General features: G+C 60.5%; 56 protein-coding genes and 1 pseudogene (2 of these 57 running past the window's edge). 34 read left to right on the top strand and 23 right to left on the bottom strand.

Annotated features, from left to right (window positions below):
• Positions 1 to 15, top strand: partial view of a flavin prenyltransferase UbiX gene (gene ubiX, locus KGB21_RS14645; protein WP_034148111.1) — the end only. It extends 618 nt beyond the left edge of the window; the window shows 15 of its 633 coding nt (coding positions 619–633); its start codon lies beyond the left edge, outside the window; the stop codon is at positions 13 to 15.
• Positions 8 to 292: a YceK/YidQ family lipoprotein gene (locus tag KGB21_RS14640; protein ID WP_034148112.1), complete on the top strand. Its 285-nt coding sequence runs from the start codon at positions 8 to 10 to the stop codon at positions 290 to 292. The genes ubiX and KGB21_RS14640 overlap by 8 nt, the downstream gene beginning before the upstream one ends.
• 119 nt (positions 293 to 411) lie before the next feature.
• Here KGB21_RS14640 and KGB21_RS14635 read toward each other — a convergent pair whose 3' ends face one another.
• The 3 genes from KGB21_RS14635 to KGB21_RS14625 form a co-directional block, all read right to left on the bottom strand.
• Entirely contained in the window at positions 412 to 1,053 is a 642-nt protein-coding gene (locus tag KGB21_RS14635; RefSeq protein ID WP_223505498.1) for an oxidoreductase, read from the bottom strand.
• Between the two features lie 26 nt (positions 1,054 to 1,079).
• On the bottom strand, positions 1,080 to 2,798 hold the full coding sequence (locus KGB21_RS14630) for a C13 family peptidase (RefSeq protein ID WP_034148114.1): 1,719 nt from the start codon (positions 2,796 to 2,798) through the stop codon (positions 1,080 to 1,082).
• A gap of 114 nt (positions 2,799 to 2,912) precedes the next feature.
• A complete protein-coding gene (locus KGB21_RS14625; RefSeq protein ID WP_034148115.1) occupies positions 2,913 to 3,368 on the bottom strand; it encodes a MaoC family dehydratase in 456 nt (151 codons plus the stop codon).
• A gap of 193 nt (positions 3,369 to 3,561) precedes the next feature.
• On the opposite strand from KGB21_RS14625, the gene KGB21_RS14620 reads away from it, so the two are divergent.
• The 4 genes from KGB21_RS14620 to KGB21_RS14605 all read left to right on the top strand — a co-directional run bounded on the left by KGB21_RS14620 (position 3,562) and on the right by KGB21_RS14605 (position 5,523).
• Positions 3,562 to 3,927, top strand: a complete 366-nt coding sequence (locus tag KGB21_RS14620; RefSeq protein ID WP_223505497.1) for a CidA/LrgA family protein — start codon at positions 3,562 to 3,564, stop codon at positions 3,925 to 3,927.
• Positions 3,924 to 4,640 (top strand): LrgB family protein, encoded by a 717-nt coding sequence (locus KGB21_RS14615; RefSeq protein WP_034148117.1) that lies wholly within the window; start codon positions 3,924 to 3,926, stop codon positions 4,638 to 4,640. The genes KGB21_RS14620 and KGB21_RS14615 overlap by 4 nt, the downstream gene beginning before the upstream one ends.
• Positions 4,641 to 4,651: 11 nt before the next feature.
• Complete coding sequence (locus tag KGB21_RS14610; RefSeq protein ID WP_223505496.1) at positions 4,652 to 5,242, top strand: LON peptidase substrate-binding domain-containing protein; 591 nt, start codon at positions 4,652 to 4,654, stop codon at positions 5,240 to 5,242.
• 116 nt (positions 5,243 to 5,358) lie between these two features.
• Complete coding sequence (locus tag KGB21_RS14605) at positions 5,359 to 5,523, top strand: hypothetical protein (protein WP_155292746.1); 165 nt, start codon at positions 5,359 to 5,361, stop codon at positions 5,521 to 5,523.
• A 49-nt stretch (positions 5,524 to 5,572) separates the two neighbouring features.
• On the opposite strand, the gene KGB21_RS14600 is transcribed toward KGB21_RS14605, so the two are convergent.
• On the bottom strand, positions 5,573 to 6,889 hold the full coding sequence (locus KGB21_RS14600) for a bifunctional DedA family/phosphatase PAP2 family protein (RefSeq protein ID WP_034148119.1): 1,317 nt from the start codon (positions 6,887 to 6,889) through the stop codon (positions 5,573 to 5,575).
• A gap of 123 nt (positions 6,890 to 7,012) precedes the next feature.
• Entirely contained in the window at positions 7,013 to 7,708 is a 696-nt protein-coding gene (locus KGB21_RS14595) for a DNA-3-methyladenine glycosylase (protein ID WP_034148120.1), read from the bottom strand.
• Between the two features lie 189 nt (positions 7,709 to 7,897).
• Between KGB21_RS14595 and KGB21_RS14590 the strand changes: the two genes are divergently transcribed.
• The 13 genes from KGB21_RS14590 (at position 7,898) to KGB21_RS14530 (ending at position 20,466) form a co-directional block, all read left to right on the top strand.
• Positions 7,898 to 9,169: a glutamate-5-semialdehyde dehydrogenase gene (locus KGB21_RS14590; protein WP_034148121.1), complete on the top strand. Its 1,272-nt coding sequence runs from the start codon at positions 7,898 to 7,900 to the stop codon at positions 9,167 to 9,169.
• A 1-nt stretch (position 9,170) separates the two neighbouring features.
• Entirely contained in the window at positions 9,171 to 9,860 is a 690-nt protein-coding gene (gene nadD / locus KGB21_RS14585) for a nicotinate-nucleotide adenylyltransferase (RefSeq protein WP_155292747.1), read from the top strand.
• Positions 9,861 to 9,933: 73 nt separating this feature from the next.
• Positions 9,934 to 10,428 carry a ribosome silencing factor gene (rsfS, locus tag KGB21_RS14580; protein ID WP_056855808.1) on the top strand — a complete coding sequence of 165 codons (495 nt, stop codon included), beginning with the start codon at positions 9,934 to 9,936 and terminating at the stop codon, positions 10,426 to 10,428.
• Positions 10,429 to 10,437: 9 nt separating this feature from the next.
• The gene (gene rlmH / locus KGB21_RS14575; protein WP_007937439.1) at positions 10,438 to 10,905 is read left to right on the top strand and encodes a 23S rRNA (pseudouridine(1915)-N(3))-methyltransferase RlmH; all 468 of its coding nucleotides are present in this window, start codon (positions 10,438 to 10,440) and stop codon (positions 10,903 to 10,905) included.
• 10 nt (positions 10,906 to 10,915) lie between these two features.
• The gene (mrdA, locus tag KGB21_RS14570) at positions 10,916 to 12,811 is read left to right on the top strand and encodes a penicillin-binding protein 2 (protein ID WP_034148124.1); all 1,896 of its coding nucleotides are present in this window, start codon (positions 10,916 to 10,918) and stop codon (positions 12,809 to 12,811) included.
• A 31-nt stretch (positions 12,812 to 12,842) separates the two neighbouring features.
• Positions 12,843 to 13,946, top strand: a complete 1,104-nt coding sequence (rodA, locus tag KGB21_RS14565) for a rod shape-determining protein RodA (protein ID WP_052321239.1) — start codon at positions 12,843 to 12,845, stop codon at positions 13,944 to 13,946.
• Between the two features lie 17 nt (positions 13,947 to 13,963).
• Positions 13,964 to 14,974: a lytic murein transglycosylase B gene (gene mltB / locus KGB21_RS14560; RefSeq protein ID WP_223505495.1), complete on the top strand. Its 1,011-nt coding sequence runs from the start codon at positions 13,964 to 13,966 to the stop codon at positions 14,972 to 14,974.
• Positions 14,974 to 15,978: a septal ring lytic transglycosylase RlpA family protein gene (locus KGB21_RS14555; protein ID WP_223505494.1), complete on the top strand. Its 1,005-nt coding sequence runs from the start codon at positions 14,974 to 14,976 to the stop codon at positions 15,976 to 15,978. Before mltB ends, KGB21_RS14555 begins: the two co-directional genes overlap by 1 nt.
• A gap of 181 nt (positions 15,979 to 16,159) precedes the next feature.
• A complete protein-coding gene (locus KGB21_RS14550; protein WP_034148128.1) occupies positions 16,160 to 17,317 on the top strand; it encodes a D-alanyl-D-alanine carboxypeptidase family protein in 1,158 nt (385 codons plus the stop codon).
• An 84-nt stretch (positions 17,318 to 17,401) separates the two neighbouring features.
• Positions 17,402 to 17,677 (top strand): DUF493 domain-containing protein, encoded by a 276-nt coding sequence (locus tag KGB21_RS14545; protein ID WP_034148129.1) that lies wholly within the window; start codon positions 17,402 to 17,404, stop codon positions 17,675 to 17,677.
• Positions 17,677 to 18,324, top strand: coding sequence for a lipoyl(octanoyl) transferase LipB (lipB, locus tag KGB21_RS14540; protein ID WP_034148130.1), 648 nt, complete (start codon positions 17,677 to 17,679; stop codon positions 18,322 to 18,324). Before KGB21_RS14545 ends, lipB begins: the two co-directional genes overlap by 1 nt.
• Before the next feature lies 1 nt (position 18,325).
• Positions 18,326 to 19,348: a lipoyl synthase gene (gene lipA, locus KGB21_RS14535; RefSeq protein WP_034148131.1), complete on the top strand. Its 1,023-nt coding sequence runs from the start codon at positions 18,326 to 18,328 to the stop codon at positions 19,346 to 19,348.
• A gap of 170 nt (positions 19,349 to 19,518) precedes the next feature.
• The gene (locus tag KGB21_RS14530) at positions 19,519 to 20,466 is read left to right on the top strand and encodes an LD-carboxypeptidase (RefSeq protein WP_223505493.1); all 948 of its coding nucleotides are present in this window, start codon (positions 19,519 to 19,521) and stop codon (positions 20,464 to 20,466) included.
• 87 nt (positions 20,467 to 20,553) lie between these two features.
• Here the strand turns inward: KGB21_RS14530 and KGB21_RS14525 are convergent, their stop codons facing one another.
• The 5 genes from KGB21_RS14525 to leuS all read right to left on the bottom strand — a co-directional run bounded on the left by KGB21_RS14525 (position 20,554) and on the right by leuS (position 26,711).
• Positions 20,554 to 21,876 carry a lytic murein transglycosylase gene (locus tag KGB21_RS14525; protein WP_034148133.1) on the bottom strand — a complete coding sequence of 441 codons (1,323 nt, stop codon included), beginning with the start codon at positions 21,874 to 21,876 and terminating at the stop codon, positions 20,554 to 20,556.
• Between the two features lie 62 nt (positions 21,877 to 21,938).
• Positions 21,939 to 22,103 (bottom strand): alternative ribosome rescue factor ArfA, encoded by a 165-nt coding sequence (gene arfA, locus KGB21_RS14520; protein ID WP_003237016.1) that lies wholly within the window; start codon positions 22,101 to 22,103, stop codon positions 21,939 to 21,941.
• A gap of 230 nt (positions 22,104 to 22,333) precedes the next feature.
• Positions 22,334 to 23,371 carry a DNA polymerase III subunit delta gene (gene holA, locus KGB21_RS14515; RefSeq protein ID WP_034148134.1) on the bottom strand — a complete coding sequence of 346 codons (1,038 nt, stop codon included), beginning with the start codon at positions 23,369 to 23,371 and terminating at the stop codon, positions 22,334 to 22,336.
• 39 nt (positions 23,372 to 23,410) lie between these two features.
• Entirely contained in the window at positions 23,411 to 24,016 is a 606-nt protein-coding gene (gene lptE / locus KGB21_RS14510) for an LPS assembly lipoprotein LptE (protein WP_034148135.1), read from the bottom strand.
• A gap of 88 nt (positions 24,017 to 24,104) precedes the next feature.
• The gene (gene leuS, locus KGB21_RS14505; protein WP_034148136.1) at positions 24,105 to 26,711 is read right to left on the bottom strand and encodes a leucine--tRNA ligase; all 2,607 of its coding nucleotides are present in this window, start codon (positions 26,709 to 26,711) and stop codon (positions 24,105 to 24,107) included.
• Positions 26,712 to 26,991: 280 nt separating this feature from the next.
• Between leuS and KGB21_RS14500 the strand changes: the two genes are divergently transcribed.
• Positions 26,992 to 27,312, top strand: coding sequence for a hypothetical protein (locus KGB21_RS14500; protein ID WP_034148137.1), 321 nt, complete (start codon positions 26,992 to 26,994; stop codon positions 27,310 to 27,312).
• Positions 27,313 to 27,420: 108 nt separating this feature from the next.
• Positions 27,421 to 28,182: a YdcF family protein gene (locus KGB21_RS14495; protein WP_034148138.1), complete on the top strand. Its 762-nt coding sequence runs from the start codon at positions 27,421 to 27,423 to the stop codon at positions 28,180 to 28,182.
• Positions 28,183 to 28,282: 100 nt separating this feature from the next.
• Here KGB21_RS14495 and lnt read toward each other — a convergent pair whose 3' ends face one another.
• The 5 genes from lnt to miaB form a co-directional block, all read right to left on the bottom strand.
• Positions 28,283 to 29,806 (bottom strand): apolipoprotein N-acyltransferase, encoded by a 1,524-nt coding sequence (lnt, locus tag KGB21_RS14490; RefSeq protein WP_034148139.1) that lies wholly within the window; start codon positions 29,804 to 29,806, stop codon positions 28,283 to 28,285.
• 15 nt (positions 29,807 to 29,821) lie between these two features.
• Positions 29,822 to 30,661, bottom strand: coding sequence for an HlyC/CorC family transporter (locus KGB21_RS14485; RefSeq protein WP_007909641.1), 840 nt, complete (start codon positions 30,659 to 30,661; stop codon positions 29,822 to 29,824).
• Positions 30,662 to 30,666: 5 nt separating this feature from the next.
• Entirely contained in the window at positions 30,667 to 31,161 is a 495-nt protein-coding gene (ybeY, locus tag KGB21_RS14480; RefSeq protein ID WP_034148140.1) for an rRNA maturation RNase YbeY, read from the bottom strand.
• Complete coding sequence (locus KGB21_RS14475) at positions 31,154 to 32,158, bottom strand: PhoH family protein (RefSeq protein ID WP_034148141.1); 1,005 nt, start codon at positions 32,156 to 32,158, stop codon at positions 31,154 to 31,156. The genes ybeY and KGB21_RS14475 overlap by 8 nt, the downstream gene beginning before the upstream one ends.
• Positions 32,159 to 32,370: 212 nt before the next feature.
• Complete coding sequence (miaB, locus tag KGB21_RS14470) at positions 32,371 to 33,699, bottom strand: tRNA (N6-isopentenyl adenosine(37)-C2)-methylthiotransferase MiaB (RefSeq protein ID WP_034148271.1); 1,329 nt, start codon at positions 33,697 to 33,699, stop codon at positions 32,371 to 32,373.
• 135 nt (positions 33,700 to 33,834) lie between these two features.
• On the opposite strand from miaB, the gene KGB21_RS14465 reads away from it, so the two are divergent.
• Entirely contained in the window at positions 33,835 to 34,164 is a 330-nt protein-coding gene (locus tag KGB21_RS14465; protein WP_003185742.1) for a DUF1820 family protein, read from the top strand.
• 180 nt (positions 34,165 to 34,344) lie between these two features.
• Here the strand turns inward: KGB21_RS14465 and KGB21_RS14460 are convergent, their stop codons facing one another.
• The 4 genes from KGB21_RS14460 to KGB21_RS14445 form a co-directional block, all read right to left on the bottom strand.
• Positions 34,345 to 34,899, bottom strand: coding sequence for a tetratricopeptide repeat protein (locus tag KGB21_RS14460; protein ID WP_034148142.1), 555 nt, complete (start codon positions 34,897 to 34,899; stop codon positions 34,345 to 34,347).
• A gap of 225 nt (positions 34,900 to 35,124) precedes the next feature.
• Positions 35,125 to 36,408: a glutamate-1-semialdehyde 2,1-aminomutase gene (gene hemL, locus KGB21_RS14455; RefSeq protein WP_034148143.1), complete on the bottom strand. Its 1,284-nt coding sequence runs from the start codon at positions 36,406 to 36,408 to the stop codon at positions 35,125 to 35,127.
• A gap of 10 nt (positions 36,409 to 36,418) precedes the next feature.
• Positions 36,419 to 37,042 carry a thiamine phosphate synthase gene (gene thiE / locus KGB21_RS14450; RefSeq protein WP_034148144.1) on the bottom strand — a complete coding sequence of 208 codons (624 nt, stop codon included), beginning with the start codon at positions 37,040 to 37,042 and terminating at the stop codon, positions 36,419 to 36,421.
• A 32-nt stretch (positions 37,043 to 37,074) separates the two neighbouring features.
• Complete coding sequence (locus KGB21_RS14445) at positions 37,075 to 37,872, bottom strand: hydroxymethylpyrimidine/phosphomethylpyrimidine kinase (protein WP_223505492.1); 798 nt, start codon at positions 37,870 to 37,872, stop codon at positions 37,075 to 37,077.
• A 430-nt stretch (positions 37,873 to 38,302) separates the two neighbouring features.
• Between KGB21_RS14445 and KGB21_RS14440 the strand changes: the two genes are divergently transcribed.
• The 4 genes from KGB21_RS14440 to KGB21_RS14425 all read left to right on the top strand — a co-directional run bounded on the left by KGB21_RS14440 (position 38,303) and on the right by KGB21_RS14425 (position 44,805).
• The gene (locus KGB21_RS14440; protein WP_223505491.1) at positions 38,303 to 40,687 is read left to right on the top strand and encodes a hybrid sensor histidine kinase/response regulator; all 2,385 of its coding nucleotides are present in this window, start codon (positions 38,303 to 38,305) and stop codon (positions 40,685 to 40,687) included.
• 74 nt (positions 40,688 to 40,761) lie between these two features.
• The gene (locus KGB21_RS14435; protein ID WP_223505490.1) at positions 40,762 to 42,411 is read left to right on the top strand and encodes an acyl-CoA dehydrogenase family protein; all 1,650 of its coding nucleotides are present in this window, start codon (positions 40,762 to 40,764) and stop codon (positions 42,409 to 42,411) included.
• A 187-nt stretch (positions 42,412 to 42,598) separates the two neighbouring features.
• Entirely contained in the window at positions 42,599 to 44,098 is a 1,500-nt protein-coding gene (amn, locus tag KGB21_RS14430) for an AMP nucleosidase (protein WP_172668662.1), read from the top strand.
• Positions 44,099 to 44,169: 71 nt separating this feature from the next.
• Positions 44,170 to 44,805: a pseudouridine synthase gene (locus tag KGB21_RS14425; protein WP_223505489.1), complete on the top strand. Its 636-nt coding sequence runs from the start codon at positions 44,170 to 44,172 to the stop codon at positions 44,803 to 44,805.
• Here the strand turns inward: KGB21_RS14425 and KGB21_RS14420 are convergent.
• Positions 44,800 to 45,009, bottom strand: coding sequence for a DUF2788 domain-containing protein (locus KGB21_RS14420; RefSeq protein WP_007937369.1), 210 nt, complete (start codon positions 45,007 to 45,009; stop codon positions 44,800 to 44,802). The two genes, KGB21_RS14425 and KGB21_RS14420, sit on opposite strands and share 6 nt — an antisense overlap.
• A gap of 246 nt (positions 45,010 to 45,255) precedes the next feature.
• Positions 45,256 to 45,735: an Lrp/AsnC family transcriptional regulator gene (locus KGB21_RS14415; protein ID WP_007937367.1), complete on the bottom strand. Its 480-nt coding sequence runs from the start codon at positions 45,733 to 45,735 to the stop codon at positions 45,256 to 45,258.
• 435 nt (positions 45,736 to 46,170) lie between these two features.
• On the opposite strand from KGB21_RS14415, the gene KGB21_RS14410 reads away from it, so the two are divergent.
• Positions 46,171 to 47,241, top strand: a complete 1,071-nt coding sequence (locus KGB21_RS14410) for a DUF6515 family protein (RefSeq protein ID WP_223505488.1) — start codon at positions 46,171 to 46,173, stop codon at positions 47,239 to 47,241.
• Here KGB21_RS14410 and KGB21_RS14405 read toward each other — a convergent pair.
• Together KGB21_RS14405 and KGB21_RS14400 are read right to left on the bottom strand one after the other, a co-directional pair.
• On the bottom strand, positions 47,226 to 48,131 hold the full coding sequence (locus KGB21_RS14405; protein WP_223505487.1) for a cation diffusion facilitator family transporter: 906 nt from the start codon (positions 48,129 to 48,131) through the stop codon (positions 47,226 to 47,228). The two genes, KGB21_RS14410 and KGB21_RS14405, sit on opposite strands and share 16 nt — an antisense overlap.
• 29 nt (positions 48,132 to 48,160) lie before the next feature.
• Positions 48,161 to 48,580, bottom strand: a complete 420-nt coding sequence (locus KGB21_RS14400; protein ID WP_223505486.1) for a polyribonucleotide nucleotidyltransferase — start codon at positions 48,578 to 48,580, stop codon at positions 48,161 to 48,163.
• Positions 48,581 to 48,680: 100 nt separating this feature from the next.
• Between KGB21_RS14400 and KGB21_RS29610 the strand changes: the two are divergent.
• The 7 genes and pseudogenes from KGB21_RS29610 to argE form a co-directional block, all read left to right on the top strand.
• A pseudogene (locus tag KGB21_RS29610) lies at positions 48,681 to 48,758 on the top strand (ATP-dependent helicase); the annotation flags it as partial.
• A 94-nt stretch (positions 48,759 to 48,852) separates the two neighbouring features.
• The gene (locus KGB21_RS14395) at positions 48,853 to 49,854 is read left to right on the top strand and encodes a hypothetical protein (RefSeq protein WP_223505485.1); all 1,002 of its coding nucleotides are present in this window, start codon (positions 48,853 to 48,855) and stop codon (positions 49,852 to 49,854) included.
• Positions 49,848 to 50,168 (top strand): hypothetical protein, encoded by a 321-nt coding sequence (locus tag KGB21_RS14390; RefSeq protein WP_034148153.1) that lies wholly within the window; start codon positions 49,848 to 49,850, stop codon positions 50,166 to 50,168. Before KGB21_RS14395 ends, KGB21_RS14390 begins: the two co-directional genes overlap by 7 nt.
• 43 nt (positions 50,169 to 50,211) lie before the next feature.
• Positions 50,212 to 52,728 (top strand): ATP-dependent helicase HrpB, encoded by a 2,517-nt coding sequence (hrpB, locus tag KGB21_RS14385; RefSeq protein ID WP_223505484.1) that lies wholly within the window; start codon positions 50,212 to 50,214, stop codon positions 52,726 to 52,728.
• Positions 52,729 to 53,214: 486 nt separating this feature from the next.
• Positions 53,215 to 53,574, top strand: coding sequence for a DUF6124 family protein (locus KGB21_RS14380; RefSeq protein WP_223505483.1), 360 nt, complete (start codon positions 53,215 to 53,217; stop codon positions 53,572 to 53,574).
• Positions 53,575 to 53,691: 117 nt separating this feature from the next.
• Complete coding sequence (locus KGB21_RS14375) at positions 53,692 to 54,369, top strand: DUF1028 domain-containing protein (protein WP_223505482.1); 678 nt, start codon at positions 53,692 to 53,694, stop codon at positions 54,367 to 54,369.
• Positions 54,362 to 55,235, top strand: the 5' portion of a protein-coding gene (gene argE / locus KGB21_RS14370; RefSeq protein ID WP_223505481.1) for an acetylornithine deacetylase. 290 nt of this gene lie beyond the right edge of the window; 874 of the gene's 1,164 nt are visible here — the first part of the coding sequence; it begins with the start codon at positions 54,362 to 54,364; its stop codon lies off the right edge, out of view. The genes KGB21_RS14375 and argE overlap by 8 nt, the downstream gene beginning before the upstream one ends.

Below are 55,235 nucleotides of genomic sequence, written 5' to 3'. Positions count from 1 at the left end.
ACCAGCGATGAATAAGCTGCTGATCATCCTGCTGGCGCTCCAGCTGGCAGGGTGCGCAACGGCGCGCACCCTCGATGCTGCCAAGCCGGGGGCGCCGGTGGTGTATTCGGGCACGCGGCTGGATTTGTATGCCATGAACGGCGGCTGTTGCGCCATGGACCGATTCGGTGCCGAAGCGCCGAGCTATCCCGGTGTAGACCTGCCGGCCAGTGCATTGCTCGACACGCTGTTGTTGCCGCTGTCGTTGCTTACGGTTTTAGGCGTGAGTTTTCAGGCGACGGGCGGGTTGTAGAGGCGAACTTGGCTTTTTGTGGCGAGGGAGCTTGCTCCCGCTGGACTGCCCAGCAGTCCCTCATTGGGGCGGCTTCGCCACCCAGCGGGAGCAAGCTCCCTCGCCACAAGGTTCGTCGATTATTTGCCTAATTTCCTGAGTTCATCCGACTCGACAACCCGAACCCCATCCTGCTCTTCCAGCGCCAGACGCCACATGGCGCGGGCCAGTTGGCAGGCTTCGATACCGCGGTACTTGCCGGGAATCAGGCGGGACAATGGCCCGGCGAACTGCTCAACCAGGCGCGGTTCGAGACGTTCACCCAGCAGCAGCGACGGACGGCAAATGGTCAGCTGCGGCCAGTCCTGCGCGCGCAATGCGTGCTCCATCTCGCCTTTGACTTTGTTGTAGAAAATCGAGGACCTGCGATCGGCCCCCAGGGCGCTGATCACGATCAGGTGCCTTGCGCCCATCTCACGGGCGCGTTTGGCGAATGCCACCACCATGTCCAGGTCCACTGCGCGAAACGCCTGTTCCGAGCCGGCCCGCTTGATGGTGGTGCCCAGGCAGCAGTAGGCGATGTCGACACGACCGTTCAGTTGCGGCAGAAATACTGCCGGGTCACCCACCGGGTTTTCGAGGTGGGGATGTTTGGCCAGCGGCCGGCGTGAAGGGGCCAGGACCCGCGAGATCGTTGGCTCGTTGAGCAGGCGATCAAGCAAGTGTTCACCGGTCAAACCGGTGGCTCCGGCGAGCAGCACGTGCTGAGGCGTCAAGTACATAGTGTTTCTCCCTTGATACTGTCAGCTTAGTTGTTCTTTGCATCCTTGCCGTCAATGGAGACACTTTGTAGTGCTTTTCGTGCCTGCTGCTTACGTAACAACTGCCAGTGTGAGAGGACGGTTTTGGGTGCCCAGATCTGTGGTTCGGAGGCTTCGAAGTTATCCGCCAGCTCGCGTTCGGCGACGGTGGCCCTGGCCAGTTTGAAGGCTTGTTCCAGGTCGTCGGTCTGGTTCAATGCCTGGGCGAACAGGGCGTCGCCGAAGTAGGTGAAGTTGGCTTCTTCTGAACAGCCAAAGGACACGCGATCGGCCCGTGAGGCGGTCATGATCAGGGTGCGTTCGTCCTTGAGCGCGGGGATGAAACCGCCCGAATAGCAAGACGAGATCACCACGATCTTGTCGCGGTTTTTCAGCGGAGCGAGGACCGCAGCGAGTTCATCGGCTGGCAGGTCGGCCAGTTCCATGCGTGGCTGATCGAGCACCAGTTCGTGTTCGCTGGTGCCGTGGCTGGTGAGGTAGATGAAGATCAAATCCTCCGGGCCGCTGCGTTCAGCCAGGGTCATGGCGGCGCGACGCAGGTTTTCCCGGGTGGCCATCGGTCGGTCGCCGATGTGATCGCGATGGTTCACCAGGCGAATCTGGCCAAAGGCGCCGAAACGGCTGGTGAGCATGTTGGCGACGTAGTCGGATTCGCGCAGGAACACGCTCTGCTTGCCGTCACCGCCCAGGGTCAAGGTGTACAGCTCCACCGCCGGGGTCGACGCGGGCACGTTGCTCAGCGCGGTTTCGAGCAGTCTGCCCTGGGCCAGCAAGCCGAGTTCGAGGGTGTCGGGCAGCAACTTGCCATCGGCATCGCGCACCCTTTGGCCGTTGGCCCACGTCCCGCTTTGCACCGTCCCGTCAGTCAGTACCAGGGTGCCGCGTCCGGAATAGCTGTCGTTGTCGAACTGGCCGACGTAGAAACTGCCGTCGGCCAGGTTCAAGCGGCCTTGACCGCTGAAGCGCCAGTCGTTGAAGTTGCCGATGTAATGGCTGCCATCAGCGCCGATCAACTCGCCCTTGCCATTCAGCGAGCCTTCCTTGAATTGACCCAGCCAGACATCGCCGTCCGCGTTCTCGTAGCGCCCCTTGCCGTGCAGTTGATTGTTCTTGAAGCTGCCGACGTACATGTCGCCATCGGCACTGTTGAAGGTCCCGTTTCCTTCCAGCTGACCGTCGACGAAACGCCCGGTGAACTGATTGCCGTTGCCGTCGCTGCGCTGGCCTTCGCCGTTGGGTTTGCCGCGGCTGAACTGGCCTTGATAGGCGCTGCCGTCTTCGAGCTCCAGACGGCCGAGTCCTGAATATTGATCGCCCTTGAACTCGCCGCGGTAGGTCATGCCGTTTTCTTTGAGCGTGCCTTCACCGTCACGACGACCGAGTTTGAAGCCCCCGGTGTAGCTGCTGACGCTGGTGGTCAGACTGCCCTGACCGTCGAACAGGCCCTGACTGAATTGCCCGCGATAGATCTCACCGTTGCTACCGTGCCATTCGCCCTGGCCATGCCACTGGCCTTGGTCGAACTCGCCGGCGTACCAGCTGCCGTTCGGGTAATCGATGCGGCCCTGGCCTTGCAGCAATCCGTTGACCAGATCACCACGATAGCGTCCGCCGTCCGGCAGGCGCGCATCGGGAGGCAATGGCGATTCGCCGTCGCCGCAAGCGGTGAGCATCAGGGTCAAGGCAAGGAGTGCAAGTGAGCGCATAGCGGGATCCGGGCAATTAGGCGACGGAGTATGCCGCAGCTATGTGTCCTTATATAGCCGGTAGAAAGGAAGCAGGCGCGAAACAGCGTGAGCTGTTTCGCAATCGGGCGGGTATCAGACGAAGCAAAGGGACAATGGCTCGGCGACGTACGCCGGTTTTTCCGAACCTTCGATTTCGAGGGTGGCGGTGGCTTTGAGCAGCCATTGGCCGGGTTTTTTCTCGGTGACGTCGGTCAGGTCGACCTTGAGGCGCACTTTCGAATTGACCTTGACCGGCTGAATGAAACGCACGCTGTCGAGACCGTAGTTGATCACCATCTTCAAGCCTTCGGGCATGACGAGGATGTCTTCCATCAGTTTTGGAATCAGCGACAGCGACAGGAAACCGTGGGCAATGGTGCTGCCGAATGGCGTTTGCGCGGCCTTGACCGGGTCAACGTGGATGAACTGGAAATCCCCTGTGGCTTCGGCGAACAGGTTGATGCGCTCCTGATCGATGGTGAGCCATTCGGAACATCCGAGTTCCTTGCCGACATAATCTTTGAGCTCTGCAACTGGAACATAGGGCATTGAGACTCTCCTTGGGTTCATCGCTTTTATAGTTTTGAGGTGGGGGATTTGGCCGCCCGAATTACCACTTTAGATCAACATGGCAAATGGCAGCGGTCAACCGACCATGCTTTTGGCGAATGCCGATCTATAGCGCAGGCGTGCTTATAATGCCCGGGCTAATGCGGGTGACGGTTTTTGCGGGAGATGAAGGATGTTGTTACGAGGTTTGACCTGGCTGGTGCTGTTCCAATTGCTCGGCACGGCGATCAACCATTTGTTTTTACCGGTGTTGCCGGGGCCGATCATCGGCCTGCTGCTATTGCTGGTGTACCTGATCTGCCGTGGCCAGGTCGGTGAACCATTGAACCTCGCGGCCAGCAGCCTGTTGCGCTATTTGCCATTGCTGCTGGTACCGCCGGCCGTGGGGGTGATGGTTTACGCCAAGGACATTGCGGCGGATTTCTGGGCCATCGTCGGCGCGCTGGTGCTGTCGCTGTTACTGTCCATGGCGTTCGCGGGTGTGCTGATGCAGCGCATGATCAAGCGCCACGCGCACCATCCTGAGGACAGCCAATGATCCTCGACTGGCACGGCGCCTGGGCGTCGGTAATTCATCATCCATTGTTCGGCATCGGCATTACCCTCGGCGCCTATCAGCTGGTGTTGGCGGCATTCGAGAAAACCCGCTGGATCTTTCTGCAGCCGGTGCTGGTCTCCATGTTGCTGGTGATCGGTGTGCTGGTGGGTTGCGGGCTGACCTACGCCGAGTACCGCAAGAGCACCGAGATCCTCAGCATCCTGCTCGGCCCGGCCACGGTTGCGCTGGCGGTACCGCTTTATCTCAACCTGCGGCGGATTCGGCAGTTGTTCTGGCCGATATTTACTACGCTGGTGATAGGCGGGGTGGTCGCCACGGGTATGGGCGTGCTGTTGGGCTGGTGGTTTGGCGCTGAGCACATGATCCTGATGACCATGGCGCCGAAGTCGGTGACCTCGCCGATTGCGATGTTGGTGGCCGAGCAGATCGGTGGTGTCGCAGCGCTGGCGGCGGTGTTCGTGTTGATCACCGGCGTGATCGGGGCGATCTTCGGTCCAAGTCTGTTGACCCGCCTCGGAGTCCACAGCCCCGAGGCCCGAGGCATGGCCCTGGGCATGACCGCCCATGCGGTCGGCACGGCGGTGGCGATGCAGGAAAACGAAGAGTGCGGCGCCTTCGCGGCGCTGGCGATGAGTCTGATGGGTGTGGCCACGGCGGTGTTGCTGCCGTTGGCGGTGTCGATGGTGGTGTAAGGGAAATGTCTATGAGTCTGCCGCTTTTTCCGCTGAACACGGTGCTGTTTCCGGGTTGCATCCTCGATTTGCAGATTTTCGAGGCGCGCTATCTGGACATGATCGGCCGCTGCATGAAACAGGGCGGCGGTTTCGGCGTGGTCTGCATCCTTGACGGCGAAGAAGTCGGCATTGCCCCGGCAGGTTACGCGTTGGTCGGGTGCGAGGCGCTGATCACCGATTTCAAGCAGCAGGACAATGGTCTGCTGGGAATTCGGGTGCAGGGCGGGCGGCGCTTTCACGTGTTAAGGACCGAGGTTCAGCGCGATCAGTTGACCGTCGCTGAAGTCGAGTGGTTGGAGGACGAACCGGAGCAGCCGCTGCAGGATGAGGATGCCGATCTGGTGGCCTTGCTCAAGGCCCTGGCCGAACACCCGATGGTTGAAGCGCTGAACATGGGCACCGGAGCGGTTGGGCAACAGTCACTGGCCAATCAGTTGGCGTACCTGCTGCCGTTCGCTGAACTGGACAAGATCGACCTGTTGCAACTTGATGATCCGCAGCAACGACTGGATGCTATTCAGGCGTTATTGGATGAGTTGCAGGGGGAGTTATTTGCTTGAGCAGTATTTGGTAATCATTCGGTTTACTTGCCATTATTGCTGTTCGGCGGCGTTTTATTTACTTTGGAGTAACTCGCATGAAGCGGGCTATTAATTGACTAAAAGGAATTCACACCATGATTGTTTACTTGCATGAACGCTCTATCTGGGATGCTGCTGCGGTGGGCTATATGCTAAAAAACGCCACCCCCGGCCAGTCCTTCGACGACACCGCAGAGATTGCATGCCAGCTGGCCGACGCATTGATTCTGGAAAAACGTAAGCGTCAATGGAACAGCTAAGCGCGACCTAACAAAAAACCCGATCATTGATCGGGTTTTTTTCTTCCGCTTAATACGCATACCGCAACATCGTATGCGGCAAATGCCGCAATATAAAAAATCCGAACAACGCCACCATCGCCGGTAATACCAGCCACCAGACCTTGGGTGGCATGGCATTGAGAGAAGTTTGACGCTGAATCAGCCACAAACTCGCCGCACAAACACACGCTGCCAGCATCGCACCGGCGAGCACATCTGTCGGCCAGTGTGCCCCGAGGTATACGCGGGACAAAGAAATCGCCAGAGGCGGCAAGCATCCCACCAACAGCCAGGTCAGGCGCATCCGTGGCGGTTGTCCGCGCCCGGCCAGTACGGCGAGGGTCAGGAACAGCGCGAAAGATCCAGAGGCATGGCCGCTGGGCATGCTGTAACTGGTCAGCGGATCACTCAACACTTCCGGGCGCACCCGGGCGAAAAAATGCTTGGTGGCGGTATTACCCAGTGCAGTGAACAGCAGAGTGCTGCAAGCGAAGATCGCCTGCCGCCATTGCCGGGTAATCAGCAACAGCAGCACCAGCAAGGCGCTGAATACCAGCATGTTGCGGAATTCGCCGATCAGCGTGAAGACAACGGCGACTTCATCGAGCATCGGGCTGCGGTGTTCCTGCACCAGAGTCATCACGCCCTGATCGAGGGCGCTCAGGTGCGAATAGCCGATAAACAGCCCGGCCAGAATCAGAAAACTCATGCCGGCAATGAACATCGTGGCTTTGCGATGCCGACGCAGACTGCTGGTTGCGCTCAGGCCGATCATCAGCGCAATGCTGGCCGCGACTATTCCGGCCTGCGGCCAGAAACCCTCGGGCAGCGGCAAACGAATCGCCGCGCCGGTGGCCCAGCCCGGCAGCAGATACGCCACTGACCATCCGGCCCCGGCCAGCAGGCTGACGGCGAAGAAACGCGGGAAGGGCATGTCGAACATCCCGGCCACCATCGGCAGCATGGGGCGCAGCGGGCCGATGAAGCGCCCTACAAGCAAGCTGGCGATGCCGTAGCGCTGAAAGTACGACTCGGCTCCGGCGATCCATTCCGGGTGATGGCGCAGCCCGGGCAGACGCCGGATGTTCTGATGGAAATGCCGCCCCAGGAAGTACGAAACAACGTCGCCCAGTACCCCGGCGAGAAATCCCAGCAACAGCGTTTCACTCAATGACAGCGCACCGCTGCCGGCCAGTACCGCCACCGCGAACAGCAACACCGTGCCGGGCACGATCAGCCCGGCAATCGCCAGGCACTCGATGAAAGCCACGATGAATACCGCCGCCGCCAGCCATTGCGGGTTGACCGTCAACCAACCGGTGACGCTATCGAGCCATGGGCCCATAAAAACAACTCCATCAATTCTTCAATAAACCCTGGGCGGGCGCACACCAATCTACTCAACACACAAACCACTGTAGGAGCTGCCGCGGCCCGAGCCTGCGGCAGCTCCTACAGGGGGTTGTGTTCACAGCAAAACGTAATCGCGACCTTCGACCTGGCCCCGTCGAAGCGGGTTCCGCGTGCAATAGGCCGCGTAGGTCGCGTCGACGAAGCGGTACATCAAGTGTTCGTCGCGTCCATGGGGGATGCCCAGGCGCGTGGTCTGGATGATATGCACAGGTGTCTGGCCGACATCTTCCACCAGCAGCACTTCATGGTCGAAACGCTTGGCGTCCCAGACCGGCACCTTCAGGCCCAAAGACTTGCACAGCAAGGTTTGTCCCGCGCAGAGCTTTTGTGACGGGCGAGGGCGACCTTGGGCGTCGGGGTTGTTCAACAGCATCTGCGCCAGACTCGCCGGCCCGCTCAATTCATCCACCCAAGGGTAGGCGGATTTAATCAATACGGCGTTGCCCGGGCCCTGGGCGCTGAAATTCAGGGAATCGCCGCCCCGGGCGTAATACATATAGATGTGGCCGCCATCCAGAAACAAAGCCTTACGCTTTTCTGTGTAGCCGAGCGACGCGTGGCTGCCTTTTTCTGCGCAGTAATAGGCTTCGGTCTCGATGATTCGGGCGCTAAGCCACAGGTCGCCGACCCGGTGGCGGATGACTTTGCCCAGTAACTCCCGGGCCAGAACTTGCGCGTCTCGGTCGAAAAACGCGTCCGCAAGGCCCGTGGGCAGGCTCGTGGCGGACGCTCGAACAGTCAGGTTGGACATGATGAACGGCGTTTGTCAGGGCTGATTGAGTCGTGATGATAACAATTTGCAGCTTAATCACGGCTGAACGTCGGCAAATTGCCCTCCATTTCGACCATCCGCCCGTCACCGCTGTTAGTCAGTGGACGCGACAGCTATAATCTGCCGCTTTACTCTTTACCACGACCTTGGAAAAGACCACGCCAGACCATGACTGAGCCCGTTCTTGACTACATGACCCGTCTGGGTCGCGCTGCCCGCGAAGCTTCCCGCGTCATCGGCCGTGCCAGCACTGCGCAGAAAAACCGTGCGCTGCAGGCGGCTGCCAACGCGCTGGACGCTGCACGCGCCGAGTTGACCGCTGCCAATGAGCTGGACTTGGCAGCTGGCCGCGCCAATGGTCTGGAACCGGCGCTGCTCGAGCGTCTGGCGCTGACTCCGGCGCGTATCGACGGGATGATCGTCGGGCTGCGTCAGGTCGCTGCACTGCCGGACCCGGTGGGCGCGATCCGCGACATGAGCTATCGGCCGTCGGGTATCCAGGTCGGCAAGATGCGCGTGCCGCTGGGTGTGATCGGGATCATCTACGAGTCTCGGCCAAACGTGACCATCGATGCTGCCAGCCTGTGCCTGAAGTCCGGCAACGCGACCATCCTTCGTGGCGGCTCCGAAGCCATTCATTCGAACCGAGCCATTGCCGCCTGCATCCAGCGCGGCCTGGCCGAGGCCGATCTGCCGGCCGCCGTGGTGCAAGTGGTCGAAACCACTGACCGTGCCGCCGTTGGCGCCCTAATCACCATGCCCGAATACGTCGACGTCATCGTGCCCCGTGGCGGCCGTGGCCTGATCGAGCGCGTCAGCCGTGACGCCCGCGTGCCGGTGATCAAGCATCTGGACGGCATCTGCCACGTTTACGTGAGCGAGCGCGCCGACCTGGCGAAAGCCCAACGCATTGCATTCAACGCCAAGACGTACCGTTATGGCATCTGCGGTGCGATGGAAACGCTGCTGGTCGATGAATCCATTGCGAAAGATTTCCTGCCGTCGATGGCTGCCCAGTTCCGCGAAAAAGGCGTCGAGCTGCGTGGCTGCGAGCGCACCCGGGCGATCATCGATGCCGTGCCGGCCACCGAAGAAGACTGGAGCACCGAGTACCTGGCGCCGATTCTGTCGATCCGCGTGGTCGACGGGCTGGACCAGGCCATCGAACACATCAACCATTACGGCTCTCACCACACCGATTCGATTGTCAGCGAACACCAGGGCGACACCCGGCGTTTCGTGGCTGAAGTCGACTCTTCGTCGGTGATGATCAACACCCCGACGTGCTTCGCCGATGGCTTTGAATACGGATTGGGTGCCGAGATCGGCATTTCTACTGATAAGCTGCACGCCCGCGGACCGGTGGGCCTCGAAGGTCTGACCTGCGAGAAGTACATCGTGGTCGGTGATGGCCAGTTGCGCGGACAGGAGTCGGTCTGACTTGGGCGACCTCGACCCGTCAGCCCCGGTAACCGCCAGCGCGCCTCGACCTCGACGCATCGGCGTACTGGGCGGGACTTTCGACCCGGTGCACATCGGCCATTTGCGTGGTGCGCTGGAAGTCGCCGAATCGCTGGCGCTCGATGAGCTGCGTCTGACACCCAGTGCCAGGCCGCCCCATCGGAATACGCCGCAAGTGTCGGCGAAGGACCGTCTGGCAATGGTCGAGTGCGCGGTGGCCGGTGTGGCGCCGTTGGTGGTGGACGCCCGCGAATTGCAGCGGGACAAACCGTCCTACACCATTGATACCCTGGAGTTGATGCGTGCCGAAATGGCCGCCGAGACCCAGGTTTTTCTGCTTTTGGGCTGGGACGCATTTTGCGGCCTGCCCACTTGGCACCGCTGGGAAGAGTTGCTCCAGCATTGCCATATCCTGGTGTTGCAACGCCCGGATGCCGACAGCGAACCGCCGGATGCCTTGCGCAACCTGCTGGCAGCGCGCTCGGTGAGCGACCCGCTGGCCCTCAAAGGGCCGAGTGGACAGATTGCATTCGTCTGGCAGACGCCGCTCGCGGTATCCGCCACCCAGATCCGTCAACTGCTGGCCAGCGGTAAGTCGGTACGTTTCCTGGTGCCCGACGCGGTCCTGGCCTACATCGATGCGCACGGACTCTACCGTGCGTCGAACTGAATAGGAGTGCCTCAAGGCACGTAGCAACAACGTGTATTGAAGCGCCCGAACATACGAGCAAAACGAGTTTTATATGACGAACAACGAAGTAAACAAAGTTAAGCGCAAAGGCACGTTCAAGAGCGCTCCGCTGCCAGAAAAGGTGCTCGCTGCCGAGCCGCCTAAAGGCGACGAGCTGGTCAAGATCGCCGTAGCCGCCCTGGAAGACGTCAAGGCCCAGGACGTGCTGGTCATCGACGTTCGCGACAAGCAGAGCATCACTGACTACATGATCATCGCTACCGGTACCTCCAACCGTCAGATCGGCGCGATGCTGGACAAGGTCCGTGAAGCGGTCAAGGCCCTGGGCATCAAGCCACTGGGTGAAGAAGGCAAGGGCGACAGTGACTGGGTGCTGCTGGACATGGACGACGTGATCGTCCACATGATGACCTCCAACGCCCGTCAGTTCTACGACCTGGAGCGCCTGTGGAAAGGTGCCGAGCAGAGCCGTGCCGCCGATGGCAAACACCACAGTCCTGAAGTTGGTCACGAGCATTTCAACAAGCTCAACAAAGACCAGGAATAAGGAACGGCTGTGCGACTGCGACTGATCGCCGTCGGTTCACGCATGCCCAAATGGGTGGAAGAGGGCTGGCATGAATATGCCAAGCGTCTTCCGTCCGAGCTGGCGCTGGAACTGGTGGAAATTCCGCTCAACACCCGGGGCAAGAATGCCGACGTGGCGCGCTTCATCCGTCAGGAAGGCGAAGCCATGCTGGCCAAGGTCGGGCCTAACGAGCGCGTTGTGACCCTCGAAGTCCACGGCAAGCCCTGGAGCACCGAGCAACTGGCGGTCGAACTCGATCGCTGGCGGCTGGACTCGCGCACGGTGAATTTCATGGTCGGCGGTCCCGAAGGGCTGGCGCCGGAAGTGTGTGCCCGTGCGGATCAGCGCTGGTCGTTGTCGCCATTGACGTTGCCGCACCCGCTGGTGCGAATCCTGATCGGCGAACAGCTGTATCGTGCCTGGACAGTGCTGTCCGGCCACCCTTACCACAAGTAGTTCTGCCCTCATGCCTCAGCCGATCCGCATCAAGGACCACGAAAAAGACGCCCGTCTGGTGCGTGGCCGCGTCGTGTTCGGGGCAATTGCGGTCGTGGCGCTGATCGGCGTGTTGATTGCGCGCCTGTATTTCCTCCAGGTGATCCAGTACGACTACCACTCGACCCTGTCGGAAAACAACCGCGTCCACGTGCAGCCGATTCCGCCGACCCGCGGGTTGATTTTCGACCGCAATGGCGTGGTGATTGCCGACAACCGGCCGAGCTTCAGCCTGAGCATGACCCGCGAACGCTCCGGCGATTGGCAGCAAGTGCTCGACGTGATCGTCGAGGTGCTGGAACTGACGCCTGAAGACCGGGTGATTTTCGAGAAGCGCATGCGCCAGGGGCGTCGGCCGTTCGAGCCGGTGCCGATCCTGTTTGAGTTGACCGAAGAGCAGATCGCCCGCATCGCCGTGAACCAGTTCCGGTTGCCGGGGGTGGAAGTGGTCGCGCAATTGGTTCGGCACTACCCGCAGGGCGCGCACTTTGCGCACTCGGTGGGCTACATGGGGCGGATCAACGAGAAAGAGCTGAAAACGCTCGATCCAGTGAGCTACAGCGGCACCCATCAAATTGGTAAAACCGGCATCGAGCGCTTCTACGAGCCGGAGCTGCACGGTCAGGTCGGTTACGAGGAAGTCGAGACCAACGCTCGGGGCCGTGTATTGCGGGTGCTCAAGCGTACCGAACCGATTTCCGGCAAAGACATCGTCCTGAGCCTGGACATCAAACTGCAGGAAGCCGCCGAAGCCGCGCTCGGTGGTCGCCGTGGCGCAGTGGTAGCCCTGGACCCGAAAACCGGCGAAGTACTGGCGATGGTCAGTCAGCCGAGTTTCGACCCGAACCTGTTTGTCACCGGCATCAGCTCCAAGGCTTATTCCGAACTGCGCGATTCCATCGATCGACCCCTGTTCAACCGCGTGCTGCGCGGTCTGTACCCGCCGGGCTCGACGATCAAGCCAGCGGTGGCGATTGCCGGTCTGGACGCCGGCGTAGTGACGGCTTCGACCCGGGTGTTCGACCCCGGTTATTACATGCTGCCTAACTACGATCACAAGTACCGCAACTGGAACCGCACCGGTGACGGCTTCGTCGACCTCGACACGGCGATCATGCGTTCCAACGACACCTACTTCTATGACCTGGCCCACAAGCTGGGGATCGATCGGTTGTCGGCGTACATGACCAAGTTCGGCATCGGTCAGAAAGTCTCTTTGGACATGTTCGAAGAGTCGCCGGGCTTGATGCCGACGCGAGAGTGGAAGCGCGCGACGCGCCGCCAGGCGTGGTTCCCTGGCGAAACGCTGATTCTCGGGATCGGCCAGGGCTACATGCAGTCGACTCCGTTGCAACTGGCCCAGGCCACGGCGCTGGTGGCCAACAAAGGCATCTGGAACCGTCCGCACCTGGCCAAGACCATCGAAGGCGAGAAACCGGTGGATGAGAACCCGATGCCGGACATCATCCTGCGTGACCCGTCCGACTGGAACAAGGTCAACCACGGCATGCAACAGGTGATGCACGGCGCCCGCGGTACGGCGCGCAAAGCGTCGATCGGTGCGCAATACCGCATCGCCGGCAAGAGCGGTACGGCCCAGGTGGTCGCGATCAAGCAGGGCGAGAAGTACGACCGCTCCAAGGTTCAGGAGCGCCACCGCGACCACGCCTTGTTCGTTGGTTTTGCACCGGCCGACGACCCGAAAATCGTGGTCTCGGTGATGGTCGAAAACGGTGAGTCCGGCTCCGGCGTTGCTGCGCCGGTGGTGCGGCAGATCATGGACGCCTGGCTCCTGGGCCAGGACGGCCGGTTGAAGCCCGAATACGCCAGCCCTATCAGTGCAGAGGCAACCGCCCGTGATGAATAATTTTGACCGCATGCTCTCCAGTGAGGATGTGATGCGTCGCCGCGCGACGCTGCTGCAACGCCTGCACATCGACGGGCCGCTGCTGATTTTGCTGCTGACTCTCGCGGCCGGCAGCCTGTTCGTGCTGTATTCCGCCAGTGGCAAAAGCTGGGATCTGTTGGCCAAGCAAGCCACTTCGTTCGGCATCGGTCTGGTGTCGATGATCGTCATCGCCCAGTTCGAGCCGCGCTTCATGGCTCGCTGGGTACCGGTCGGCTATGTGGTCGGCGTGCTGTTGCTGGTGGTGGTGGACGTCATGGGGCACAACGCCATGGGCGCCACGCGCTGGATCAACATCCCCGGTGTAATCCGCTTCCAGCCTTCGGAATTCATGAAGATCCTGATGCCGGCGACCATCGCCTGGTATCTGTCCAAACGCACCTTGCCGCCGCAACTCAAGCATGTCGGCATCAGCCTGATGCTGATTGGCGTTCCGTTCATCCTGATCGTGCGGCAACCGGACCTTGGCACTTCGCTGCTGATCCTCGCCGGCGGCGCCTTCGTGCTGTTCATGGGCGGCCTGCGCTGGCGCTGGATTCTCAGCGTGCTCGCCGCTGCTGTACCAGTCGCCGTGGCGATGTGGTTCTTCATCATGCACGACTACCAGAAGCAACGGATCCTGACCTTCCTCGACCCGGAAAGCGATCCGCTGGGCACTGGCTGGAACATCATTCAGTCCAAGGCGGCCATCGGCTCCGGCGGCGTGTTCGGTAAGGGCTGGTTACTCGGCACCCAGTCGCACCTGGATTTCCTGCCGGAAAGCCACACCGACTTCATTATCGCGGTCATGGGCGAAGAGTTCGGTCTGGTGGGCATTTGCGCATTGCTGCTGATCTACCTGCTGTTGATCGGTCGTGGCCTGGTGATTACCGCCCAGGCCCAGACTTTGTTCGGCAAGTTGCTGGCGGGCGCGCTGACCATGACGTTTTTTGTATATGTTTTCGTCAACATCGGTATGGTCAGTGGCCTGTTGCCGGTGGTGGGGGTGCCGTTGCCTTTCATTAGCTACGGAGGAACTTCGCTGGTGACGCTGCTGTCAGCGTTTGGGGTTTTGATGTCGATCCATACCCATCGTAAGTGGATCGCGCAGGTTTGAATAAGGTGAAGATTTCAATGCAAGTAATGCGTGGCTGGGCGACTCGATACGCGCCATGGGTCGGCCTGGTAAGCATCCTTGGCACTGCGCAGGAAGCGTTGGCCGGCGATTACGAAGGCTCGCCTCAGGTGGCCGAATTCGTCGGTGAAATGACCCGCGACTACGGTTTCGCCGGCGAACAACTGATGGGCGTGTTCCGCGAAGCCGAGCGCAAGCAGTCGATTCTGGACGCGATTTCGAAACCCGCAGAACGGGTCAAGCAGTGGAGCGAATATCGCCCGATGTTCATCACCGATGCGCGCATCGCCCGTGGTGTGGATTTCTGGCGTCAGCATGAGGCGGTCCTGGCCCGGGCGGAGCAGGAATACGGTGTGCCGGCCCAGGTGATCGTCTCGATCATCGGTGTTGAGACCTTTTTCGGACGTAATACCGGCAATTTCCGGGTAGTTGATGCCTTGTCGACCCTGGGTTTCGACTATCCTCCCCGTGCCGAATTTTTCCGCAAGGAATTACGTGAATTCCTGCTGCTGGCCCGTGAAGAGCAGGTCGATCCGTTGACCCTCAAAGGCTCCTACGCCGGTGCCATGGGCTTGCCTCAGTTCATGCCGAGCAGCTTTCGCGCCTATGCGGTGGATTTCGACGGTGACGGCCACATCAATATCTGGACCAATCCTGACGATGCGATTGGCAGCGTTGCCAGTTACTTCAAGCGTCATGGCTGGGTCGCCGGTGAGCCGGTGGTCAGCCGCGCTGATGTGCGCGGCGATCAGGCGGACGAAGGTTTGACCACAGGCATCGAGCCGACTAAAACCGTCGGAGAGTTGCGGGCCCTGGGCTGGTCAAGTCATGATGCGCTGCGCGATGATATGCCGGTTACCGCTTTCCGGCTGGAAGGCGACAAGGGTCCCGAATACTGGATGGGCCTGAAGAATTTCTACGCAATCACGCGTTATAACCGCAGCGTGATGTACGCCATGGCCGTACATCAACTGTCTGAACAGCTGGTCCAAGCACGGGGCGTCAAGTAATGCGGGCATTGCCTATGAATAAACCCCTGAAGCTGATGGCATTGGCCGCGTTGGCAGTGCTGGTCGCCAGTTGCTCGACCAGTCGCGCGCCGACGCAGAAATCCACGACCGCCGTGCGCTCGGCGCCGGGGCTGGACATCAACCGCGCTCACAAGGATGGCGCGCCATGGTGGGATGTCGATGTGTCGCGCATCCCGGATGCCACGCCAACCCTGCACACCGGCCCGTACAAGGCCAACCCGTACACCGTGCTGGGCAAGACGTACTTCCCGTTGCAAGAATCCAAGACTTACGTTCAATCGGGCACTGCATCCTGGTACGGCACCAAGTTCCATGGTCAGAACACCGCCAACGGCGAAGTCTATGACCTCTACGGCATGAGCGCCGCACACAAGACTTTGCCACTGCCGAGTTACGTTCGGGTGACTAACCTGGACAACAACAAGACCGTGATCCTGCGAGTCAACGACCGCGGGCCGTTCTATTCGGACCGGATCATCGATTTGTCCTACGCCGCGGCCAAGAAACTTGGCTATGCCGAAACCGGCACGGCGCGGGTCAAGGTCGAAGGCATTGACCCGCAGCAATACTGGGCAGCCAAGGGGCGTCCGGCGCCTTTGATGCTCAACGAGCCGCAAGTCGCGCAGAATAGCGCCCCGGTGATTACGTCTAAGGCCGGTACGGTCGAGCAATGGACGCCGCCGCCGCAGCAACACGCCGCCGCTGTCGTGCCTGTACAGATCGACACGAAAAAACCATCCGCCGCTTCCACTGGCCAGTACCTGCAAGTAGGTGCTTTCGCCAACCCGGACGCTGCCGAACTCTTGAGATCGAAGCTCAGCGGAATGGTGAGCGCTCCGGTGTTCATCAGTTCAATCGTGCGCAATCAACAAACGCTGCATCGGGTACGCCTGGGGCCAATTGGTTCGCCGGGTGAAATACAGCAAGTGCAGAACAGTGTGCGCCTGGCCAATCTGGGTTCGCCAAGTGTGGTCACCGAGTAATACGTAGGACTTGTTTGACGGTTCATCCGCAGTCGGGGATGAATCAGGTTGTTGGCTCGTCGAAGAACAAAAGCCCGGCAAGGGTTGCAGAGTGAACGACTGAACACGCGATAACCCGTTAGAGGTTATTTGATTAGTTTTTGCCTTCGGGCAAGTTTCCATTAGCGATTTCGAGAGACGGATGAACATCACCACCTTTGCCAAACGCCTGTGCCTTCTAGTCCCGCTGCTCCTCTCGCCTGCCGCATTCGCGGTCGAGATGATGCCGTCGCCACCGCAACTGGCCGCCAAGGCCTACGTGCTCATGGACGCCAGCAGCGGCAACGTGCTGGTCGAGAACAACGGTGACCAGCGTCTGCCGCCAGCCAGCCTGACCAAGCTGATGACGGCTTACATCGCGACCCTGGAAATCCGTCGCGGCCAGATCGGTGAAAACGATCCGGTCACCGTCAGCGAGAACGCCTGGCGTACCGGCGGTTCGCGGATGTTCATCAAGGTCGGCTCGCAAGTCACTGTCAGTGACCTGCTGCACGGCATCATCATCCAGTCGGGCAACGACGCCAGTGTTGCGCTCTCCGAGCACATCGCCGGCAGCGAAGACGCGTTCGCCGACATGATGAACAAAACCGTTGGCGACCTGGGCATGACCAACAGCCACTTCATGAACCCGACCGGACTGCCGAACCCGGAGCATTACTCGTCGGCTCACGACATGGCCGTGCTGGCTCGCGCGATCATTCACGAAGACCCGGCTCACTATGCGATCTACTCGCAGAAAGAGTTTTTCTGGAACGGCATCAAGCAACCTAACCGTAACCTGCTGCTGTGGCGCGACAAGACTGTCGACGGTCTGAAAACCGGCCACACCGACGAAGCGGGCTACTGCATGGTGTCTTCGGCCGTGCGTGATGGCATGCGTCTGATCGCCGTGGTGTTCGGCACCAACAGCGAAGTGGCTCGCGCCGCCGAGACCCAGAAGCTGCTGACCTACGGTTTCCGTTTCTTCGAAACCCAGACCTTCTACCAGAAAGGCGCCGAACTGGCTCAGGCTCCTGTCTGGAAAGGCGCGACCAATCAAGTCAAGGCCGGCCTGGCTGAAGACCTGACCATGACCCTGCCGAAAGGCCAGCTGAAAAAGCTCGCTGCCAGCATGACCATGAACCCGCAACTGGTCGCACCAATCGCCAAGGGCGACGTGATCGGTAAAGTCGAAGTCAAACTGGACGACAAGGTAGTGCACAGCGCTGACCTGATCGCTCTGGATGGCGTCGAAGAGGGTGGTATCTTCCGCCGCATGTGGGATAGCATCCGTCTATTCTTCTACGGCTTGTTCAACTGATAGTGTGCACCTGCATGGCCTCGCGCTCATCCGGCGTGGGGCTATGCCCGTCGCCACGGCTTACGCTTACGAGGCCGTTACGCCATGACCGATACCGAAGTAAAGGCGCCTAAGATCGAATTCCCCAACGTTGATTACCCGGTTAAGGTGATCAGCGATACCGGTGTAGGCAACAAGGACAAGATCATCGAGATCGTCATGAAACACGCGACGATCAACCATGACCGCGTTGATGAGCGCCAAAGCACCAACGGCAAATACACCACGATTCAGTTGCACATCGTCGCCACCGACCAGGACCAGCTGTACAACATCAACAGCGAACTGCGGGCTACCGGCTTCGTGCACATGGTGTTGTGATGTCTGGCACGCTGGGCTTTCGCGAGCTCGGCCAGATGGCTTACGAGCCGGTCTGGCATGCCATGCAACGGTTTACCAACGAACGCGGCAGCGATGCCGCCGACGAAATCTGGCTGGTCGAGCACCCGCCGGTGTTCACCCAGGGGCAGGCCGGCAAGGCCGAGCACTTGTTACTGCCGGGAGATATCCCGGTGGTGCAGGTCGATCGCGGTGGTCAGGTGACGTATCACGGTCCCGGGCAACTGGTGGCTTATTTGCTGCTGGATGTGCGCAAGCTGGGATTCGGCGTGCGAGACCTGGTGAGCCGCATGGAGTCGTGCCTGATCGAGCTGCTCGCCAGCTATGGCGTGACCGCCGCCGCCAAGCCGGATGCGCCGGGTGTCTATGTCGATGGGGCGAAAATCGCTTCTCTGGGTCTGCGGATCCGCCACGGTTGTTCCTTTCATGGCCTGGCCCTGAACGTGGACATGAACCTGGAACCGTTTCGACGGATTAATCCCTGCGGCTATGCCGGGCTGGCGATGACCCAGCTGAGCGATCACGCAGGATCGATTGAATTTGCCGAGGTAAGTGCCCGGCTGCGTGCGCAGCTCGTCAAACACCTCGACTATGCTGAGCAGACGACCCTAACGGGCGGAATCGACTGATATGACTACTGATGCAGTGCAAACCATGATCCCGACGCAGGATGTCACCGAGCGTCCGGCCCCGCGTGCCAAGGTTGAAGCCGGCGTAAAGCTGCGCGGCGCCGAGAAGGTTGCACGCATCCCGGTAAAGATCATTCCGACCACTGAGCTGCCGAAAAAGCCTGACTGGATTCGTGTGCGCATTCCGGTATCTCCGGAAGTCGACCGCATCAAGGCCCTGTTGCGCAAACACAAGCTGCACAGCGTCTGCGAAGAAGCCTCATGCCCGAACCTGGGCGAGTGCTTCTCCGGCGGCACCGCGACCTTCATGATCATGGGCGACATCTGTACCCGTCGCTGCCCGTTCTGCGACGTTGGTCACGGTCGTCCGAAGCCACTGGACGTCAACGAGCCGGAAAGCCTGGCCATCGCCATTGCCGACCTGCGCCTGAAGTACGTGGTAATCACCTCGGTAGACCGCGACGACCTTCGTGACGGCGGTGCCCAGCACTTTGCCGACTGCATCCGCGAAATCCGCAAACTGTCGCCGAACGTACAGCTCGAGACCCTGGTTCCGGATTACCGTGGCCGCATGGACATCGCCCTGCAAATCACCGCGGCCGAGCCACCGGATGTGTTCAACCACAACCTGGAAACCGTGCCGCGCCTGTACAAGGCTGCGCGTCCGGGTTCGGATTACCAGTGGTCGCTGACCCTGCTGCAACGCTTCAAGCAAATGATGCCGCACATCCCGACCAAGTCCGGCCTGATGCTGGGTCTGGGCGAGACCGACGACGAAGTGATCGAAGTCATGAAGCGCATGCGCGAGCACGACATCGACATGCTGACCCTGGGCCAGTACCTGCAACCGTCCCGCAGCCACTTGCCGGTGCAGCGCTTCGTGCACCCGGACACCTTCGCCTGGTTCGCCGAGGAAGGTTACAAGATGGGCTTCAAGAACGTTGCTTCGGGTCCGCTGGTGCGTTCGTCGTACCACGCTGACGAGCAGGCGAAGCTGGTCAAGGCCGAGCTGATGTCGTCCTGATCCATCGCATGAGTTGAAAACGCCCGCACGGCTTTAGGCCTTGCGGGCGTTTTTTTGTCCCGGATACGGCAACTGCAGTGTTTTTTGTAATCAGCGGCGCAACAAACCCTCTTCTGTTTATTCCCGTTCCTGATTACTGTGTGTAGAGGTTTCACGCCAGGGAGATATGGATGACCGCTCGACCGACCCACACCCTTTGCCCTAATGCCCCGGTCCCGCTATTGCCGTCAGAAGGGCAGATTGGCGTTATTGCACCGGCCGGTCCCGCGGCGCTGGACACGCGTAAAGCGGTGCAATGGATGCGCGCACGGGGCTATTCGCTGAAAGTGTTTCCAGGCGTCTATGAGACCAGTGGCTACCTGGCCGGTAGTGACGACGTGCGGCTCAATGATTTGCACGCCGCGTTCGCCGACCGCGAGGTCGATGCAATCATCTGCCTGCGCGGCGGCTACGGCACGCCACGGCTGCTCGACCGAATCGACTTCGATCTGTTGCGCAACAACGCCAAGCCGTTCATCGGTTACAGCGACATCACGGCGTTGCACCTGGCAATCAGCCGCTATGCCGGCTTCGTGACATTCCACGGTCCGCTGCTGAACGCAGACTTGCTGGGAAACCGGCAGCCGCCCACCGAGTTTTCATTCTTCAACATGCTGAGTGGCGAGGTGAAGGCAGGTAGCGTGCTGGCGCACCCCAAGGCTTATCCGTTGACCACAATCGAGCCTGGCATCGCTCATGGGCGCTTGTTGGGGGGCAATCTGTCGATGATCGCCGCGACCATGGGTACGCCCTACGAGATCGATGCCGAGGGCGTCATCCTGTTTATCGAAGACATCAACGAGCCGCTGTATCGCATCGACCGGTTGCTGACCCATCTGCGGTTGGCGGGCACGCTGCACAAATTGCGCGGGGTTCTGGTGGGGGATGTGGCAGGGGTAGAGGTGACAGCGCTGGAGCGGTTGCTCAAGCAGACGTTCGAGCCGTTGCAGATTCCAGTACTGTCGGGTTGGCGCAGTGGGCATTGCGACCCGAACCTGACGTTGCCGATGGGGGCGTTGGTGAAGCTGGACGCGGGGAACAAGGTGTTGGTGTTGGAGCAGGATGTTGTTACCCGGTAAATAACAAAAAAGATCGCAGCCTGCGGCAGTTCCTACAGAATTACACGAAACTCTGTAGGAGCTGCCGCAGGCTGCGATCTTTTCTTTTTAGCGGTTACGCAATCCTTCCAGCAACTTGTGCGTCGGATAACCATCCGCCGGCCAGCCGAATGACTGTTGGGCGCTGCGGATCGCCTTGCGTGTATTGGCGCCGATGATGCCGTCGGCGGTGCCCGCGTCGTAGTTCTGCGCGCTGAGCAGGTTTTGCAATTCAATTCGCTCGGTGCGGCTCAACGGCAAATCATCCTTCGGCCAGGTGCCGCTGATCAGGCCCCCGCCATTGAAGCGCTCGGACAACAGGCTCACCGCCAGGGCGTAGGACGACGAGTTGTTGTACTTGAGGATCGCCCGGAAGTTGTCGAGCACCAGGAATGCCGGACCACGATAACCGGCCGGCAGCAACAACGCTGCGGACAGTTGTTCGGTGCCTGGCGGAACCTGGCCGCCGTTAGGCATCATCACGCCCAGTTGCCGCCATTCGGCGACACTCTTGCGGATCGTGCCATCGGCCAGCACGTAGTTGAAGCTGCTCGGCAGTTGCACTTCGAAGCCCCACGGCTGGCCTTTCTGCCAGCCGGAGCTTTGCAGGTAATGCGCGGTCGAGGCCAGCGCATCAGCGGTGCTGCCCCAGATATCGCGGCGACCGTCACCATCGAAGTCCACTGCGTGGGTGTTGTAAGTGGTCGGGATGAACTGCGTCTGGCCCATGGCGCCGGCCCAGGAACCGAGCATTTTCTCGGGTTCGATGTCGCCTTGTTGCAGGATCTGCAGGGCGGCGATCAATTGCGCGTGGGCGAAGCCGGGACGTCGACCTTCGTAGGCCAGGGTCGCCAGCGAGTTGATCACCGACTTGCTGCCCTGGAACTGGCCGAAATTACTCTCCATGCCCCACACCGCGACCAGTACCTGACGGTCGACACCATAGCGCTGTTCGATGCTTCGCAGAATGCCGTCGTATTCGCTGATCAGCGCCTGACCTTTGCGTACGCGCAGGGGGGACAGGGCGCCATCGAGATATTCCCACACCGGTTTTGCGAATTCCGGTTGGCTGCGGTCGGCGCGGATGACGCTGGGGTCGAGGCTGACGTTGGCAAAGGCCCGGTCGAACAGATCGGCGCGGATGCCGGCGGCCAGAGCGTCCTTGCGGAAACCGGCCTGCCACTCGGCGAAGGTCTGGGTAGGCTGGATATCGAGATTTTCGCCGCTCGGCACCACAGGCGGGATGACCGCTGGGGCGGTGGCAACGGGGAGTGACTGAATCGGCTGGGCGTCAGCGGCGGTGGGTTTTTCCGCGCAGGCGACTAGCAAAATGAGGCTGGAGGCAGCAATCAATTGGCGTACGGGCCAACGATGGGAAAGACAAAAGGGCATGCACAGGTCCAGGAAATACGTATCAAGTGCAGACCTTAACATGTTGAGCGGATGCATGCCTTTCAGGCCGCCAGAAAGTAAGAAGCCTCCCAGCTATCAGACTGGAAGGCTTCGCGGCGGTAGCTGCCTTTGCCCTTGCCGGCTCGTTCCTGGCGGCTGCGGAACAATGGCTGGGCGATGATGGATTTGGCCTTGTTGGGGCCGTGTTTGGACGGCTTTTTGCTCATGATGGTCTCTCGCAAGTGATGGGTTTTTGCGGGGCAAATCATCGGCCGAAGTTGGGGTTCTGTCCAGTCCCGCGATGTGTAGGGAATGATGATATGTGGCGAGGGAGCTTGCTCCCGCTCGGCTGCGGAGCAGTCGTAAACTTGTAAGCGCGTATTAACAGAAAATGCTCGGCGTTTGGTTTGGGGACTTCGTAACCCAGCGGGAGCAAGCTCCCTCGCCACAAAACGCCTTATTCAGCAGGCAACGACAATCTTTGCCCAGCCATCAACAGCGATAACCGACTCAAGCTCATCCACGGCGAACCGGCCGCCTGACCTTTGATCTGCGCATCGATGCGCTGCGCTTCGAGCAACAGTTGCGCCCAGCGTTGCGCCGAATAGCGTTGCAGGGCTTTGCTCATCAGCGGTTTGCGCTTGTCCCAGACCGGCGGTCGCGCCTGGCTGAAGGCTTTGTCCAGGGGCACGCCCTGGCTGTATTGCAGTGACAAATTAGCCAGCAGGCGCAGTTCCCGGGCCAGGGCCCAGAGAATGACCGGTGGTTCGACACCTTCACCACGCAGCCCTTCAAGCATGCGCAGGGCATGGGCGGCTTCACCGTTGAGAATCGCATCGGTCAGCCCGAAGACATCGAAACGCGCGCTGTCGGCTACCGCCGCCTGCACGGTTTCCACGGTGATCTGGCCTTCTTCGGCCATCAATTTAAGCTTTTCGATTTCCTGGGCCGCGGCCAGCAGGTTGCCCTCGACCCGTGCGGCGATCAGCTCGACAGCGTCCTGGCTGGCGGAAAGCCCGGCCTGGGATAAACGCTGGCGGATCCAGCTCGGCAACTGGCTGACATCCACCGGCCAGATCTGCACGAACTGGGTTTGCGGGCCTTCGACCAGCGCCTTGCCCCACTTGGTTTTCTGCGCACTGCCATCGAGTTTTGGCAGGCTGATCAGCAGCAACGTGTCTTCGGCGGGTCGCGAGCAGTATTCGATGAGCGCAGCGGCACCTTTGTCACCGGGCTTGCCGGAGGGCAGCCGCAATTCCAGCAGGCGCTTTTCGGCGAACAGCGACATGCTCGCACCGGCTTGCAGCAACGTGCCCCAGTCGAAACTGGCGTCGGCGGCAAAGACCTGGCGTTCATCGAAGTCCTGTCGGCGGGCGGCGGCACGGATAGCGTCGGCGGCTTCCTGGCACAGCAAAGGATCATCGCCACTGATGACGTAGACCGGCGCGAGGGCGCCTTGCAGGTGTTTGGCGAGTTGGGCGGGAGCGAGCTTCATAAGAGAGGGCGAACGGGGCGCCTGAGCGCCCCGTAAGTCTTACTGCTGCGGCAGTTCGATAGGCGACTGACGCGGCGTTTCCGCTTCAGCCTTGCGCGCCGCTTCCAGTGCCGCGGCTTCAGCCTTGGCCTTGGCATCGGCGGTCTGCTGCAGCTGATCCAGTTGGGCTGGCGTCAGTTGTTGCAGGCGCAGCATCATCCGCTGAACCAGCTCGCGACGGGTTTCTGTCCGGGCAGTTGCGGCTTCCTGATCGGAACCTACCAGGTTGTTGCCGTCGTGGATAAAGATTTTCTGCACTTCAAGCTTGTCGCTCAGCAGGTCCAGGTCGCCCTTGCCGCGAATGTCGTAGTTGAGGACCGTGGTCACCTGGTACTCGCCAGTACGGCCGGCACCGGCGTAGCTGAGGATGCGCTGGCTTTCCTGCTCATCGGTCAGCACCAGTTTGTACGGTGCGCCGGTATAGACGTTGACGCCGCTGCTTTCCAGCACCTGACGCAGTTGCTTCACGGTTTCACCGTAGGAGTTACGCGCGGTCAGGTCGAGTTCCTTGATCGCCAGTTCGGTGGTCCCGGTGCCGCGCAGATGGAAACCACAGGCGCTCAGCAGGACCGCAAGGCCCATCACCAGCAAGTTGCGTTTGATCATTGTGTTGCTCCCCTTGAAACCATGTGGGCCGATCAGGCGGCCCGAAAGGTTTTACGCGGCGCCAGGCATGACCTGGCGCCTGATCCAATTAGCTGGCGACGATGTTGACCAGTTTCCCGGGCACCACGATCACTTTACGAATAGTCAGGCCATCGACGAAACGCAGCACGTTTTCGTTGGCGCGGGCAGCGGCTTCGACTTCTTCACGTGTCGCGCCGGCAGGCATTTCGATCTGGCCGCGGAGCTTGCCGTTGACCTGGATGACCAGCGTCAGGCTGTCCTGCACCAGTGCGCTGTCGTCCAGCACCGGCCAGCCAGCGTCGATCACCGGATCGGCGTGACCCAGTTGACTCCACAGCTCATGGCTGATGTGCGGGGTGATCGGCGCAAGCAGCAGCGTCACGGTTTCCAGGCCTTCTTGAACCAGTGCGCGATCCTGTTCGGTACCTTGCGGGGCTTTTTCCAGTACGTTCATCAGCGTCATCACCTGGGCGATGGCGGTGTTGAATTTGTGGTTCTGGCCGACGTCGTGGCTGGCCTGCTTGATGGCCTGGTGGATCGAACGGCGAATGGCTTTCTGTTCGTCGTTCAGGCTCGCAACGTCCAGTTTGCCCGGCAGGCCCTGGGTGACGTGCGCTTGAGCCAGACGCCAGACGCGTTTGAGGAAGCGATGCGAACCCTCTACGCCGGAGTCGGACCATTCCGCGCTCATGTCAGGTGGCGAGGCGAACATCATGAACAGGCGGCAGGTGTCTGCACCGAACTGGTCAATCATCGACTGAGGGTCGACGCCGTTGTTCTTCGACTTGGCCATCTTCTCGGTGCCGCCGATTTCCACCGGCAGGCCGTCCGCGATGAGCTTGGCGCTGATGACTTTGGCTTTGCTGTCGCGTTCGAGCTCGACGTCCGCCGGGTTAAACCAGGTGTAGGCACCGTTGGCTTCGCGACGGTAGTAGGTCTCGGCAATCACCATGCCCTGGGTCAGCAGGTTCTTGAACGGCTCGTTGGAGCTCACCAGGCCTTCGTCGCGCATCAGCTTGTGGAAGAAGCGCGCATAAAGCAGGTGAAGAATCGCGTGTTCGATACCGCCGATGTATTGGTCCACCGGCAACCAGTGGTCAGCCGCCGATTTTTCTACCAGGCCACCTTCAAAGTGCGGCGAGGCGTAACGGGCGTAGTACCACGAGGACTCGACGAAGGTGTCCATGGTGTCGGTTTCACGCTTGGCAGGCTGGCCACATTTCGGGCAGCTGCACTCGTAGAACTCGGGCATGCGCGCCAATGGCGAGCCGGCGCCATCGGGAACGACGTCTTCCGGCAGTACAACAGGCAATTGATCTTCTGGAACCGGCACATCTCCGCAGCTATCGCAGTGGATGATCGGGATCGGGCAGCCCCAGTAGCGCTGACGGCTGATGCCCCAGTCGCGCAGGCGGAACTGGGTGCGCGAGGCGCCCAGTTCCTTCTTGATCAGCGCGACTTCGATGGCGTCGAACGCGCCAGCGAAGTCGAGGCCGTCGAATTCACCGGAGTTGATCAGAGTGCCGTGCTCACCGTAGGCGTCTTGCCAAGGCGCCGGGTTAGTGTCGCCGGAGCTGGTACGCACCACCGATTTGACCGGCAGGTTGTACTTGTGGGCGAATTCGAAATCGCGCTCGTCGTGAGCTGGAACAGCCATCACCGCGCCATCGCCGTAGTGCATCAGCACGTAGTTGGCGACCCAGACCGGCAGTTTTTCGCCGGTCAGCGGGTGCTCGACGAACAGGCCGGTCGGCAGGCCTTTTTTCTCTTGAGTGGCAACGTCGGCTTCGGCCACGCTGCCGCCCTTGCATTCAGCGATGAACGCTTGCAGCTCAGGGTTGTTCTGCGCGGCCAGAGTGGCCAGGTGGTGTTCGGCGGCCACGGCAACGTAGGTCGCGCCCATCAGGGTGTCCGGGCGGGTGGTGAAGACTTTCAGGGCGCCGGTTTCGCCGATGGAATCGACGTTGTACGGGAACTGCACTTCCATGCCGCGGGACTTGCCGATCCAGTTGCGCTGCATGGTCTTGACCTGTTCAGGCCAGCCAGTCAGATCGTCGAGGCTCTCCAGCAGCTCATCCGCGTAGGCGGTGATCTTGAAGTAGTACATCGGGATTTCGCGCTTTTCGATCAGCGCGCCGGAACGCCAGCCGCGACCGTCGATCACCTGTTCGTTGGCCAGGACGGTCTGGTCGACCGGGTCCCAGTTTACGGTGCCGCTTTTTTTGTAGATCACACCTTTTTCGAACAGGCGGGTGAACAGCCATTGTTCCCAGCGGTAGTAATCCGGCTTGCAGGTGGTCACTTCACGGGACCAGTCCACCGCCAGGCCCAGGCTGCGCAGCTGGGATTTCATGTAGGCAATGTTTTCGTAGGTCCACTTGGCGGGCGCTACGTTGTTCTTCATCGCGGCGTTTTCCGCCGGCATGCCGAAGGCGTCCCAACCCATGGGTTGCAGGACGTTCTTGCCTTGCATGCGCTGGTAGCGGGATATCACGTCGCCGATGGTGTAGTTGCGCACGTGCCCCATGTGTAGTTTGCCGCTGGGGTAAGGGAACATCGACAGGCAGTAGTAAGTCTCCTTGCCTGGCTGTTCACTGACTTCAAAGGACTTTTGCTCGTCCCAGAATTTCTGGGCGGCGGCTTCAATTTCACGGGGCTGATATTGTTCGTGCATGGCTACTTTTGAACTGAATAGGGGTGGCCTAATCCTCTTCAATGCGACGCTGGACGGTGAACGCGCCAATTCGGCGTTTCGGTGTCCAGACGAGCTGGAAGTGGAGTTACAGGAAGCGCCGTAGCATACATGACCGCACTCTATCGAGGGAAACCCTGATTACGGCCGCGCGTCTCGCGAAAACGGCTGCGAGGGCCGTTGGTCGCGGCGTTCAGCCGGTTTGTTCATGGAAGCTAAGCTCTAACTGGGGAGTAGGTCTTATCTTCCAATGAGGTGAGGGATGGTTGAGTCACAGCGAAAAGCTACAAAACCGGAGTTGTACGAAAGACTGATCGATCGTCTTGGAATGGCCCTGGAAGCGGCAAAAACCGCTGGCCGTCTGCGTGATGAACGCCCGCTGGAGCTGGAATTGCGTGGCCTGAGCCCCGCAGAGTTTGCCCTGGTCAAGGCGTATCTGGATCGTTGTGAGCGTGAGACGCACGGATGCTTGTCTGAAGCAGTGAAGCAACTCGACGCACCACGTTCGGCCAAGATTATCTGGCTCAAGGACAAAGTACCCGGTAGAGACGCGGTAAAGGTCCGGTCTCTGCAATTCAAGTAAGGGTATAGAGCCGCGCTCCAGGGGCTTTTTTGAAGCATAGTCCTTCCGTATTTATTGTCCCATCGCGTCAACCCACTTAGGCTTCGAGCATCTTCATGGAGATGCTCGATGCCTTTTCGTTATTTCGTGAAACAACTTCTATTGCCTCCCGGCATTTTGTTGCTGCTGTTGGCGCTTGCCTGGTGGTTGCGTCGCTCAAGGCCGAGGCTCGCCGGTTTGTGTTTTGCTCTGGGTTTGGGCGGCTTCTGGCTGATGAGCCTGCCCGTCGTGGTGCAGTGGAGTGCCAAGTTGCTGGAACGTGAGCCGCCGCTGGCCATGAACGAATGGGCAACGCTGGGGCAGCGCGCGGATGCCATCGTGATTCTGGGTTCGGGACGCGAGCGAGGCGATCCGGCGTGGGGCGCCGACCAGCCAACCGGGGTGGGACTGGAACGCCAGCGTTATGCGGCCCGCCTGGCCAAGGCCTCGGGCCTACCGGTTCTGACCAGTGGCGGCCTGCATTATGGTACGCCGCCGACCGAGGCGAAATTGATGGCAGATTCACTGCGCGATGATTTCGGCGTGAACGTGCGCTGGCAGGAAGGACGCAGCCGCACGACCTGGGAGAATGCGCAGTTCAGCGCCGAAGTGTTGCTGCCCGAAGGGATCAAGCGCGTGGTGGTGGTGACGCAAGCCTGGCATATGCCACGAGCGGTCTGGAGTTTCCGCAAGGCCGGGTTTGAGGTGGTGCCAGCACCGGTTGGATTTTTAGGCGTGGACAACGCCCGGCCACTGGGTGGCTGGATGCCAGAGTTCAAATCGATCTGGCAGAGCGGGCAACTGTTGAATGAGGCGGTGGGGCAGATCGGGTATTCGTTGTTTTATCGGTAAAAGATCACAGCCTGCGGCAGCTCCTACAGTTGGAATGCAATCCCCTGTAGGAGCTGTCGAGTGAAACGAGGCTGCGATCTTTTGCAGGCGCTACGAATCTTCAGACAGTCTTGGCCATCCGGCTGGCAATCAACGCCCAGCCAAACAGCAGCACGCAAACAATGATCAGCGGCCACGAACGCCATTCCAGATAGGGCGTCAGGTTGTGCATCGGCACCACTTCGCCGTACAGGATGCCGCGTTCGAACTGCGGGATCTGCGTGGTGATCTGCCCAAACGGGTTGATCAGGCCGGTCACGCCGTTATTGGTCGCGCGGATCATCCAGCGACCAGCCTCCAGCGCGCGCATCTGAGCCATTTGCAAATGTTGCAGCGGGCCGATGGACGTGCCGAACCAGGTGTCGTTGCTGATCGTCAGCAACAGATCGCTCTGGGCGGCGAGGCTGGCGGCGAACTCCGGATACACCACTTCGTAGCAGATGAACGGCGCAATCTGATAGCCCTTGGCTTGCAGCATAGGCTGATCTGCAGGGCCTCGGGCAAAGTCCGACATCGGCAGGTCGAAGAAGGCGATCAGCCCGCGCAGCACATCCTGCAGCGGTACGTATTCGCCGAATGGCACCAGTTTCTGCTTGAGGTAAGTGCCATCGCCTTCACCGGCCACAGTGATGCCATTGAAGAAGCGTTTTTCATGACGCACGACTTCGCGGATGGGCACGCCGGTGATGAACGCCGAATCCCGATCGGAAGCGAATTTTCCCATCATGTCCAGGTAGCCCTCGGCGGACTCCTTGAGTACCGGGATCGCGGTTTCCGGCCAGATCAGCAGGTCGACGCGCTTGGAGCTGAAACTCATGTCGCGGTAAAGCGCCAACTGCGCGTTGAGCTGCGCCGGGTCCCATTTCATGCTTTGTTCGACGTTGCCCTGAATCGCCGCCACACTCAGCGGAGCACCGGCCGGGCTGGTCCAGGCGTGATGCTTAAGTGCCAGGCCGGCGACCCAAGGACCCACCAGCAGCAGGGCGCCCATCGCGATGAAAGCCTTGCGGCCCGTGCGAACCAGGCGCATGCCGTTGTAGATCAGTGCGGCGGTCAGGGCCAGCGTAAAGGAAATCAGCCACATCCCGCCGACGGGGGCGAGCCCGGTCAACGGGCCGTCGAGTTGGCTGTAACCGGAGTAGAGCCACGGAAAACCGGTGAGGAACCAGCCACGAAAGGCTTCCTGGCCGACCCACAACGCCGCAAAAGCCAGGGCATCGGCCAGCGGCGCTTCGTTGCGCCGCAGCCATCGCGCCCAAAGCCAGGCCGGCAGGGCGAAGAACCAGGCAATTGCCGCCGTAAAGATCAGCATCAGGAACCCGGCCAGCAGCACTGAAGCGCCGCCGAAGTGGTGAATGCTGTAGTAGATCCAGCTGGTACCGGCGCCAAACAGGCCGAAACCGAAGCACCAGCCACGACCCAAGGCCTGACGTGGGCTCAGTTCACGCAAGCCGGCGTAGAAAAGCCCGACCGCCAGCAATGCCAGCGGCCAGATATCGAATGGCGCCAGGGCCAGGGTGGTGATAGCACCGGCCGCCACGGCCAGCAGGTTACCGGGCCAGCCGGGGCGGGTTGTCCAGCGCATTTCAATCCTTAAGTTTTACCGGGCGATAGGCGTCAAACGTAGCAAATGAATCCGACGGCTGTCGGCGTTCAGGATGCGGAAGCGATAGGCGCCGATTTCAGTGATTTCGTTGCGTTTCGGCAAGTGCCCGAAAGCGCTCATCACCAGACCGCCGACAGTATCGAACTCGTCGTCGGAGAATTCGCTGTCGAAGAACTCGTTGAAGTTCTCGATCGGCGTCAGGGCCTTGATCAGGAAGTCACCGCTGGGCAGCGGCTTGATGTAGCTGTCTTCTTCGACGTCATGCTCGTCTTCGATATCGCCGACGATCTGTTCCAGCACGTCTTCGATAGTCACCAGACCCGCCACGCCGCCGTATTCGTCGATGACGATGGCCATGTGGTTGTGATTGGCGCGGAACTCGCGCAGCAGCACGTTCAGACGCTTGGACTCCGGCACAAAAGTGGCCGGTCGCAGCAAGTCCTTGATGTTGAAGCTGTCGCCGTTCTCCTTGAGGATCAACGGCAGCAAGTCCTTGGCCAGCAACACGCCCATCACGTCATCGTGGCTTTCGCCGATGACCGGGTAGCGGGAGTGGGCCGAGTCGACCACGGCCGGCAGGAACTCGCGAGGTGTCTGGGTCGCCTTGATGCTGATCATCTGCGAGCGCGGGACCATGATGTCCCGTACTTGCAGGTCAGCGACCTGGATGGCGCCTTCGACGATGGCCAGCGCTTCGCTGTCCAACAGTTTGTTCTGGTGTGCATCGCGCAGCAGCTCCAGCAGCTCCTGGCGGTTCTTCGGCTCGTGGGCAAAAGCCTGGGTGAGCTTACCCAGCCAAGACTTCTGCCCGTTGCTCGATCGATCTTCGCTCATAGCGATTACTCTGAATCCTTTGTTGTTTCGGTAGGGGGGACTTCGATTTCGTCGTCCGCGTACGGATCGGGAAAGCCCAGTTCTGCAAGCAACGTTCGTTCCAGTGCTTCCATCTCTTCGGCTTCGTCATCATCTATATGGTCGTAACCGAGCAGATGCAAGCAGCCGTGAATCACCAGATGCGCCCAGTGGGCCTTGAGTTCCTTGCCTTGCTCGGCGGCTTCGCGCTCGACCACTGCCACGCAGATCACCAGATCGCCCAGCAGCGGGATGTCGAGAAACTCGTCCGGAACGTCTGCCGGGAACGACAGGACGTTAGTGGCGTAATCCTTTTGCCGCCAGGTGTTATTCAGTTCGCGGCCTTCGGCTTCGTCGACCAGGCGAATGGTCATCTCGGAGTCGGCGGTGCGCTGGCGCAGGGCCAGTTCGCACCATTGGCGGAACTCGGCTTCGCTGGGGGCGGGCGCTTCGGTCGCGAGTTGCAGATCAAGCTCAAGCATCGCGTCGGCTGTCCTTTGGCGCTTCATCGGCCACACGATTCTCGAAGCGCTCGTAGGCTTCGACAATGCGCTGCACCAGCGGGTGACGCACGACGTCCTTGGGCATGAAGTGGGTAAAGCTGATGCCCGGCACGTCTTTCAGCACTTCGATCACATGGTGCAGCCCCGACTTGGTGCCTTTCGGCAGGTCGACCTGGGTGATGTCACCGGTGATGACGGCGGTCGAGCCGAAGCCGATCCGGGTCAGGAACATTTTCATTTGCTCGACGGTGGTGTTCTGGCTTTCGTCGAGGATGATGAAACTGTTGTTCAGCGTCCGGCCGCGCATATAGGCCAGTGGCGCAACTTCGATCACCTGGCGTTCGATCAGCTTGGCGACGTATTCAAAGCCGAGCATTTCGTAGAGCGCGTCGTAGAGCGGACGCAGGTACGGGTCAATCTTCTGGCTCAGGTCGCCGGGCAGGAAGCCGAGTTTTTCGCCAGCCTCGACCGCCGGACGAACCAGCAGGATGCGGCGAATTTGCTCGCGTTCCAGGGCGTCCACCGCGCAGGCAACAGCCAGATACGTCTTGCCGGTACCGGCCGGGCCGATGCCGAAGTTGATGTCGTTACCGAGGATTTCCTTCACGTAGCGCAGCTGATTCAAGCCGCGAGGGCGAATCATGCCTTTTTTGGTGCGCAGGGCGACGGACGGTTCAGCGGGCGAGTGGTTGTCCAGTGCCTCGACGGCGGATTCCTGCAGGAACAGGTGAACCATGTCTGGCGACAGCTCGGTACCCTTGGTTTCCCGGTACAGGCGGCGCAGGAGGTTTTCCGCGGAGGTGGTGTGTTTGGGCTCGCCGATCAGCTCGAACTGATTGCCGCGGTTGCGGATCTCGATGGTCAGGCGCTGTTCGATCAAGCGCAGGTGCTCGTCGAATTGCCCGCACAGATTGGCGAAGCGACGGGCCTCAAAAGGCTCGAGGATAAAACGATGTGGTTCGATGGGTGCGTTCAAGGTCGTATTTAGCCGCCCTGGGGCAATAGTGATGAGCTCAAGGATAGCGCCAGTGGCGTGGGTGCGAAAGCTCTTAAATGGATCACCCATTCTCAAGAACAATGCATTTCACTGTGGGAGCTGGCTTGCCAGCGATGGCGATGTAACGGGCGACATCGTTGTCGGGCTTGCTGGCCCTCTCGCTGGCAAGCCAGCTCCCACAGGGGTCGGTGTTATTGGATCAGCGAGCCCCGCAGCGAGTGCGGTTGCGCGGCATCGATGTGTACGTCGGCGAACTGGCCGATCAAAGTCGGATTGTCGCAGCGGAAGTTGACGATACGGTTATTTTCGGTCCGGCCTTGCAACTCGCCCGGATCTTTTTTCGAATAATCGGTGACCAGAATCCGCTGGATCGAGCCGACCATTTGTCGGCTGATCTCGAAACCTTGCTGGTTCAAGCGATGTTGCAGGGCATTCAGGCGCTCTTTTTTCAGCTCTTCCGGCGTCTCGTCGGCCAAGTCGGCGGCCGGGGTGCCCGGGCGCTGGCTGTAGACGAACGAGTAGGAAAAGTCGAAACCCACGTCCTGAATCAGCTTCATGGTTTGTTCGAAGTCTTTCTCGGTCTCGCCGGGGAAGCCGACAATGAAGTCCGAACTGATGCAAATACCCGGCACGGCGGCGCGCAGTTTGCGCAGTTTGGATTTGTATTCCAGCGCGGTGTGGTTGCGCTTCATCGCCGCGAGGATGCGGTCCGAGCCCGACTGCACCGGCAGGTGCAGGTGCTTCACCAGTTCCGGTACTTCGGCGTGGGCCTGGATCAGGCTGTCGGAGAACTCCAGCGGGTGCGAAGTGGTGTAGCGGATGCGGTCGATGCCATCGACGGCGGCGACTACCCGGATCAGCTCGGCCAAATCGGCCAGGCGACCGTCGTGGGTGGTCCCGCGATAACCGTTGACGTTCTGCCCCAGCAGGGTCACTTCGCGCACGCCGTGTTCAGCCAGGTGAATGATCTCGGCAATCACGTCGTCGAACGGCCGGCTGACTTCTTCGCCACGGGTGTAAGGCACCACGCAGAACGTGCAGTATTTGCTGCAACCTTCCATCACCGACACGTAGGCGCTCGGGCCGTCAATGCGCGGCTCTGGCAGGTGGTCGAATTTTTCGATTTCCGGGAACGAGACGTCGACTTGCGGCAGTTTGGTGATGCGCGCGGCGTCGATCATTTCCGGCAGACGGTGCAAAGTCTGCGGGCCGAACACCACGTCAACGTACGGGGCACGATCGCGAATGGCCGCCCCTTCCTGACTGGCCACGCAACCGCCGACGGCGATCACCATGTCCGGGTTGGCCAGTTTCAGCTCGCGCCAGCGGCCCAGTTGTGAGTAGACACGGTCCTGGGCGCGCTCGCGAATCGAGCAGGTGTTGAGCAGGATCACGTCGGCGTCTTCAGCACGGGCGGTCACTTCCAGGGCCTGGTGTTCGCCCAGCAAGTCGACCATGCGCGAGCTGTCGTACTCGTTCATCTGGCAACCGTGGGTTTCGATGTAAAGCTTCTTGGCCATGGAAAGAGTCATCACGTGATTCAAAGAACCGCGCATTATAGGGAACATGTACCCAGGTTCCTACCGCTGCGCGTCCGACGGCTATGCTATAGTTCGCGCCCTCTTTTTTATCCCTCGATGTGTTACCCGCCCACCATGACCAAACGTGAAGCTCCAATCTACAAGGTGATTTTCCTCAACCAGGGCCAGGTGTTCGAAATGTACGCCAAGCAGATCTATCAAAGCGATCTGTGGGGCTTCCTGGAAGTGGAAGAGTTCGTCTTTGGCGAGCGCACGCAAGTGGTCGTCGATCCGAGCGAAGAGAAGCTCAAGGCTCAGTTCGAAGGCGTGGTGCGCAGTTTTGTGCCGATGCATTCGATTGTGCGCATCGATGAAGTCGAGCGCCTGGGCACGCCAAAAATCAGCGAAGCCCGCGGTGCGGTCGGCAATGTCATGCCGTTTCCGATGCCGATGCCTGAGAAGTAAACAGAAAGATTTTGAGATGAAGGAAATAACCTGTGGCGAGGGAGCTTGCTCCCGCTGGGGCGCGAAGCGGCCCTGAATCAGCCGGCGGATTCTTTCTGATACACCTCGGTTGCTGATTTTGCGACTGCTGCGCAGCCGAGCGGGAGCAAGCTCCCTCGCCACTGGGAACCGCTGGCAATTTTAGGGTAATGGCGAAAATGGCGTACGCCCGTCGGCGCTCTGCAATTCCATCAGGTATTTGCGGAAGATCTGCCCGAGCACCTGGGTGGCAACTTCGAGTTCTTCGCGGGGCATTTTCTCGGTGACTTCATCGGCAGTGTCCAGCGCATCTTCGGCACCATTGACCGCTGCCATTTTCAGCAGGATGTACGCCTGAATATTATTGGCCGGTACGCCTTCGCCGTGGAAAAACATGCTGCCGAGTTTGAATTGCGCCTGGGCGTGGCCTTGCAGCGAGGCTTTTTCGAAGTAGCTCAGGGCTTGATTGAGGTCGCGCGGGGTGTTTTTGCCTTCGTAGTAGAACTCACCCAACTCGTATTGCGCTTGCGCATCCCCTTCATCCGACGCTTTTTGGCAGGCGGCGAGCGCCTGTGCCAGGTCTTGCGGCTGGGTATTGAGGGTGCAACGACCCATCGCTGGGATTAACAACGAGTTACCGCCTGCTTGTGCGAGCGCGAGCAGGGGCTGAAGGAGCAACAGGCAGCCCAGTGAAAGGGCGCGGCCGGTGCGGTTCATGGGAATCGACTTACCTCTGAAGGGCGCGCGGACCCATCGAGGGGATCCAATAAGCGCGCATTATGAAATAAGCAGGGCCAACCTTACAAAGTCTTTACTCGTTTTTCTGCTGCACGGGAAATATATCGCCCACTTTGCGGGGGATGACTGGCAGATGAGTAAGAAAAAACGCGGGAATGCAGGTGAAAGCCGACGCTGGCCATGGCCAACGTCAGCATGACAACGTTATTTCAGTGCGGCGAATGCGCGCTCGGCGGCATCCAGCGTCAACTTCAGTTCGGCGTCTCCGTGGGCGATCGAGGTGAAGCCGGCTTCGAAGGCGCTCGGCGCCAGGTACACGCCACCTTCCAGCATCAGATGGAAGAAGCGGCCGAACAGGGCAGCGTCGCTGGCCATTACGTCATCGAACGTCACGATGTCGTCGGCACCGCTGAAGTACAGGCCGAACATACCACCGGCCTGAGTGGTCACGAACGGAATGCCCGCGGCATCGGCACGTACTTGCAGGCCGTCGAGCAGGCGGGTGGTGTAGTCGGTCAGCTCGTCGTGGAAACCCGGACGGCTGATCAGGCGCAGGGTGGTCAGGCCGGCGGCCATCGCCAACGGGTTACCCGACAACGTACCAGCCTGGTAAACCGGACCCAGCGGCGCGATGCGCTGCATGATTTCGCGTTTGCCGCCGAAGCAGCCGACTGGCATGCCGCCACCGATGATCTTGCCGAAGGTGGTCAGGTCAGGTGTCACACCGTAGTGCGCCTGGGCACCGCCGAGGGCGACACGGAAACCGGTCATCACTTCGTCGAAAATCAGCACCACGCCGTGCTTGTCGCACAGGCTCCGCAAACCTTCGAGGAAGCCTGGCGCTGGCGGGACGCAGTTCATGTTACCGGCCACGGGTTCGACGATGATGCAGGCCACGTCCTGGCCGACTTCGGCGAGCATGGCTTCAACGGCGTCGATGTCGTTGAACGGCAGGGTCAGGGTGTGTTTGGCGAACGCGGCAGGTACGCCGGCCGAACTTGGCACGCCTTGGGTCAGGGCGCCGGAACCAGCCTTGACCAGCAGGCTGTCGGAGTGACCGTGGTAGCAGCCTTCGAACTTGATGATGCTGTCGCGACCGGTGAAACCACGGGCCAGGCGGATCGCGCTCATGGTCGCTTCGGTGCCGGAGCTGACCATGCGTACCATCTCCATCGATGGCACCAGCGAGCAGACCAGATCAGCCATCTGGGTTTCCATCTCGGTCGGCGCGCCGTAGGACAGACCGTGCTCCAGTTGCTTGCGCACTGCATCCAGTACGTCCGGATGGCTGTGGCCGAGAATCATCGGCCCCCAGGAACCGACGTAATCCACATAGCGTTTGTTGTCTTCGTCGGTGACGTAGGCGCCTTCGGCGTGCTTGAAGAACAACGGCGTGCCGCCAACGCTCTTGAACGCGCGGACTGGCGAGTTCACGCCACCGGGAATGTGTTTCTGGGCATTGGCAAACAGGGTTTCGGAACGAGACATGATCGGGCTCTCAGACTTTTAGTAATTCGTTGAATGCGCGGGCGCGGCGGGTCACTTCTGCCGTGCTCTCGGCGCCAAACAGGCCATGCACCACCGCCAGCAGATCGACCCCATGGGCCACCAGCGGGGCGGCGTTATCGAGGGTGATGCCGCCGATCGCGCAGATTGGCAGGTGCAATTTGCTGCGGGCCTGGTCGAGTAATTCGAGGCTGCAGGTCGGCGCGCCGGGTTTGGTGTTGGAGTTGAAGAAGCGGCCGAAGGCGACGTAAGTAGCGCCTTCTTTGGCGGCTTGCTCGGCGAGTTCGAGTTGCGCGTGGCAGGTCGAACCGATGATGGCTTTGGAGCCGAGCAGGGCGCGGGTCGGCGACAGCGGACCATCGGTCTGTCCCAGGTGCACACCAACGTTCAGGCGCGCCGCCAGTTCGGCGTCGTCGTTGATGATCAGCTGGGTTTTGTAGCGTTCGCACAAATCGCGCAAGGCTTCAGCCTCGCGCAGCCGACGGGCCTCATCGCTGCTTTTGTCGCGGTACTGCAGCAGGGTGACGCCGCCTTCCAGCGCCGCCTCCACGTACGAAAGAAATTTACCGGCCAGCAACTGGCTATCGGTAATGGCGTACAGGCCACGTAGTTTCATCGGACAAGCCTCACCGCAGTGCTAATGGAAAGTTACGAACAGAAGTCCAGCGGCAGACGGCGTGGCACGAATTGGCCTTTGCCCAGCTGCTCGGCATCGCGCAGGGTGCGCCACGTGTAGTTAAGCGCGGTCTGTACGGCACTGGCGAGGTTTTCGCCTTGGGCCAGACGACCGGCAAGCGCACTGGCCAGCGTGCAGCCCGAGCCGTGATAACTGCCCGGCAGGCGCTGGCAGGTGAAGGTGTCGCGGTGACCGTCACGGCTGTAGAGGCGATTGTGAATTTCGGTTTCATCGCCATGGCCGCCGGTGATCAGCAGGTGTTTGACGAACGGCAGGAGTCTTTCCGCGCACTCGTCCGCGGTGCCTTCAGGCAGTTCGGCGAGGATGCGGGCTTCGGGAAGATTAGGGGTGGCGATGATCGACAGCGGCAGCAGGCGTTCGCGCATGGCGTAGCCCACTTCGTCCTTGCCCAGTCGCCCGCCGCCGCCGGCGCGCAGCACCGGGTCGCAGACCACTGGCAAATGCGGGTGCGCTGAAAGCAGTTCGACCACGGTGTCGACCATTTCCAGGGAACCGAGCATGCCCAGTTTGACCGCCGCCACTTCGGAGTCGTTAAGCACGGCATTGGCCTGGGCCAACACCCACTCACGGTCGAGGACGCGGAAGTCAGTGACATTGACTGTGTCTTGCACGGTCAGGGCGGTGACGGCCGGAGCCGCATGGCAACCCTGAGCGAGCAGGGCTTCGATATCTGCCTGCAAGCCGGCGCCACCACTTGGGTCGTGGCCGGAGAGACAGAGGACAACGGGGCGAGAGCTGTAGATATTCATGGTGCGCGAGCTTACCACCAAACATGTTTTTTCGGTTGTTGCGACAAGCAGTCCGGGCGATACATTGTGGCGAGGGGGCTCGCTCCCGCTCGGCTGCGAAGCAGTCGTAAAGTCAGGCGGCGTGGTATCACTGACAGAGTGTATTGGGGGCCGCTTCGCAGCCCAGCGGGAGCAAGCTCCCTCGCCACGGGTTGCTTAATGTCCACGGTGCGTTTGAAGAATCTCATCAAGTCAACAGCTCTATCTCAACAATCTTCGCTGGAACGCCCGTTCTAGAGCCTTTGTAGGAAAAATTTCTGTAGTGCTCATTAGCCATCAACGGCTATGCTAGAGTGGATCCAAACCAATAACAGGTATCACCGGTTTTACGTCTACTCAAAAGGAATGGGGGGCTTCCTGACAGGACCGGACAGGCCACGCTGGGGCATAAATGCGCTATTTGCTGATGTTGATGTTGTGTTTGCCCTATTTGGCGAACGCCGTCGAATTCGATGAGTTCACCCAAAGCCTTCCCCTGGGCCGCTCCCTGCAAGTGTTCGAAGACGTGAGCGGTCAGGCCTCCGTCGCCGATGTGCGCGCGCAAGCCGCGGCCGGCAACTTCAAGCCCCACGATCAGGCCACCCTCAACGCCGGGTATTCGCGTTCAGTGTTCTGGCTGAAAATCGACCTGCAATACCGCCCGACCCACCCGACGGCGCAACGCACCTGGCTGCTGGAACTGGCCTATCCGCCGCTCGATCACCTGGATCTTTACTTGCCTGACGCTGCCGGCAACTATCAACTGGTCCGGCAGACCGGCGATGCCTTGCCGTTCGCCAGTCGCGAGATTCGCCAGAACAACTACCTCTTCAATCTGGATTTCATCCCTGAGCAAACGCAAACCGTTTTCCTGCGCCTGCAAAGCCAAGGGTCGATCCAGGCACCCGTCACCTTGTGGTCCAGCACCGCGTACCTCGAAGAACAACCCGTGCGCCTCTATGTACTCGGGCTGATCTACGGCGTGTTGCTGGGGATGCTGGTCTACAACCTGTTCATCTACCTCAGCGTGCGCGACACCAGCTACCTCTATTACATCTTCTACATTGCTTCGTTTGGCTTGTATCAGCTGTCGGTGAACGGTGCAGCCGTGCAGTATTTCTGGCCGGACAATCCCTGGTGGGCCAACGCGGCGACGCCGTTTTTCATCGGTTGCGCAGGGCTGTTCGGCAGTCAGTTTGCCCGCAGTTTCTTGCAGACGGCTATGCACAGTCGCCGTCTGGATTGGGTGCTTCTGGCGTTGGTAGTGTTCAGCGCAGTCGTGGTTGGTTTGTCGTTGATGACCAGTTACGCCCTGGCCTTACGCTTGGCCACGGCGCTGGCGCTGACCTTCACGGTGGTGATTTTTGCCGCGGGCATTTTTGCCTGGCTGCGTGGCCTGCGAGTGGCGCGGTATTTCATCATTGCCTGGTCGGCGTTCTTGCTGGGCGGCATCATCAATACGCTCATGGTCCTGGGTTATCTGCCGAACGTTTTCCTCACCATGTATTCCAGTCAAATCGGCTCGGCCATCGAAGTGGCTTTGCTGTCCCTGGCACTGGCCGACCGCATCAACGCCATGCGCGAGCAGCAGGCGCAAACCCTGCTCGACGCCGGGCAAAAGCTTGAGGTGCTGAACCAGCAACTGGCGCGCAGTAACAAGCTCAAGGACGAATTCCTCGCCACCCTGACCCACGAGTTGCGCACCCCCATGAACGGGGTAATCGGTTCACTGGAGTTGATGCAAACCGTCGATATGGACCCGGAGCTGGAGCAATACCAACAAACCGCCGCAGGGTCGGCACGAGACATGATGCGCATGGTCAACGGCATTCTGACCCTGACCGAGTTGCAGGCCGGCAAGCTCAAGGCCGCCCCATCGACCTTCAGCCTGCGCGGTGTGGTCGAGGCGTTGCGTGTGCAGTTCGACGGCAATGCGGCGAGCAAGTCGCTGGACTTCAAGGTCGACGTGGCGCCGGGTGTCCCGGATCGCCTGCACGGCGACAGCGCCAAGTTGGCGCAATGCCTGGAATGCCTGTTGGACAACGCCATCAAGTTCACCCGGATTGGCGGGTTGGCGCTGCGGGTGAGCGGGAAAGCGCTGGATAACGAGCGCATGGCGTTGTCCTTTGCGGTGATCGACACGGGCATCGGGTTCACCGATTTGGGGGAGGCGACGATGTATCAGCGGTTCTTCCAGCTCGACGGTTCGATGACCCGCGAGTACGGCGGACTGGGTGTCGGCCTGGCGATCTGTCGACAGTTGGTGGAGTTGCTAGGCGGGCGCCTGACGCACCGTTCGGAACCCGGGAGTGGCAGCCGCTTTCAACTCGATGTGGAATTCGATTTGCCAGCGCTGGAGCGTCCGCCGGTGCCCCTGATGGCCGGCGACTTCACGCGGCTGCGACTGCCGCAGGATTGCACCGTGTTGCTGGTGGATGAAAACAGCATCAATCAGTTGGTGATGCGCGGCATGTTGCTCAAGCTCGGTTTTCGGGTGCGCACCGCTGACAGTGGCGCCGCCGCGCTCGATTGCTTGCAGCGTGAAACCTTTGATGCGGTGCTGCTCGACTGTCAGTCGCAGTCATCGGACGGGGCGTCGGTCTGCTGCCAGATCCGCGCCTTGCCGGGCTGCGCGGACTTGCCTCTGTTCATGATTGCCCAGGGCACTGATCGAGAGCGCTGCCCGACCGGCGCGCTGATTGATCATCTGAGCAAACCGGTGAAATTCGAGGATTTGCAGGCGGCGCTCTATCGTCGCGTACTCTGCTCGCAACAAGGCGAAAGTGCCGACAGTTAGGCAGATATGACACTTTGAACGGCCGGGGGGCGGTGCTTAACTGAAATCCCTTGGCTGACCAAAGGAGCCCCGTCATGAACCTGCATCAGTTCGCCGAAACCCACGAAGTCACCAACCAGCCGCCGTCACTGGACGGTGCCAACCTGTATCGCATCGACTTGCCGCTGCAGGAATGGTCGCGGCGTTTCGGGGCCGGTTGGGCCGAATCGCGGATCGATGCTTATGGTGCGCTGGCCGGCGGGCCGTTGATGGCAGCGGGGTTTCTGGCCAATCAGAACAAACCGCTGTTCAGCAGCCATGACCGTTATGGCCACCGCATCGACCTGGTGGAATTTCACCCGGCCTATCACGAACTGATGCGCACGGCGGTCGAGCACGGTTTGACCTCGTTGCCCTGGGCGCATCCGCAGGACGGCGCCCACGTCGCCCGCGCCTCCATGACTTATTTGCACAGTCAGGCGGAAGCCGGCAGCGGCTGCCCGTTGACCATGACCTTCGCCAGTGTCCCGGCGCTGCGCCTGCAACGGGATTTGGCGGATAAATGGCTGCCGAAAGTCCTCAGCACCGAATACGACCCGCGCAACGTCGGCATGGCGCACAAGGCCGGTGTCACCATCGGCATGGCGATGACCGAGAAACAGGGCGGCACCGACGTGCGGGCCAACACCACCAAGGCGTATCCGGTGGGTGCCAGCGGTCCCGGCCAGGCTTACGAACTGGTGGGGCACAAGTGGTTCTGTTCGGCGCCGATGTGCGATGCCTTCCTGACCCTGGCACAGACCGACAAGGGACTGACCTGCTTCCTGTTGCCGCGCCATCGCCCGGACGACACGCGCAATCAGTTCTACATCCAGCGCCTGAAAAACAAACTCGGCAACTGCTCCAACGCGTCCAGCGAAGTGGAGTTTCGTGGCGCGCTGGCGTGGATGGTCGGCGAAGAGGGGCGCGGCGTGCCGACGATCATCGAAATGGTCGCCATGACCCGCTTCGATTGCATGGTTGGTTCCAGTTCCCTGATGCGCCAAGCGCTGACCCAGGCCAGCCATCACTGCGCTCACCGCTCGGTCGGCGGCAAGTTGCTCAGTGAACAACCCTTGATGCAAAACGTCCTGGCGGACCTGGCGCTGGAGAGCGAAGCCGCGCTGGCGTTGAGTCTGCGCATGGGCCGGGCGCTGGACCATCTGGACGATTCGCAGGAAGCGAAATTCGCCCGGCTGGTGACGGCGGTGGGCAAGTACTGGATCTGCAAGCGCGCGCCGGCCATGATCAACGAAGCCGCCGAATGCATGGGTGGCGCGGGGTATGTCGAAGACAGCATCCTGCCGCGCCTTTACCGCGAAGCGCCGGTGAATTCGACGTGGGAAGGTTCCGGCAACGTGCAATGCCTCGACGTGTTGCGTGCGTTGTCGAAGGAGCCGGGCGTGCTGGATGCGTTGTTCAGCGAGTTGGGCGATGGACATGGCGACAAGCGTCTGGCTGCGCACATCAGCCAATTGCAGGTCGCTTTCAAGGACACCAGCGACATTCAATATCGCGCCCGGCAGTTGACCGAAGACATTGCGTTGGGGCTGCAGGCCAAGCTGTTGCTGGAAGCGGGGAATACGGCGGTCAGTGATGCTTTTATCGCCAGTCGTCTGAACGGCGGCGGCCGGGTCTATGGTGCGTTGCCGCGGGGGCTGGATGTGGAGGCCATAGTCGCCCGTTCGACGCCTCAAGGTTTCTAATTAGGTACATTCAAACACTGCATGAACCTGTGGGAGCGGGCTTGCCCGCGATGGCGGTGTATCAGTCAACAAATATGTCGATTGATACACCCTCATCGCGGGCAAGCCCGCTCCCACAGTTTTTTTGGTGTGTTCAGTATTTTGTACCTGCATGCCACTGTTCCCGTGAAGCGACGATGCAGGCAAGATGAAGGTCTGCAAGTCAGAACACAGGATGCTGATCGTGACCGAAGCTTTTATTGTCGTTCAAACCGCCGAGCAAGCCGTGGATCGGCTTGCACTCTTGCACAATCGTGCGACCACCGCGCTCAATCAGGCGCTCAAGCGCTACCTCAAGGACCGCGTCGAGCCCGATGCCGAGCAGCGTGCTCTGTTTCGTTATCCCGAATTGCGCCTGACCTACCATTGCCATGGCGAAGTCCCGCAGACCACCCGCGCCTACGCCAAGGTCCAGCTGCCGGGCACCTACAGCGTCACCGTCACCCATCCATCGGCTTTCCGTAAATACCTGCTGGAACAGCTGGTGCCGTTGATGCACGACTTCACCGTGACCGTCGAAGTCGGTGTCAGCCAGCAGAACATTCCTTATCCGTACGTGGTCGAGCAGGGCGATGAGCTGGCCGGCTCCGGCGTGACCGCTGCCGTGCTGGCGCGGGTGTTCCCGAGCACTGATCTGTCGGCCGCCACTGATGGCATCGCCGATGGCCTGTACGATTGGGAAAACACCGATCCGCTGCCGCTGGCGCTGTTTGACGCCGCGCGTGTGGATTTCTCCCTGCGCCGCTTGGTGCATTACACCGGCAGCGACTGGCGGCATGTGCAGCCGTGGATCCTGCTGACCAACTACCACCGTTACGTTGACCAGTTCATCGTCCATGGCCTGGAACAACTGCGCAGCGATCCGCGTTTCGTGCGCATGGTGTTGCCGGGCAACGTGATCATCGAAAAGAGCATGGACCACGGCGAAGCCTCGGCGATTGCCGCGGGCGTGGTCTGGCACCGCTACCAGATGCCGGCCTATCACCTGATCGCCACCGACGGCCACGGCGTGACGCTGGTGAACATCGGCGTCGGCCCATCCAACGCCAAGAACATCACCGACCACCTGGCCGTGTTGCGCCCGCATTGCTGGCTGATGATCGGCCACTGCGGCGGCTTGCGTCAGTCCCAGACCATCGGCGATTACGTGCTCGCGCATGCTTACATGCGTCGCGACGGGATTCTTGATCGCGTGGTGCCGCCGAACATTCCGATCCCGGCCCTGGCCGAAGTGCAGATGGCCTTGCAGCAAGCGGCGGCCAACATCACCGGCGAGAAGGGCGATGAGCTGAAGAAACGCCTGCGTACCGGCACCGTGTTGACCTACGATGACCGTAACTGGGAACTGCGTTGGGCCCAGGAGCGGCCGTTGATCAACCTGTCTCGCGCCGTGGCGGTGGACATGGAAAGCGGCACGATTGCAGCGCAAGGCTATCGCTTGCGCGTGCCCTACGGCACGTTGCTCTGCGTCTCGGACAAGCCGCTGCACAGCGAGATCAAGTTGCCGGGTTCGGCCAACGCCTTCTATGAACGCGCGGTCAGCCAGCATTTGAAAATCGGTATCGAGGCGGTGGATCTGTTGCGCACCGAGCTCAACTCTCTGCACTCGCGCAAACTGCGCAGCTTCGACGAGCCGCCGTTCCGCTAACGGTTGTCATGGTCATTTGGCGGTCGGGGCACTAGCATTAGCAGCCCTGATCGCTAGATGTTCTCTCTGCCATGTCCCGTCCTCCACGTCCCGTTTCCCGCCGCCCTGGCGCGAAGCCAACCCCTTCAGCCCCGCGTCGTGTCGCCAAGGCACCACCGGCGGAGCCGAAACTGATCCTGTTCAACAAGCCGTTCGACGTGCTGACGCAATTCAGCGACGGCGAAGGGCGCGCGACGCTCAAGGATTACATCGAGATTCCCGGGATCTACCCGGCAGGACGACTGGACCGCGACAGCGAAGGCTTGCTGCTGCTGACCAACGACGGCCAGCTTCAGGCACGCATCGCCGACCCGAAACATAAACTGGCCAAGACTTATTGGGTGCAGGTAGAAGGCGAACCGAGCGCCGAGCAATTGCAGCGTTTGCGCGATGGCGTGGAGTTGAACGACGGCATGACCTTGCCCGCCGAGGCGCGGCAACTGGATGAGCCGGAGCTGTGGCCACGCAACCCGCCGGTACGCTTTCGCAAAAGCGTGCCGACCAGTTGGCTGGAGTTGGTGATTCGCGAGGGCCGTAATCGGCAGGTGCGGCGCATGACGGCGGCGGTCGGGCTGCCGACATTGCGGCTGGTGCGGGTCAGGATCGGCGACTGGACGATCGAAGGGCTCGATCAGGGCCAGTGGAAAGAAGTGCCGGCGCGCTTATAAAGTGCCGGACTCGATCAGGCCGATCACCACGCTCTTGATCACGAATGCGGCCACGCCGAGGCCCAGCACGAAGAACAGAATGAACGAGCCAAAGCGCCCGGCCTTGGACTTCTTCGCCAGATCCCAGACGATGAAACCCATGAAAATGATCAGGATGCTGACCAGTCCGGTCATCATCCACTCTTCGAAAACTGCAGGATCCATTGAACATCTCCAGCGCGGACGAGGCTAAAAGGGCGCGGGGAGTATACGCCTCGCAGGTTGCGCGAAGTATTGACCTGCGGCAGTGTGTCGCAGCTGTGGCGAGGGAGCTTGCTCCCGCCGGGGCGCGGAGCGGCCCTGAAATCTGCAATCGAGTTATCTCAGGCACACCGCATGTATCGGGCCTGCGACTGCTTCGCAGCCGAGCGGGAGCAAGCTCCCTCGCCACAGTCAGCCCCACACCCTCTATCAGCTGCGCAAATGAGTTAAAGGCAGTTCAGTACTGTTCAGAACCTGGTTCAACACAAAACTCGAACGCACGCTGGTCACGCCTTCAATCCGTGTCAGATGCCCCAGCAGCAATTTCTGATAGTGATCCATGTCCGGCACCACCACCTTGAGCTGGTAGTCGGCATCCATCCCGGTCACCAGGCTGCATTCCAACACCTGCGGCAACGTGCGAATCGCCGCTTCGAAATTCTCGAAACGCTCCGGGGTGTGCCGGTCCATGCCGATCAGCACGTAAGCGGTCAGGCTCAGGCCGAGCATCTTGCGGTCGAGCAGGGCGACCTGGCGGGAGATGTAGCCGTCGTCTTCCAGTTGTTTGACTCGCCGTGAGCAGGGCGAAGGGGACAGGCCGATGCGTTCGGCCAGCTCCTGGTTGGAGATGCGCGCATCGCGCTGCAATTCAGCCAAAATGCTCAGGTCGTAACGGTCGAGTTTGCTCATCAAACGGTCCCTTGTCGTAACTATTGCGACAGATTATCTATCCAGGGTTAAAAATTGCGCAAGTGATGTTTATTTCAGCAATCTTCGCAATCCTCTGCCAGCGCCCCAGGCCTATTCTTATCACCAGAATCACTGCTCGGACAAACAGTCCAGTGCGACTCGCCCAATCAGGCCAGTCGCGGCCACCACCCCCACCGGGGATGCGCAGGCCCCCGAGCTACACACTGTCCAGAAGACGGCGTGAGGTGAGCCGACGTCAAAAGCGTCGAGCACGGACGAAGTTCTCAAGGGGAGGCCGACGGGTCTCCCCTTTTCTTTGCCTGGAATTTGACCTCCGGCCTCAATAAATAAGTTTCGCGACTGATAACCTGTTGCAGAACCGGCCTGTGCTTTCCAAGTCTTACCTACAGGCCCTAACCCTCAGTGAGGAAAAGCATGAAGTCGCGCATCTGGCGTTTGGCCGGTGTTGGTTTGCTGTGTGTCAGTGTCACTGCGCAATCGTTCGCCGATGAGCCGCAGAACCGGGGTCCCGACGGCGGGCAGCACGGGGAGGGCGGCCATCAGGGCAACAATAATCAAGGCCATGGCGGCAACAATCAGCCGCACCAGCAGAATGGCCAGCAACAGAATCAGCCGCACCAGCAGAACAACGACGTCATTCGTGGCGACAACAGTCGCCAGTTCGAGCACAACGGCCAGAATCAGAACAATGGTCAGCACCCGCCTCGTCAACAGCCAGACTTCAACAGCCCGGTTCGGTCGCCACCGCCACCCCCACAACTGCCAGCCAATGACTTACCGATCCAGCCGCGGCCCGATGCCGTGCGCCAGACCCAGCCGCCGCAGCGTGGTTACTATCAGGACGTGCCCCGTCGTAACGATAACAACCAGCACTGGAACGGCTACATCGGCGCGCCGTCGAGTAACAATCAATGGCAAGGCCGCCCAAGCGGGCATGGCAATGGTTGGGGCCCAGGCCCGCAATATCGCCCGGGGCACGTGATCGATCGCTTCCCGGACCGCGAATACCGCGTGCCTTACCGTGGCATGGACTATTTCTATTCCGGCGGTTACTGGTATCGCCCGCTGGGGCCACGCTATGTGGTGGTCGAACCACCGCGCGGAATTCGCGTTCGCTACTTGCCGGATTACGCCGAACAAGTCTTGATCGGCGGGTCGGTGTTGTTCCTGGCGGCGGGTTCGTATTACGCCTACCAAGAGAGCACCCAGGATTACGTCGTGGTCGAGCCGCCGGTGGGCAACCTGCAAGCGCAACAGCCGCCGCAAGCTGCCAGCAACCGTTATGACGTGGAAGCGTATCCGGCCAACGGTCAGTCTCAGGAACAGGTCAATCAGGACGGTTTCGAGTGCTATCAATACGCGGTGCAACAGAGTGGTTTCGACCCGCGAACCGCGACCTATCAGCCGGACCCTTCGGTGGTGCAGAACTATCGCCAGGCCCAGGGCAACTGCCTGAGCAGTCGCGGCTATCAGGTGAGTTTCTGAGCCCTGGCGGCTTTCACCACTTCCTGCGGGTCGGCGTGCACCAACACTTCGGCTCGCGGGTAAGCGGCATGGATCGCATCGGCGGCTTGATCGCTGATGCCGTGGGCGACTGACAAGGTCAATTCCCCCGGCAGTTCCAGGTGCAACTGCACAAACCACTGGTTGCCGGAAATCCGCGTGCGCAGGTCGTGCGCACCCAACACGCCCGGCACACTGCACGCCAGTTCCAGCATGTGCTGGCTGACATCGGGCGGCAGTTCTTCATCCATCAATACCGCAAAACTTTCCCGGGCGATTGTGATCGCGCTCCAGAGGATGTACGCGGCAATCCCCAAACCGAACCAGGCGTCGACCTGTTGCCAGCCGAATCCGGCCAGCACCAGCGCCACCAGAATGCTGCCGTTGAGCAGCATGTCCGAGCGGTAATGCAGGGAGTCGGCGCGCACCGCGTTGGAGCCGGTGGCCTTGACCACCCGATGCTGCAACATCAGCAGCGCCAAAGTCAGGCCCAGGGAAAACACGATCACCCCGATGCTGATCCACGGCGCGCCCACCGGTTCCGGATGCTTGAGCCGGTCGAACGCCTGCAACGCAATCAGCACCGCACTGCCACCAATGAACAGCGCCTGCGCCATGCCGGCCAGTGATTCAGCCTTGCCATGCCCGTAGCGATGATCGTCATCGGCGGGGCGCAAGGCGTAGTGCACCGCCAGCAGGTTGAGCAGCGCTGTGACGCCGTCGAGTGTCGAGTCGGTCAACCCGGCGAGCATGCTCACCGAACCGCTCAGCCACCAGGCGATGGCTTTGGCGATGATCAGCGTGCAGGCCACCGCCACCGAGGCACGGGTCGCCAGCCGCAGCAGGCGGGCGTGTTCGACGCTTGAGATCATGGGTGCGGATGTTCCTTGTCGTGCCCCGATTACGCGGCGGGTTGCAGGCCGAACATGGCCAGTTGCTGGGTGCTGCCCTTGTGCTGGATCAGGCGCGGATCGTCCAGCGGCAGGCTGCGACCCAACTCACGCTCCAGAATAGACTGCAACTTGAGGTTATCGACCTTGCCGTCCGCGCCGATGGCGTCTTTGAGTTTTTCCGGGTCGACTTGCGCAGTCTTGCCCGGCTCGAAGTAAATCGCCCCGGTGGCGAAGTCCACGGCAAACGCGATCAGGCCGGGGATGATGTAGAACAGCAGGCCCACGGCATCGAGCACGGCAATGGCCGGGTCGATCTTGCCATCGATCTGGCCACGACGATCCGGGTAGAAAATCGAACCGCACGCGGTGACCTGAGTCAGCAGGGTCGCGACCAGAACACCGCCGATCAGGCGAAAGGGAACACGCATATGAAATCTCCTGAGTAGAACGCTAAGAGCGTTACTGGTTTGAGCTCAGACTACGCCAAACAGTTCGCCGTTATACTCGTCCCTCTGTTTGGGAGCCAGCATGATTTCTTTGCCGATTGATGAAGTTTTACCCGCCCTGCGTGAAGCCCTGGCGACACGCCATGAAGCTGTGCTCAAGTAATATCAAGCAAAGCATTTAGGCTCGTAACGCGATTATTGCACGGTAACATCGCCGCTGTTACTGTGCGTAAATCGTGTTACTTGGTGCTGAGATGAAAACCAGTCGGCAAGAAATTCAGAATTACTTCGAGCAGATTTTCGGGGCGAAGCCCGAGATCAAACGTTGGGCGAAATCCAAGGGTTTGCCTTTCTATCTCCTGGATGAATACACCTTCGACGTCGTGATGTTGCATGGCTGCCAATGCCTGCTGCTACTTGCTCACGAACCCTTCGAAAATGCAGCGAAGATTCGCAAGCACATCGACGTACTGAAAAAGACGGTCGATTACCCGATTCTCTATGCGACCGGCGCACTCCAGTCATTTGAGCGTAAACGTCTCATCGAGTCCGCGATTCAGTTTGTTGTTCCTGGCAACCAGCTGTTCGCGCCACAACTTGGACTCGATCTGCGTGAGTTCTACCGCAGCAGGCAGATAGAAAAAGAAGCCTTGAGTCCGGCCAGCCAGGCCGTGCTGATCGCAACCCTCAATCGAGGATGGGAGGAGAATCAAACCTTTCGGGGTACGGACCTCGCTGACGCAGACCTCTACTCAAAAATGACGATATCCAGGGCGATGAAAGAGCTTTATTCGTTCGGATTGATAGAGCCAGCATCCAGTGGGAAATCATCGCGTTGGCGTTTCGTGGCAGACCCAAAAGCGATATGGGAAAAATCCCTTCCTATTCTGCAAAGTCCGGTGAAACGGGTTGTGTACGCAGACTGGCATCCATCGGTGCAACGAGCTGCCGGGTTGTCAGCGCTCAGCAGGGCGTCCTTGCTGGGCGAGCCATCGATACCCGTTATTGCCTTCACCAAAGAAAGTTGGGATTCGGAAGTCGCTCGCTCAGGTCGTGCGGAAATTGACCCCATCGACGACCCTGTTGTCGAGGTCGAGATCTGGAGCTATTCCCCTGATCACGTGTCAGGTCGAACCCGGATTCCATTGCCGCCAGAAAGCGTTGATCCCCTGTCTCTCTATCTGAGCCTGAGGGACAACGTCGACGACAGAGTTCAGTTGAGCCTTGATGAAATGATGGAGAAGATTGAATGGTGAAGGGATTGGATACTTTCCGCGAAGCTTTTGCCGGTCACGCGGAGCGTTATGTGCTCATCGGTGGTGTTGCAGCCAGCCTGGCCCTTGAAGAGGCGGGCATTGAGTTCCGTTCCACGCGAGACCTGGACATTGTGCTTTTGTCTCGTCTTCTGTCGGCTGATTCAGATATCAGTCTTCCGGAGGACATCGCGACTGACTTGCGCAAATTTCTCGCCGTTATGCCCTCTCTGGACGTCGACATGAAAGCCTTGGGGCTGCGTGGTGTCACTATCGCTGAAGTCGCAGAGCGCATACGTTCAGCATTCAAGGTATAGGGCTTGTTCGCCGTATACTCGCGCCCTCTGTTTGGGAGCCAGCATGATTTCTTTGCCGATTGATGAAGTTTTACCCGCCCTGCGTGAAGCACTCGCTACGCGCCATGAAGCTGTGCTCGAAGCACCGCCCGGCGCCGGTAAGACCACCCGCGTGCCCTTGGCCTTGCTCAATGAGTCGTGGCTGGCCGGGCAGACCATCCTGATGCTCGAACCGCGTCGTTTGGCGGCGCGGGCGGCGGCGGAGCGGTTGGCCAGTGAGCTGGGTGAGAAGGTCGGCGAAACCGTGGGTTATCGCATTCGGCTCGACAGCAAGGTCGGCCCCAAGACCCGTATCGAAGTGGTCACTGAAGGTATTCTCACTCGTCGCCTTCAGGACGATCCGGCGCTGGAAGGCGTGGGGTTGCTGATCTTTGACGAGTTCCACGAACGCAGTCTCGATGCTGATCTGGCGCTGGCCCTGAGCCTCAATGGCCGGGAATTGTTCCGCGAAGATCAACCGCTGAAAATCCTTTTGATGTCCGCGACTCTGGAAGGCGAACGCCTTGCAGGGTTGCTCGACGATGCGCCGATTTTGCGTAGCGAAGGGCGCATGTACCCGGTGGCGATGCGCTGGGGCCGACCGTTTCAGGCCGGTGAATTCATCGAGCCGCGACTGGTGCAGACCATTCTCGAAGCCTTGAACGACGAAACCGGCAGCGTGCTGGTGTTCCTGCCGGGGCAGGCGGAAATACGGCGCGTGCATCAGCAATTGGCCGATGCGCTGGGCGATAACCCTCAGGTTTTACTTTGCCCGTTGCACGGCGAACTGGACCTCGCAGCGCAACGTGCGGCGATTGATCCGGCGCCGCTGGGCAAGCGCAAAGTGGTGCTGGCCACCAACATCGCCGAGACCAGCCTGACCATCGATGGCGTGCGCGTGGTGATCGATGCCGGGCTGGCGCGGGTGCCGCGATTCGATCCCGGCAGCGGCATGACCCGCCTCGACACCCAGCGCATTTCCAAGGCCAGCGCCACGCAACGCGCGGGTCGGGCCGGGCGACTGGAGCCGGGTGTGTGTTATCGCTTGTGGTCGCAGGATCAGCACGAGCAACTGGCGGCCTACGGCAGTGCGGAAATTCTCTCGGCGGACCTCGCCGGATTGGCGTTGCAGTTGGGGCGTTGGGGCGTGACGCCGGGCCAGTTGGTTTGGCTGGATGTACCACCGGCAGCGGCTTATGCACAGGCTCAGGACTTGCTCGATCGACTGGGTGCGTTGGATGGCGAAGCGCTGACCCGTCACGGTCAGGCCATGGCCGAATTGCCGGCGCATCCGCGTATCGCGCATCTGTTGTTGCGCGGGCAAGCGCTCGGTTTGGCCGACATGGCGTGTGACGTCGCGGCACTGCTCGGCGAGCGCGATATTTTGCGTGGCGCCGGCGCGGATCTGCACAGCCGACTGGTGCTGTTGTCCGGTGAAGAACGCGCCGCTCGCGGTGCTCAGGGCGGGGTGCAGCGAGCGCGGCAACTGGCGCGGCAATATCGCGGTTATCTGCGTGGCAAGGCGTCGGAACCGGTCAGCGATCCCGACCATCCGCGTTGGCTCGGGGCGCTGCTGGCGCTGGCCTATCCCGACCGCGTTGCCCAACAGCGCCGGGCTGGTGGTGCCGAGTATCGTTTGGCCAACGGTCGCGCGGCGTTGTTCGCTGAAGCGGACAGTTTGATGAAGCAAGCGTGGCTGGTGATCGCCGATCTGGGCAGTCGTCAGGGCCAGCGTGAAGAGCGGATTTATCTGGCGGCGGATTTTGATCCAGCGCTGTTCGATTCAGTGTTGGCGGAGCAGGTGCGCTGCGTCGATCAACTGGATTGGGACGAGCGCGAAGGCGTGTTGCGCGCCGAGCGCCAGCGCAAGGTTGGTGAGCTGATCCTCAGCCGCGAACCGCTGACCGGGCTCGATGAAACTGCACGCAGTCAGGCGCTGGTCAATTTGGTGCGACGCAAAGGTCTGGAGCTGTTGCCGTGGACACCGGAGCTGCGCCAATGGCAGGCGCGGGTGGCGTTGTTGCGTCAGCTGGATATGGCCGGCAAGGGCGAAAGCGAATGGCCGGACGTCAGCGACGCTGCGCTGCTCAAAAACCTCGAACACTGGCTGATGCCGTATCTGGGCAAAGTTTCGCGGCTCAGTCATTTCGCCAATCTCGACCTGTCGAGCATCGTCCACAACCTGCTGCCGTGGCCGCTGCCGCAGCGGCTCGACGAGTTGGCGCCGCATCATCTGAGCGTGCCCTCCGGCTCATCGATTCGTCTGGACTACAGCGAGCAACCGCCGATTCTCGCGGTGCGTTTGCAGGAACTGTTCGGCCTGGCCGAAACCCCGCGCATCGCCGGTGGCCGGCAAGTGGTCAAGCTGCACCTGCTGTCCCCGGCACGGCGGCCGGTGCAGGTGACGCAGGATCTGGCGAACTTCTGGCGCAGTACCTACGCCGAGGTAAAGAAGGATTTGAAGGGGCGGTATCCGAAGCACTATTGGCCGGATGATCCCTTGGTCGCTGAAGCCACGGCACGAATCAAACCGCGCAAGTAAACCTCGTCCCCTGTAGGAGCGAGCCTGCTCCGGGCGGCGTTCCGACGATGGTCGTGAACGATAACGCGCAAAACCAGATACGCAGCGGTGTCCTTGAGCCTTTCGCGAGCAGGCTCGCTCCTACAGGTTTTACCGGCGCAGGGCTCGTGTTTAAAGGCGTTTAAGGATACTTCCTGCAAGCTACAAGACCTTGCGCCGTTGCCTACGGGTACGCCAGAATCCGCCGGCTTGTGCGCTTTGGAGGCCATCGGTAACTTGATTCGCGTCACTGCTCATCAGTGACCGGGTTTAGTCGCCCGGCTATCCATTCACGGTTGCATAAGTGTCATCCAGTCAGGTGTTCACCTGTACTTGATGGTGGCTGTGCGCATGGCGCCCTCGGGCGCGCCGGGTTTGGGTGGTTTACCGGTCGACTAACTTGCGCACAGCCGCCTCCCTTTCGTTTAGTCGCGAGATGGTCACGGCCTCACTTGAGGTTAATTGCCCATGTTCAAACCTACACCGAACCCGCCAGACACCGATCCGGCATCCCCATACGACCCCGATTCCAAAAAACTCAACGAGGCCGCCGAACGCGCCCTCAACTTCCACTTCCCCTCGACCGCCGACATCAAAGCTACACCGCGTACCGTCAGCACCCTGTTCACCGTCGACCCGGAGGCCACGAGCGAAACCTTGATGGTGTATCTGGTGGAAACGCTGGCCTCGGTGGATGTGATGGTCCATCAGTTGGTCGATCACCTGGACGGCGGATCGCGCAATGCGCTGCTGGGGATTTCCAACAGCGTGATGCTGGCGGAGATCACGGCCAATCGGGTGCTGGATCAGATTGATCCGCCTGAATAACACGACAGGCCTGACCAGTTTTTTCCTTCCCCAAAGCCACAAAAAACCTGCTTTCTCCCATTCCAGTGCATGCACAGAATGCAGTTGCGCGTGCATTGGAATTTTAAGGAGTGAGTCATGACGTTCTCGATTATCGGACGCTGCCCTGAAACCGGGCAGCTCGGTATTGCCATCAGCTCTTCAAGCATTGCGGTCGGTGCGCGTTGCCCTTGGGCGCGGGCGGGTGTCGGTGCGGTGTCTACGCAGAACATTACGCTGCCGGCGCTGGGGCCACAGATCCTGGACTTGCTGGAGCATCAGCATCTGGAGCCTGAGGCAGCGCTGGACCGGGCGCTGACGTCCAATGGCTGGAGTCAGTACCGACAAGTGACGGTGATCGATGCGTCGGGCCGGATTGCGCTGTTCAGCGGCAAGGAGTCGCTGGGTGTGCACAACGCGGTGAAAGGCGAGCAGTGTGTCGCGGCAGGTAATTTGCTCAGCGACGTGCGGGTCATCGAGGCCATGGTCGTGGCGTTCGAGGCCGAGCCGGGTCAGTTGGCCGACCGTTTGCTGGCGGCCATGCACGCGGCGATGGCGGCCGGTGGTGAGGCCGGTCCGGTGCATTCCGCTGCGCTGAAAGTGGTGGGTGACCATACGTGGCCGATCATCGACTTGCGGGTTGATTGGGCCGAGGAAGATCCCATCGGGCAGCTGGATGGCCTCTGGCAAGCCTATCGACCACAAATGCAGGACTACCTGACGCGCGCACTCAACCCGACGACGGCCCCGAGCTACGGAGTGCCGGGCGATGAGTGAGGCGTCCAGTCGCGACCTGCTGGAACGCCTGGTTGGTTTCGCCACCGTCAGCCGCGATTCCAACCTCGAATTGATCCGTTTCATCGAGGCGTATCTGGCCAGGCATGGTGTGCAGAGTGAGCTGTTCTTCAACGAAGAAGGCACCAAGGCCAATCTGTTCGCGACCATCGGCCCGCTCAAATCCGGTGGTGTCGTGCTCTCGGGCCACACTGATGTGGTACCGGTTGACGGGCAGGCCTGGACGGTCGATCCGTTCCAGATGACGGAAAAGGATGGACGCCTGTACGGCCGTGGCACGGCGGACATGAAAGGGTTCATCGCCTCGGTGCTCGCGGCGGTGCCGACCTTTGTGCAACGTCCGCTTCTGCGGCCGGTGCACCTGGCGTTTTCCTACGATGAGGAAGTTGGTTGCCTGGGTGTCAGGCCGATGCTGGCCGAGCTGGAGAAGCGGCCTTTCAAGCCACGACTGTGTCTGATCGGCGAACCGACAGAACTCAAGCCTGTGCTCGGCCACAAAGGCAAACTCGCGATGCGCTGCGAAGTGCGCGGTGCCGCGTGCCATTCGGCGTATGCGCCGTATGGGGTAAACGCGATTGAATATGCCGCGCAGTTGATTGGCCAGTTGGGCGTTATCGGTGCCGGGCTCGCTCATCCTGATCATCACGACGAACGTTTCGATCCGCCGTTTTCGACGGTGCAAACGGGTGTGATCAAAGGTGGCCGGGCGTTGAATATTGTTCCTGCTGAATGTGAGTTCGATTTTGAGGTCAGGGCGCTGCCGGATTTCGATGCTCAAGTGGTTGCGGACCAGCTCCAAACCTACGCCGAGGAACATGTACTGCCGAAGATGCGCGCGGTGCAGGCGG

Source organism: Pseudomonas sp. GL-RE-29, from assembly GCF_019947275.1.
Lineage (GTDB): Bacteria > Pseudomonadota > Gammaproteobacteria > Pseudomonadales > Pseudomonadaceae > Aquipseudomonas > Aquipseudomonas fluorescens_A.
This window is presented reverse-complemented; position numbering and strand designations above follow the sequence as displayed.

Excerpts from the sequence above, each read along its gene's own strand:
- KGB21_RS14400 (WP_223505486.1), bottom strand. The coding sequence starts at position 48,580 with ATGCGTGTTCCCTTTCGCCTGATCGGCGGTGTTCTGGTCGCGACCCTG.
- KGB21_RS14440 (WP_223505491.1), top strand. The coding sequence starts at position 38,303 with ATGCGCTATTTGCTGATGTTGATGTTGTGTTTGCCCTATTTGGCGAAC.
- KGB21_RS14545 (WP_034148129.1), top strand. The coding sequence starts at position 17,402 with ATGACCGATACCGAAGTAAAGGCGCCTAAGATCGAATTCCCCAACGTT.
- KGB21_RS14640 (WP_034148112.1), top strand. The coding sequence starts at position 8 with ATGAATAAGCTGCTGATCATCCTGCTGGCGCTCCAGCTGGCAGGGTGC.
- ybeY (WP_034148140.1), bottom strand. The coding sequence starts at position 31,161 with ATGCTTGAGCTTGATCTGCAACTCGCGACCGAAGCGCCCGCCCCCAGC.
- KGB21_RS14375 (WP_223505482.1), top strand. The coding sequence starts at position 53,692 with ATGACGTTCTCGATTATCGGACGCTGCCCTGAAACCGGGCAGCTCGGT.
- KGB21_RS14380 (WP_223505483.1), top strand. The coding sequence starts at position 53,215 with ATGTTCAAACCTACACCGAACCCGCCAGACACCGATCCGGCATCCCCA.
- leuS (WP_034148136.1), bottom strand. The coding sequence starts at position 26,711 with ATGCACGAACAATATCAGCCCCGTGAAATTGAAGCCGCCGCCCAGAAA.
- KGB21_RS14410 (WP_223505488.1), top strand. The coding sequence starts at position 46,171 with ATGAAGTCGCGCATCTGGCGTTTGGCCGGTGTTGGTTTGCTGTGTGTC.
- miaB (WP_034148271.1), bottom strand. The coding sequence starts at position 33,699 with ATGGCCAAGAAGCTTTACATCGAAACCCACGGTTGCCAGATGAACGAG.
- holA (WP_034148134.1), bottom strand. The coding sequence starts at position 23,371 with ATGAAGCTCGCTCCCGCCCAACTCGCCAAACACCTGCAAGGCGCCCTC.
- KGB21_RS14415 (WP_007937367.1), bottom strand. The coding sequence starts at position 45,735 with ATGAGCAAACTCGACCGTTACGACCTGAGCATTTTGGCTGAATTGCAG.
- KGB21_RS14525 (WP_034148133.1), bottom strand. The coding sequence starts at position 21,876 with ATGCCCTTTTGTCTTTCCCATCGTTGGCCCGTACGCCAATTGATTGCT.
- amn (WP_172668662.1), top strand. The coding sequence starts at position 42,599 with ATGAAGGTCTGCAAGTCAGAACACAGGATGCTGATCGTGACCGAAGCT.
- KGB21_RS14590 (WP_034148121.1), top strand. The coding sequence starts at position 7,898 with ATGACTGAGCCCGTTCTTGACTACATGACCCGTCTGGGTCGCGCTGCC.
- KGB21_RS14635 (WP_223505498.1), bottom strand. The coding sequence starts at position 1,053 with ATGTACTTGACGCCTCAGCACGTGCTGCTCGCCGGAGCCACCGGTTTG.
- KGB21_RS14405 (WP_223505487.1), bottom strand. The coding sequence starts at position 48,131 with ATGATCTCAAGCGTCGAACACGCCCGCCTGCTGCGGCTGGCGACCCGT.
- rodA (WP_052321239.1), top strand. The coding sequence starts at position 12,843 with ATGCGTCGCCGCGCGACGCTGCTGCAACGCCTGCACATCGACGGGCCG.
- lptE (WP_034148135.1), bottom strand. The coding sequence starts at position 24,016 with ATGATCAAACGCAACTTGCTGGTGATGGGCCTTGCGGTCCTGCTGAGC.
- KGB21_RS14395 (WP_223505485.1), top strand. The coding sequence starts at position 48,853 with ATGAAAACCAGTCGGCAAGAAATTCAGAATTACTTCGAGCAGATTTTC.
- KGB21_RS14555 (WP_223505494.1), top strand. The coding sequence starts at position 14,974 with ATGCGGGCATTGCCTATGAATAAACCCCTGAAGCTGATGGCATTGGCC.
- KGB21_RS14435 (WP_223505490.1), top strand. The coding sequence starts at position 40,762 with ATGAACCTGCATCAGTTCGCCGAAACCCACGAAGTCACCAACCAGCCG.
- hemL (WP_034148143.1), bottom strand. The coding sequence starts at position 36,408 with ATGTCTCGTTCCGAAACCCTGTTTGCCAATGCCCAGAAACACATTCCC.
- KGB21_RS14620 (WP_223505497.1), top strand. The coding sequence starts at position 3,562 with ATGTTGTTACGAGGTTTGACCTGGCTGGTGCTGTTCCAATTGCTCGGC.
- KGB21_RS14600 (WP_034148119.1), bottom strand. The coding sequence starts at position 6,889 with ATGGGCCCATGGCTCGATAGCGTCACCGGTTGGTTGACGGTCAACCCG.
- KGB21_RS14445 (WP_223505492.1), bottom strand. The coding sequence starts at position 37,872 with ATGAATATCTACAGCTCTCGCCCCGTTGTCCTCTGTCTCTCCGGCCAC.
- mrdA (WP_034148124.1), top strand. The coding sequence starts at position 10,916 with ATGCCTCAGCCGATCCGCATCAAGGACCACGAAAAAGACGCCCGTCTG.
- mltB (WP_223505495.1), top strand. The coding sequence starts at position 13,964 with ATGCAAGTAATGCGTGGCTGGGCGACTCGATACGCGCCATGGGTCGGC.
- KGB21_RS14615 (WP_034148117.1), top strand. The coding sequence starts at position 3,924 with ATGATCCTCGACTGGCACGGCGCCTGGGCGTCGGTAATTCATCATCCA.
- KGB21_RS14495 (WP_034148138.1), top strand. The coding sequence starts at position 27,421 with ATGCCTTTTCGTTATTTCGTGAAACAACTTCTATTGCCTCCCGGCATT.
- KGB21_RS14420 (WP_007937369.1), bottom strand. The coding sequence starts at position 45,009 with ATGGATCCTGCAGTTTTCGAAGAGTGGATGATGACCGGACTGGTCAGC.
- KGB21_RS14500 (WP_034148137.1), top strand. The coding sequence starts at position 26,992 with ATGGTTGAGTCACAGCGAAAAGCTACAAAACCGGAGTTGTACGAAAGA.
- KGB21_RS14605 (WP_155292746.1), top strand. The coding sequence starts at position 5,359 with ATGATTGTTTACTTGCATGAACGCTCTATCTGGGATGCTGCTGCGGTG.
- KGB21_RS14630 (WP_034148114.1), bottom strand. The coding sequence starts at position 2,798 with ATGCGCTCACTTGCACTCCTTGCCTTGACCCTGATGCTCACCGCTTGC.
- rsfS (WP_056855808.1), top strand. The coding sequence starts at position 9,934 with ATGACGAACAACGAAGTAAACAAAGTTAAGCGCAAAGGCACGTTCAAG.
- arfA (WP_003237016.1), bottom strand. The coding sequence starts at position 22,103 with ATGAGCAAAAAGCCGTCCAAACACGGCCCCAACAAGGCCAAATCCATC.
- thiE (WP_034148144.1), bottom strand. The coding sequence starts at position 37,042 with ATGAAACTACGTGGCCTGTACGCCATTACCGATAGCCAGTTGCTGGCC.
- KGB21_RS14550 (WP_034148128.1), top strand. The coding sequence starts at position 16,160 with ATGAACATCACCACCTTTGCCAAACGCCTGTGCCTTCTAGTCCCGCTG.
- lipA (WP_034148131.1), top strand. The coding sequence starts at position 18,326 with ATGACTACTGATGCAGTGCAAACCATGATCCCGACGCAGGATGTCACC.
- KGB21_RS14625 (WP_034148115.1), bottom strand. The coding sequence starts at position 3,368 with ATGCCCTATGTTCCAGTTGCAGAGCTCAAAGATTATGTCGGCAAGGAA.
- KGB21_RS14465 (WP_003185742.1), top strand. The coding sequence starts at position 33,835 with ATGACCAAACGTGAAGCTCCAATCTACAAGGTGATTTTCCTCAACCAG.
- KGB21_RS14610 (WP_223505496.1), top strand. The coding sequence starts at position 4,652 with ATGAGTCTGCCGCTTTTTCCGCTGAACACGGTGCTGTTTCCGGGTTGC.
- KGB21_RS14530 (WP_223505493.1), top strand. The coding sequence starts at position 19,519 with ATGACCGCTCGACCGACCCACACCCTTTGCCCTAATGCCCCGGTCCCG.
- KGB21_RS14460 (WP_034148142.1), bottom strand. The coding sequence starts at position 34,899 with ATGAACCGCACCGGCCGCGCCCTTTCACTGGGCTGCCTGTTGCTCCTT.
- KGB21_RS14485 (WP_007909641.1), bottom strand. The coding sequence starts at position 30,661 with ATGAGCGAAGATCGATCGAGCAACGGGCAGAAGTCTTGGCTGGGTAAG.
- KGB21_RS14425 (WP_223505489.1), top strand. The coding sequence starts at position 44,170 with ATGTCCCGTCCTCCACGTCCCGTTTCCCGCCGCCCTGGCGCGAAGCCA.
- lnt (WP_034148139.1), bottom strand. The coding sequence starts at position 29,806 with ATGCGCTGGACAACCCGCCCCGGCTGGCCCGGTAACCTGCTGGCCGTG.
- KGB21_RS14595 (WP_034148120.1), bottom strand. The coding sequence starts at position 7,708 with ATGTCCAACCTGACTGTTCGAGCGTCCGCCACGAGCCTGCCCACGGGC.
- hrpB (WP_223505484.1), top strand. The coding sequence starts at position 50,212 with ATGATTTCTTTGCCGATTGATGAAGTTTTACCCGCCCTGCGTGAAGCA.
- KGB21_RS14390 (WP_034148153.1), top strand. The coding sequence starts at position 49,848 with ATGGTGAAGGGATTGGATACTTTCCGCGAAGCTTTTGCCGGTCACGCG.
- lipB (WP_034148130.1), top strand. The coding sequence starts at position 17,677 with ATGTCTGGCACGCTGGGCTTTCGCGAGCTCGGCCAGATGGCTTACGAG.